General features: G+C 61.3%; 41 protein-coding genes and 2 tRNA genes. 23 read left to right on the top strand and 20 right to left on the bottom strand.

The genetic code is table 11. The features are described 5' to 3' along the window. Positions 1-129: 129 nt before the first annotated feature. Both HW556_RS10340 and HW556_RS10335 read right to left on the bottom strand, forming a co-directional pair. Positions 130-675, bottom strand: a complete 546-nt coding sequence (locus HW556_RS10340) for a hypothetical protein (protein ID WP_176899943.1) — start codon at positions 673-675, stop codon at positions 130-132. A gap of 185 nt (positions 676-860) precedes the next feature. Continuing rightward, on the bottom strand, positions 861-2,099 hold the full coding sequence (locus HW556_RS10335; protein ID WP_176899942.1) for an ABC transporter permease: 1,239 nt from the start codon (positions 2,097-2,099) through the stop codon (positions 861-863). Positions 2,100-2,338: 239 nt separating this feature from the next. On the opposite strand from HW556_RS10335, the gene HW556_RS10330 reads away from it, so the two are divergent. Next, a complete protein-coding gene (locus tag HW556_RS10330) occupies positions 2,339-3,616 on the top strand; it encodes an asparagine synthetase B (protein ID WP_176899941.1) in 1,278 nt (425 codons plus the stop codon). 147 nt (positions 3,617-3,763) lie between these two features. Here the strand turns inward: HW556_RS10330 and HW556_RS10325 are convergent, their stop codons facing one another. The 4 genes from HW556_RS10325 to lpxK form a co-directional block, all read right to left on the bottom strand. Then, entirely contained in the window at positions 3,764-4,231 is a 468-nt protein-coding gene (locus tag HW556_RS10325) for a hypothetical protein (protein ID WP_176899940.1), read from the bottom strand. A gap of 178 nt (positions 4,232-4,409) precedes the next feature. Continuing rightward, positions 4,410-5,006: a tRNA-(ms[2]io[6]A)-hydroxylase gene (gene miaE / locus HW556_RS10320; RefSeq protein WP_176899939.1), complete on the bottom strand. Its 597-nt coding sequence runs from the start codon at positions 5,004-5,006 to the stop codon at positions 4,410-4,412. Between the two features lie 56 nt (positions 5,007-5,062). Continuing rightward, on the bottom strand, positions 5,063-7,057 hold the full coding sequence (locus tag HW556_RS10315; protein ID WP_176899938.1) for a putative porin: 1,995 nt from the start codon (positions 7,055-7,057) through the stop codon (positions 5,063-5,065). Beyond that, positions 7,050-8,126, bottom strand: a complete 1,077-nt coding sequence (gene lpxK, locus HW556_RS10310) for a tetraacyldisaccharide 4'-kinase (RefSeq protein WP_218136903.1) — start codon at positions 8,124-8,126, stop codon at positions 7,050-7,052. Before lpxK ends, HW556_RS10315 begins: the two co-directional genes overlap by 8 nt. 207 nt (positions 8,127-8,333) lie before the next feature. Here lpxK and HW556_RS10305 point away from each other — a divergent pair, with 207 nt between their 5' ends. From HW556_RS10305 to groL, 14 genes are all read left to right on the top strand, one after another. Next, positions 8,334-9,014, top strand: coding sequence for a uracil-DNA glycosylase family protein (locus HW556_RS10305; RefSeq protein ID WP_176899937.1), 681 nt, complete (start codon positions 8,334-8,336; stop codon positions 9,012-9,014). Between the two features lie 112 nt (positions 9,015-9,126). After that, positions 9,127-10,227 carry a Nif3-like dinuclear metal center hexameric protein gene (locus tag HW556_RS10300; RefSeq protein WP_246289604.1) on the top strand — a complete coding sequence of 367 codons (1,101 nt, stop codon included), beginning with the start codon at positions 9,127-9,129 and terminating at the stop codon, positions 10,225-10,227. After that, the gene (locus tag HW556_RS10295) at positions 10,217-10,969 is read left to right on the top strand and encodes a zinc ribbon domain-containing protein (RefSeq protein WP_176899936.1); all 753 of its coding nucleotides are present in this window, start codon (positions 10,217-10,219) and stop codon (positions 10,967-10,969) included. The genes HW556_RS10300 and HW556_RS10295 overlap by 11 nt, the downstream gene beginning before the upstream one ends. A 179-nt stretch (positions 10,970-11,148) precedes the next feature. Continuing rightward, positions 11,149-12,534: a tetratricopeptide repeat protein gene (locus tag HW556_RS10290; protein WP_176899935.1), complete on the top strand. Its 1,386-nt coding sequence runs from the start codon at positions 11,149-11,151 to the stop codon at positions 12,532-12,534. 129 nt (positions 12,535-12,663) lie between these two features. Then, entirely contained in the window at positions 12,664-13,941 is a 1,278-nt protein-coding gene (gene pabB / locus HW556_RS10285) for an aminodeoxychorismate synthase component I (protein ID WP_176899934.1), read from the top strand. A 244-nt stretch (positions 13,942-14,185) separates the two neighbouring features. Beyond that, positions 14,186-15,649: a tRNA (N6-isopentenyl adenosine(37)-C2)-methylthiotransferase MiaB gene (gene miaB / locus HW556_RS10280; RefSeq protein WP_176899946.1), complete on the top strand. Its 1,464-nt coding sequence runs from the start codon at positions 14,186-14,188 to the stop codon at positions 15,647-15,649. A gap of 24 nt (positions 15,650-15,673) precedes the next feature. After that, positions 15,674-16,009 carry a hypothetical protein gene (locus HW556_RS10275; RefSeq protein WP_176899933.1) on the top strand — a complete coding sequence of 112 codons (336 nt, stop codon included), beginning with the start codon at positions 15,674-15,676 and terminating at the stop codon, positions 16,007-16,009. Between the two features lie 57 nt (positions 16,010-16,066). Beyond that, complete coding sequence (locus HW556_RS10270; RefSeq protein WP_176899932.1) at positions 16,067-17,392, top strand: sigma-54 interaction domain-containing protein; 1,326 nt, start codon at positions 16,067-16,069, stop codon at positions 17,390-17,392. Next, positions 17,373-17,981 (top strand): LptE family protein, encoded by a 609-nt coding sequence (locus tag HW556_RS10265; protein ID WP_246289603.1) that lies wholly within the window; start codon positions 17,373-17,375, stop codon positions 17,979-17,981. The genes HW556_RS10270 and HW556_RS10265 overlap by 20 nt, the downstream gene beginning before the upstream one ends. Positions 17,982-18,128: 147 nt before the next feature. Beyond that, positions 18,129-19,598 carry a hypothetical protein gene (locus HW556_RS10260; RefSeq protein ID WP_176899931.1) on the top strand — a complete coding sequence of 490 codons (1,470 nt, stop codon included), beginning with the start codon at positions 18,129-18,131 and terminating at the stop codon, positions 19,596-19,598. Further along, entirely contained in the window at positions 19,599-19,961 is a 363-nt protein-coding gene (gene secG / locus HW556_RS10255) for a preprotein translocase subunit SecG (protein WP_176899930.1), read from the top strand. A gap of 58 nt (positions 19,962-20,019) precedes the next feature. Further along, on the top strand, positions 20,020-20,250 hold the full coding sequence (locus HW556_RS10250) for a hypothetical protein (RefSeq protein WP_176899929.1): 231 nt from the start codon (positions 20,020-20,022) through the stop codon (positions 20,248-20,250). A gap of 60 nt (positions 20,251-20,310) precedes the next feature. Then, entirely contained in the window at positions 20,311-20,601 is a 291-nt protein-coding gene (groES, locus tag HW556_RS10245) for a co-chaperone GroES (RefSeq protein WP_092737305.1), read from the top strand. Positions 20,602-20,653: 52 nt separating this feature from the next. Then, the gene (gene groL / locus HW556_RS10240; protein ID WP_176899928.1) at positions 20,654-22,294 is read left to right on the top strand and encodes a chaperonin GroEL; all 1,641 of its coding nucleotides are present in this window, start codon (positions 20,654-20,656) and stop codon (positions 22,292-22,294) included. Positions 22,295-22,416: 122 nt separating this feature from the next. On the opposite strand, the gene HW556_RS10235 is transcribed toward groL, so the two are convergent. Continuing rightward, on the bottom strand, positions 22,417-22,662 hold the full coding sequence (locus HW556_RS10235; protein ID WP_176899927.1) for a hypothetical protein: 246 nt from the start codon (positions 22,660-22,662) through the stop codon (positions 22,417-22,419). 193 nt (positions 22,663-22,855) lie between these two features. Beyond that, positions 22,856-24,478, bottom strand: coding sequence for a peptide MFS transporter (locus tag HW556_RS10230; protein WP_176899926.1), 1,623 nt, complete (start codon positions 24,476-24,478; stop codon positions 22,856-22,858). 254 nt (positions 24,479-24,732) lie between these two features. On the opposite strand from HW556_RS10230, the gene pckA reads away from it, so the two are divergent. Then, entirely contained in the window at positions 24,733-26,349 is a 1,617-nt protein-coding gene (pckA, locus tag HW556_RS10225) for a phosphoenolpyruvate carboxykinase (ATP) (protein WP_176899925.1), read from the top strand. Positions 26,350-26,502: 153 nt separating this feature from the next. Next, on the top strand, positions 26,503-27,288 hold the full coding sequence (locus HW556_RS10220; protein ID WP_176899924.1) for a S1/P1 nuclease: 786 nt from the start codon (positions 26,503-26,505) through the stop codon (positions 27,286-27,288). A 127-nt stretch (positions 27,289-27,415) separates the two neighbouring features. Here the strand turns inward: HW556_RS10220 and HW556_RS10215 are convergent, their stop codons facing one another. Beyond that, positions 27,416-28,693, bottom strand: coding sequence for an SDR family oxidoreductase (locus HW556_RS10215; protein WP_176899923.1), 1,278 nt, complete (start codon positions 28,691-28,693; stop codon positions 27,416-27,418). Between the two features lie 145 nt (positions 28,694-28,838). Between HW556_RS10215 and HW556_RS10210 the strand changes: the two genes are divergently transcribed. Then, complete coding sequence (locus tag HW556_RS10210; protein ID WP_176899922.1) at positions 28,839-29,558, top strand: 16S rRNA (uracil(1498)-N(3))-methyltransferase; 720 nt, start codon at positions 28,839-28,841, stop codon at positions 29,556-29,558. Here HW556_RS10210 and HW556_RS10205 read toward each other — a convergent pair. The 3 genes from HW556_RS10205 to HW556_RS10195 form a co-directional block, all read right to left on the bottom strand. After that, positions 29,544-29,999 carry a hypothetical protein gene (locus tag HW556_RS10205; protein WP_176899921.1) on the bottom strand — a complete coding sequence of 152 codons (456 nt, stop codon included), beginning with the start codon at positions 29,997-29,999 and terminating at the stop codon, positions 29,544-29,546. The two genes, HW556_RS10210 and HW556_RS10205, sit on opposite strands and share 15 nt — an antisense overlap. Positions 30,000-30,026: 27 nt before the next feature. After that, entirely contained in the window at positions 30,027-31,442 is a 1,416-nt protein-coding gene (locus tag HW556_RS10200; RefSeq protein WP_176899920.1) for an RtcB family protein, read from the bottom strand. A gap of 69 nt (positions 31,443-31,511) precedes the next feature. Continuing rightward, on the bottom strand, positions 31,512-32,204 hold the full coding sequence (locus HW556_RS10195) for a hypothetical protein (protein ID WP_176899919.1): 693 nt from the start codon (positions 32,202-32,204) through the stop codon (positions 31,512-31,514). Between the two features lie 112 nt (positions 32,205-32,316). Between HW556_RS10195 and HW556_RS10190 the strand changes: the two genes are divergently transcribed. Beyond that, entirely contained in the window at positions 32,317-32,988 is a 672-nt protein-coding gene (locus HW556_RS10190; RefSeq protein ID WP_218136902.1) for a DUF4159 domain-containing protein, read from the top strand. A gap of 92 nt (positions 32,989-33,080) precedes the next feature. On the opposite strand, the gene HW556_RS10185 is transcribed toward HW556_RS10190, so the two are convergent. The 5 genes from HW556_RS10185 to HW556_RS10165 all read right to left on the bottom strand — a co-directional run bounded on the left by HW556_RS10185 (position 33,081) and on the right by HW556_RS10165 (position 37,206). Then, the gene (locus tag HW556_RS10185; protein WP_176899918.1) at positions 33,081-33,680 is read right to left on the bottom strand and encodes a hypothetical protein; all 600 of its coding nucleotides are present in this window, start codon (positions 33,678-33,680) and stop codon (positions 33,081-33,083) included. Positions 33,681-33,751: 71 nt separating this feature from the next. Further along, complete coding sequence (locus HW556_RS10180) at positions 33,752-34,321, bottom strand: 1-acyl-sn-glycerol-3-phosphate acyltransferase (protein WP_176899917.1); 570 nt, start codon at positions 34,319-34,321, stop codon at positions 33,752-33,754. Between the two features lie 122 nt (positions 34,322-34,443). Then, a complete protein-coding gene (locus HW556_RS10175) occupies positions 34,444-35,244 on the bottom strand; it encodes a patatin-like phospholipase family protein (protein ID WP_176899916.1) in 801 nt (266 codons plus the stop codon). A 36-nt stretch (positions 35,245-35,280) separates the two neighbouring features. Continuing rightward, positions 35,281-36,129, bottom strand: a complete 849-nt coding sequence (locus HW556_RS10170) for an MBL fold metallo-hydrolase (protein WP_176899915.1) — start codon at positions 36,127-36,129, stop codon at positions 35,281-35,283. Positions 36,130-36,252: 123 nt separating this feature from the next. Beyond that, the gene (locus HW556_RS10165; protein ID WP_176899914.1) at positions 36,253-37,206 is read right to left on the bottom strand and encodes an acetyl-CoA carboxylase carboxyltransferase subunit alpha; all 954 of its coding nucleotides are present in this window, start codon (positions 37,204-37,206) and stop codon (positions 36,253-36,255) included. Positions 37,207-37,453: 247 nt separating this feature from the next. Here HW556_RS10165 and HW556_RS10160 point away from each other — a divergent pair. Together HW556_RS10160 and HW556_RS10155 are read left to right on the top strand one after the other, a co-directional pair. Next, positions 37,454-37,527, top strand: a tRNA-Asp gene (locus HW556_RS10160). A gap of 348 nt (positions 37,528-37,875) precedes the next feature. Further along, positions 37,876-37,949, top strand: a tRNA-Asp gene (locus HW556_RS10155). A 40-nt stretch (positions 37,950-37,989) separates the two neighbouring features. On the opposite strand, the gene HW556_RS10150 is transcribed toward HW556_RS10155, so the two are convergent. Both HW556_RS10150 and HW556_RS10145 read right to left on the bottom strand, forming a co-directional pair. Beyond that, positions 37,990-38,820, bottom strand: a complete 831-nt coding sequence (locus HW556_RS10150; RefSeq protein WP_176899913.1) for an ADP-ribosylglycohydrolase family protein — start codon at positions 38,818-38,820, stop codon at positions 37,990-37,992. A 253-nt stretch (positions 38,821-39,073) separates the two neighbouring features. Further along, entirely contained in the window at positions 39,074-45,208 is a 6,135-nt protein-coding gene (locus tag HW556_RS10145; RefSeq protein WP_176899912.1) for a carboxypeptidase-like regulatory domain-containing protein, read from the bottom strand. 360 nt (positions 45,209-45,568) lie between these two features. On the opposite strand from HW556_RS10145, the gene HW556_RS10140 reads away from it, so the two are divergent. Together HW556_RS10140 and HW556_RS10135 are read left to right on the top strand one after the other, a co-directional pair. Further along, complete coding sequence (locus HW556_RS10140) at positions 45,569-45,853, top strand: hypothetical protein (RefSeq protein WP_176899911.1); 285 nt, start codon at positions 45,569-45,571, stop codon at positions 45,851-45,853. Positions 45,854-46,124: 271 nt separating this feature from the next. Continuing rightward, positions 46,125-47,186 carry a S41 family peptidase gene (locus tag HW556_RS10135; protein WP_176899910.1) on the top strand — a complete coding sequence of 354 codons (1,062 nt, stop codon included), beginning with the start codon at positions 46,125-46,127 and terminating at the stop codon, positions 47,184-47,186. Positions 47,187-47,245: 59 nt separating this feature from the next. On the opposite strand, the gene HW556_RS10130 is transcribed toward HW556_RS10135, so the two are convergent. Beyond that, the gene (locus tag HW556_RS10130; RefSeq protein ID WP_176899909.1) at positions 47,246-48,535 is read right to left on the bottom strand and encodes an OmpA family protein; all 1,290 of its coding nucleotides are present in this window, start codon (positions 48,533-48,535) and stop codon (positions 47,246-47,248) included. Between the last annotated feature and the right edge of the window lie 180 nt (positions 48,536-48,715).

The raw sequence follows: 48,715 nt of genomic DNA, 5'->3' as shown, positions 1-48,715 counted from the left end.
CCACCCGGGCGGAGAAGGGGGCTGGGGGGCGCTTTTCTTCGTCACTAGTGGCCGTGGGACGGGGGGGGGGGGGCACACCCGCCGCCCCTACGTCGTTCGCAACAGCCCACTCCATAAAGTGGGTTTCTACTACGCCAACTGCCGCTGCATCAGGTCCATCATCTGCTGCATCATGCGCTGCTGGTCCTGCAGGTGTTGGTTGCGCATTTCGGCCATGGCCAGTTGGTGAGCCATTTGCTGGGTGTACAGGGCCGTTTGCCAGCTGGTATCGGGTGCGGCCGGGGCCACGGGGGCCGGTGCGGGTTGAGGCGCGGCAACAGGAGGCGCCGGCGCCTCAACGGGAGCGGGTGCAACCGGGGCGGGGGCAGCTACCGGCGCCACCAGAGGCGCTGCTTCTGCTGGCGCGGTGGCTGGAGTAGCAGGAGGAGCGGTAACTGGCTCCGGGCGCGGCACGGGGGCTACACTTCCCTGGGGCACTGGGTCAGAAGATACGGCCTCAACTTCAGCAGTGGCAGCCTCAGTTTCGTTGGTCAGCATCGGCTCGCGACCTTCAAGCAGCCAGTCTTTCGACACATTTGGGTACACTTCAAACACCTTGCATAACAGATCGAAACCGGGCTTGTTACGCTCGTCCACCAAGTGCTGAATGACGGTGGCCGTCTTCTCCAACGACATGGCAAACGCATTTTTCGATAAACCCAAATGATTTATCAATTGAGTAAACCGTTGTCCGACCGTTGTTTGGGTTGCCATGCTTAAGTGCGCTTTTTGAATACAGCGGCAATATACTACCAAATGAATAAACCGGCTGCTTTCCGAAGAAAATAGCCGGCTCACACTTATTTGATAATACCTCGCTCCTACTCGAAGCGCAGACTTTCTATGGGGTCGAGGGCGGCGGCTTTGCTGGCCGGGTAGTAACCCGAGGCCAGGCCCACCGTTACGCAGATGGCTAGGCCCACGCTCATCCAGAGCCAGGGAATGATGAAGCCCCCGCTGCCCACCAGCAGCGCCACGGCATTGCCGATGCCCACTCCCAGCAGGATGCCCAGCGAACCACCCAGCACGCAAATCACAATGGCCTCAATGAGGAATTGCTGCCGGATAAGCAGGGCCGTGGCCCCCATGGCCTTGCGCACCCCGATTTCGCGGGTACGCTCGGTTACCGACACCATCATAATATTCATCAGGGCGATGCTGGCCCCGAGCAGCGTGATGAAACCCACCAGGAAGCCACCGATGCGCAGGTTGCCCGACAGCGCGTCGAGCTTGCCAGCCAATGAGTCGGAGCGCTCCACCTCGAAGCTGTCGGGCTGGCCCAGTTCGTCGCGGCGCACGGCGCGCATGATGCCGGTGGCCTCGCCCGTTAAGTAGTTGAGCTGGCTGGCGTCGGTGGTGGCCGTTTTCACGTCGTAGGTGAGGGCGCGCTGGCGGGGCAGCTGGTTGCCCGTTTCCAGCGGGACGAGCATAAGCCGGTCGGCGCCGCCGCCGCCCATGCTGCTGCCGCTTTTTTCCAGTTCGCCCACCACCTGAAACCGCCGGCCCAACATGTACACATACTGGTTGACGGGACTTTGGCCAGGAAATAGCTTGTCCTTAACTTCGGAGCCCACAATTACCACATTGGAGCCGTTGTCGAGCTCGGTGGGCGAAAAGCCGCGGCCAGCCTTCAGACCGTAGCTCTGAATGAGCAGGTAGTTTTCGTCGCCGGCCACTACCTGCATGTTGGGGTTGGTTTTCTCGCCGTTGGCCTTCACCTCGGTAGCCCCGGCCACGAAGGCCGAAATGCCCACCTTGGCCTCGTCGCCGAGCTGCTCCTTGTACTGACGGGCCTGCAGGTAGTCGATGGCCGGGTACGTTTTGGCCTGCACCCCGCCCCGGCGGCCCCGGTTGCTGTAGCCTTTCGCCTTGATTTCGAACGAGTTGGCCCCCAGGCTGGCAAAAGTCGAGTTCAGCGAAGCCTTAATGGCATCGATGGCCGTGAGGATGCCCACCAGCGACATAATACCGATGCTCACGATAAGCGCCGTGAGAATGGTGCGCAGCAGGTTGCTGCCAATGGAACGAAACGCCTCTTTGATGTTTTCCAGCAAATGCATAGATACAGCTGTTAGCCTTTAGCTATTGGCTGTTAGCTTTTCTGCATAACAGCGTTTCGCCCGCGGCGCGGTGATTGGTTGGTTGCCTGAAAGGGTTGCCGGAGTTCTGAAACCTGTGTTTCTTCAGCCGCCACCCACGCGGAGCGGCCCCGGGCCGCCTGTGCAAGGTAGCGCGTTTGGCCCGTAACTCCGCCCCGATTTGCTACCTTTCGACTGGCCGCGTTTTTAGTCCTTTCTCTATGAAAAATCTTCGTTTGCTGAGTTTGCTGCTCGTACTGGCTGCCGGACTGCTGGGCCCGCTGGCGGCGCGGGCCAACCATATCCTCATCCCGATGGACAAAAGCCAGAAGGAACACCTGAAGGCCTATGGCGCAGCTTACTGGCTGCTGGGCAAGCAGGTAGAGGTAGACTGGCTGCTGAATTACCGCGGTGGGGCCTTCGCCTTTGATGTGGTGCCGGGGGCCGAAAACGAATTGGCTGTGCGGGGCGTGAGCTACCAGGTGATTTCGGAGGCCCAGTATACCAGCATCCTCTCCGAAATAGCCGACCCCAACGCCAACATGGACCTGATGAAGCTGGAGAAGGTGCCCAAGATTGCGGTGTACACGCCCAAAGGCAAGATGCCCTGGGACGACGCCGTAACGATGGTACTCACCTACGCCGAAATCCCCTTCACCCCCATCTACGACGACGAAGTGCTGCGCGGCGACTTACCTAAATACGACTGGCTGCACCTGCACCACGAGGATTTTACGGGCCAGTACGGCAAGTTTTACGCCTCGTACCGCAGCCGGCCCTGGTACCAGCAGCAGCAGCGCGACGCCGAAGCGGCGGCCAAACGCAACGGCTTCGCCAAAGTGAGCCAGATGAAAGGGGCCGTGACCGTCAAGATGCAGGAGTTTATTGCCGGCGGGGGCTTTATGTTCGCCATGTGCTCGGCCACCGACTCGTATGATATTGCCCTGGCCGGCCTCGGTCTGGATATGGTGGAGAGTATGTACGACGGCGACCCGGCCGACCGGCAGGCCCAGAGCAAGCTCAACTTCAACCGCACGCTGGCCTTCCAGAACTTCCAGCTGCGCCCCAACCCCTTCGAGTACGAATACTCCAACATCGACATGGACCCGCGCGAGCGAGGCGTGTACGAAGACAACGACTATTTCCAGCTGTTCAATTTCTCAGCCAAATACGATCCGGTGCCCACCATGCTCAGCCAGAACCATGAGCGTACCATCAAGGGCTTTATGGGCCAGACGACGGCCTTCCGCAAAAGCCTGGTGAAGCCCGATGTGGTGGTGATGGGCGAGAACAAGGCGTCGGGCGAGGTGCGCTACATGCACGGCACGCTGGGCAAAGGCACCTGGACTTTCTATGGCGGCCACGACCCCGAAGACTATCAGCACTTGGTAGAGGAAGAGCCCACCGACCTCAGCCTGCATCCCAACTCGCCCGGTTACCGCCTCATTCTCAACAACATCCTGTTTCCAGCTGCTAAAAAGAAGAAGCAGAAGACCTGATACTCACCAGTGAGAGGTGAGAAACGATACAGGAATACCCGGATAATGCAAAGGGGCACGGACTTCAGTCCGTGCCCCTTTGCATTATCCGGGTGCTGAAACCTTAACGAGGCGCTGTTTCCCCGGAATCAGGGAGCAACGGCCTGCTTACTTCTCCAGCCGCATAAACTGCTGCACGAGGGCGGGCAGGTCAGCGGTTTTTTCGGGGTCGAGGGGCAGTGTAAGGTCGATCAGTACGGGCTGGCCTTTGGCTATGCCGAACACGATGTACTGGTAAGCCATACCGCCTGTTTCGGTGGCGTACGCCAGGCGCGTGCCCTGGGCCGGCGGGCCGTCGAGCAGCGTGCAGGTGAAAGGGGTTACCTCCACATTTTTCTGCTTTTTCTTCGCCACCCGCACATGCTCGGGCGGGTAAGTACGCATCTCTCTGTAATCGAGGTACACCCACGCCAGTTGGTAGGCCGGGCCGGTTACTTCAGAGCTTGAAACTGCCGTATAGCCATTTTCCAGGGGCAGGTTGACGCCGCAGAAGTTAAGCTGAGAGCCGGCAGCAGCTTGTGCCCGGCCGGTGAAGGGTAACGCTAGTAGCAACGCAAAGAATAGCAGATTCTTCATAAGAAATTGGGCAGAGCAGCAAACTAGCTAAATGGTTGGGGCCTAAGCTACGAAGACCCTAAACAGAAGGCAAGTTTTTTAATCCAACCGTATTTTTGGCTAGGATAATCTATGATCAGCTGCTGGTTGTCAGTGGCAGCCAGCAGCTGACATTAACGACTAACAACCCGCAAACAACTCAATGCATCCGGTCGTCGCGGACGGGCAGGCTGGTAACAATGTCGCCTTCGATACGAAGCAGTTCCTGGAAGCGCACGTCCACCTCCTGCGGATCGGCGTATTCCTTGGCCAGCTCCACGTAGCTCACAAAGTGGCCGGCTTCGGAGGCCATCAGCTCGTAGTAGAACTGGCTCAGGCCGGGGTCGGGAATGTGTTTCCAGAGCAGTTTGAACCGCTCGCAGCTGCGGGCCTCAATGAGCGCACTCACCAGCAACTGGTCCATGAGCTGCCGCTCGCGGGGGCCACCCTTGCGCACGTGGGCCAATAGCGCCACCACGTACTCATCGCGGCGCGGGCGGCCCAGCGCGAAGCCGCGCTGGCGCAGCTCCTGCATCACGCGGCCAAAGTGCTCCCACTCCTCGGCTACCAGCGCCGTGAGTTCCTCTACCAGCCGGGTTTTCTCGGGGTATTTGAGGATGAGCGAAATGCCGGTGCTGGCCGCCTTCTGCTCGCAGTACGCGTGGTCGACCAGAATATCTTCGAGGTTTTTGCTGGCAATGTCCACCCACCGCGGGTCGGTGTTGAGCTTGAGCTTGAGGATGGTTTTCTCTTTCATAGGTGCTGGTGGGACGAAGGGGAGCCTTAGTCAGGATAACAAGGCTTTGTTCAGCCCTAATTGAAGAACTGCCAGCGCAGGCCAAACTGGAGGCGGCGGGGCAAGGCGGCGTAGTAGGGCGCCGTGAAGTAGCCGTTTTGGGGCAGAAACTGATTAATGTAGGCCATTTTCAGGAACACGCCCACCGTTTTGATGTCGGCACTCAGGAACACGTCGGCCACCGGCACGCTGCGGATGGTGAAATGGTCCTGCACGAAGAACTGCTGGGTGCTGGGGCTGTAGTCGTAGGCCTTCCAGCGCGACTGATAGTAGCTCTGCACGCCCACCTGCCCGAACAATGCTTTTTTGAACAGGTAGCCCTGGTAGTACACCCGCGCCTCCCCCACCACGGCCGGAATTCGCAACGCCGGATTGTCGGAACCGGCACCAAGTGTAAGAGTCGCCTGCGTTTCAAAAAACAAGTGACCCACACTACCCCGATAGTGCCCCATCAGGCTAGTGAGCTGAAAGTTGCCCGCATCACCGCTGGCCTGCCGGGGGCCATCCATGTGTATCTGGTCCGTCTCGGAAATCGGGTCGACGGAGTAGTAGATGTAGTTGCTGACATTGGCCAGCGTGCCCACGGCTTCCACGAAATGCCGGCCCAGCTGCCGGGCAGCGCGCACCCGCAGCTGCTGCACCTGCACGTTTTCAAAGTCGGTATCCCAGGCAAAGTGGTTGCCCGAAAACTGCTGCTCCGTGAGCGTGGGGGCGACGCTGGTCAGCAATACCTCGCCGCTCAAAAAGCCCAGTCGGGCCCGACCGCTAAGCCAATATTCAGTCTGCGTTGCGTCTTTCAGATCTGGCTTCACCTCGCCGGCCGTTTCGATGGCGAACTGCCGATACTGGAACGCCGCCATGCCGCCCGCAAACAGCTGGCTGGGGCCTTCCACCGTCGGCAGCGCTTCCCGCACCACCGGCGGTGCCTCGTAGGCCGAGCGCGTTTCGAGCGAATACGTACGGTAGCGGCCGTATAGTCGGTAGTTTACCAGCTGGCTCTGCCCCATCACGCCTACCGTATTTTCGAACTGCCGAAACTCGGCCCGGTCGTCGGTGGCGGCCGAGCTCAGCCGGTTTATTGGGTAGAACGGGTTGCGCACGCCGCCGGGTGCCGGCTGTTCGTCGGTGTATCGAGTAAGCTGCCGGCTGAAGTTGAAGAGGTGATACGCCGTGAGGCCCCGGCCCAGCAGCTGATAGCTGTGCAGCAGCCGCACCCGGTCGCGGGAGTCGCGGTTTTTGGCATTGGTCAGATTCACTACCTCCCGCTGGTAATCAAACAGCAGGCGCAGGTCAGTCCGGCCATCTTCAAGCGTATCGTTGGCTAGTGGTTGGATGCCGCCCTGCTCCGCCACCTCGTGCCGGGCCGTGGCGAAGTGGCCCATGGCCTGGTAGCGGTTGTTAAGCGACTGATAGCGGGCAAAAAACACGAAATTGTTATGCTCGACCTGGCCGGTTTTGGTGTTGCTGACGGCAATGGCCTTGTTGGCTCCAAACCGCTCGTAGTTGAAGCCCGCATTAAAGCGCTTCTTGAGGCTGCGGGCGTAGCCCAGCTCGAATACCTGCTCGTAGGGGTTGCCCTGGAAAAAGCGAAAAAACGTGTAGGGCGACTTCGTATCGTAGTAGTTCACGTCTTCGGGGCCGCGGGCGTACTGGTCGAACACGGTGCGGCCCAGGCGGGCGCCCAGCTGGCGGTTGGCCTCCCAGAGCAGCGGCCGCGAAGCCGAACCAAAGAGGCCCAGCGTCTGCTGAAACGTGGTGTCGTGGGTCCAGTAGCGCTGCTGGGGCAGGCGCGTAAGCGTCGAGTCGATCATGCGGCCCACGGTGTCGGCCCGCAGCAGGTCGCGCTCTTTCAATATAAAGGTGGTGCGCGCCCCGTAGTTGTTGCGGGTCGAGTCGTCGAGGATCTGGGCGTGGCCAGCCCAGGGGAGCAACAGGCCCAGCCCCAGCAGGCCGGCCAGCAGCAGCAGGCGCAGCGAGGAGGTACGGAAGAAGAGCAACGGGAAATCAGCCAACGGCGGGAAGCGGAAAGTACGGGGCGAGCAGGGCGACCAGCCGGGCCTCCCCATCGGCCAGGAACCGGACGGTAATCGGAATGTAAAATACGGGCAAATCGGCCACACTTGCCGCCAGCGCGGACTCCTGCAGGCGGGCCGCATCCTTCTGGGTTGTCAGAACGCACTGGCCGAGCTGGCATTGCGCAGCCAGAGTCGCAATTTCGGCGGGTGTGAAATCATGGTGGTCGGCGAAGCGGGCGTGATGGGCTACACGGTAGCCCGCCGCCGCCAGGTGCGTCAGCAGCGGGCCGGGCTGGGCAATGCCGGTCAGCAGCAGCACCTCACTCCCACTTGCCGGCCCACTTACCCGCCCGGCCGCCGTACCCGGCACGGGCATCGGCGGACCATAATCGTAGGCTGAAAACAGTACCGGCACCTCGGGCCGGGCGTAGCGGCGCACCTGCGCGGTAATGGCGGCGCGGGCCGCCACACTCAGGTCGGGGGCGCATTTGGTGATGATAACGGCATCGGCGCGGGCGGCCCCGGCCCGGCTCTCTCGCAGGCGGCCGGCCGGCAGCACTTGGTCGGCATAAAACGGCCGCTGCTGCTCAGTGAGCAGGATGTTCAATGCCGGCCGCACCCGGCGGTGCTGGTAGGCGTCATCGAGCACCACGGCCGTAACGGCAGGCACTTCGGACAGCAGCTGCCGGATGCCGGCCACCCGGTCTTCGCTCACCGCCACCGGCACGGCCTCGCCAAACTGTCCGAACTGCTGCCATGGCTCATCGCCCACCGTAGCGGCCGAATCGGCGGCCGTGGCGAGCCGGTAGCCGCGGGTGCGGCGGCCGTAGCCGCGGCTGAGCAGGGCGGGGTGCTGGCCGCGGGCTTGCAGCCAGGCCACCAGCCAGGCCACGTGGGGCGTTTTGCCGGTGCCGCCCACCCGCAGATTGCCCACGCTCAGCACCGGCACCTCATCAAAGGCCGTGCTCTCCTTCCAGCCCCGGTCGTAGAGCCAGTTGCGCGCTGCCAGCACGGCCGCGTAGAGCCAGCTAAACGGGAGCAGCAGGATGGTCGGGAAGGAAGTCAAAAAGAAGAAGTAGAAGCCGGCGCGGAGAGGCAGCCCCGGACGATGCAATGGATGCAACAAGGACTCCGGCCGCCGCAAAAGTAGCGGGTTGGGGCGGGTTGCAGCAGTTTTATATAAGAAACCCACCTTTGCTTGGCCGGGGCCGTAGTTCTATTGCTGACATTACTACGCGCCCTCCCCCACCGTACCAGCCCCCAGCCCGCCCCGATGCCCTTTGCCGACCGCCTGCTCCAGTCCCTCACCGATTTCCCACTGCCTCCGCCCCTGCCCGATGGCGTAACGGCGTACAGCCCCTACCAGGAGCCGGAGCCGCGGGCGCTGTTCACTGAGTTTGCCCGCCGCTATTATACCGGCGACCAGCCTAGGGTGGCGGTGCTGGGCATCAACCCCGGCCGGCTGGGCAACGGCCGCAGCGGCGTGGCCTTCACCGACGGGCCAGCCCTCACGGCCTGGGGAATAGCGCACACGCTGCCGATGCGCCGCGAGCCTTCGAGCGAGTTTATGCAGGCCGTAGTAGAGGCCTGGGGCGGTCCGGAACCGTTCTACCGGCAGTTCTACGTCGGCTCGCTGTACCCGCTGGTGCTGCTGCGCGACGGCCGCAACTACAATTTCTACGACGCACCGGCCCTCACCGCCGCCCTCTGGCCCGACATCCAGACAAATCTGCGGCAGCTGGTAGCGGAAGTAGGCGTGGCCCGGCCGACAGCTGTGTGCCTGGGCCGGCGTAACGCGAAGTTCTTCCACCGTCTCAACGATGAGTTGGGCCTATTTGAGCAGATCTACGTCCTCGACCACCCGCGCTACCTCATGCAGTACCAGCGCCGCCACCTGCCCGAAAACGTGGCCCGCTACGTGGAAGTCCTCTCTCAAGCCGCCGGACTGATGTAGAGACGCAATATCTTGCGCCTTGTCGTTGCTGACATTGACCGTTTTTATATCACCGTTCAACGACGAGACGCAAGGTATTGCATCTCTATATCGCTCTATTTAACTCACAATAATGCCTCAACTTTTCGACCTTATGCGCGTGCTGGAAGCCGCTGCCCCGCTGGCTTACCAGGAAAGCTACGACAACGCCGGCCTACAGTGCGGCGACCCGCAGCTGGAAGTGCGGGGCGTGCTTATCGCACTCGACTGCACCCCGGCCGTGGTGGATGAAGCCGTTCGGCGCGGCTGCAACGTGGTGGTGGCCCACCATCCGCTCATCTTCAAGCCCCTTAAGCGCCTGACCGGGGCCAACGAGGTAGAGCAGACACTGCTTAAAGCAATAAAGAATGATGTGGCGCTGTACGCTGCCCACACCAACCTCGACAACGTGGCTCACGGCGTCAACCGCAAACTGGCCGATAAGCTGGGGCTGGAAAACGGCCGTATTCTCGACACCAAGCCGGGCCTGCTGGCTAAGCTGATAACCTACGTGCCAGCCACGCACACCGCGGCGGTGCTGGCGGCACTTTATGCGGCTGGCGCGGGCCAGGTGGGGCAGTATTCTGAGTGTAGCTTCCGCTCCGAAGGCACCGGCACGTTCACGCCGGGGGCCGGCACCAGCCCGTTCCAGGGCACGCCCGGCCAGCCCGAAACCACCCGCGAGGACCGCGTGGAAGTGCTATTGCCACTGCACCTGCAACGGTCGGCATTGGCCGCGCTGCGGGCCGCTCACCCGTATGAAGAAGTGGCCTACGAAATCATCAAGCTAGAAAACAGCCATCAGGAGGTGGGCTCCGGCTTTGTAGGCGAGCTACCCGAGGCGCTGAGCCCTGCCGAGTTTCGGCAGCGGCTGCGCACGGCGCTGGGCGTGCCGGTGGTGAAGTACACCGACTTCGAGCGGCCTATTAAAAAGGTGGCCCTGTGTGGCGGCGCAGGCTCCTTCCTCATCGGTAATGCCCGCGCCGCCGGGGCCGACGCCTACGTGACCGGCGACCTGAAATACCACGAGTATTTCGGGGCTGAAGGGCAGTTGATGCTCTGTGATGTGGGCCACTTCGAGAGCGAGCAGTTTACGGGCGAAATATTCCAGGATTTGCTTGCTGCCAACTTTGGAAGTAATTTTGCGGTCTTAATTGCCCAGACCCTAACCAACCCCGTCCGATATGATTTCTAACCCAGCCGCCGCGGAAGTTACCGTTGCCAGCAAACTGGAAGCCCTGTTGCACCTGCAGCAAATTGACTCGCAACTGGACGAAATTCGGCGCGTACGCGGCGACTTGCCCGAGGAAGTACAGGACTTGGAGGACGAAATTGCCGGCTACGAAGTGCGCGTTGGCAAGTTCGATGAAGAAATTTCGGGCCTCAACGACCAGATCAAGCAGCGCAAGCAGGCCGCTAAGGATGCCGACGGCCTGATCAAGCGTTACGAGGAGCAGCAGCAGAACGTGCGCAACAACCGCGAGTATGAGGCGGTAGCCAAGGAAATCGAACTCCAGAAGCTGGAAATCCAGATTGCGGAGAAGAAGACCAAGGAAGCGCAGTACCAAATTGAGCAGAAGAACAACGACATCAGCGGCACCAAGCAGCGCCTGATTGAGCGCAAGAAGGACCTCGACAACAAGAAGAGCGAGCTGGAAACCATCGTGGGCGAGAGTGAGGCCGACGAGAAGAAGCTCATGGACCAGCGCAACAAAGCCCTAAAGCCCATCGAGGACCGCCTGCTGACCGCCTACACCCGCATCCGCGGCAATGTGCGCAACGGTTTGGCCGTGGTAGAGGTGAAGCGCGACGCCTGCGGCGGCTGCTTCAACACGGTTCCCCCGCAACGCCAGGCCGACATCATCTCGCACAAGAAAATCATCGTGTGCGAGCACTGCGGCCGAATTTTCGCCGACGTGGAGGCCCGGGGCGAGTAATCAGCTTATGCTTTGATTTTGAAGAACGGCCTCTTTCCGGGGCCGTTCTTTTTTGTTCTATGCAATTTTCCACAGAGGTACGCCAAGGTTTTCGCAGAGGTGCGCTGAGAGCGTGCTGGCTGGTAGCACTCTGCGCAGCGAGCCTTTGCGAAACCCTCTGCGCGCCGCTGCGGGAATCCATGTCGGAACTCACTGAGCGCCAAACCCGCGCCTACGCCGAGGTACTGAATATGCGCCCGGCGGCTGCCCGCGTCCTGCTGGGTGCCGGAACCGACGCCGGCACGCTGTTGGTGCAAGACTGCCTGAGTATCACCGAACTGCTCGTCAGCCAGGACGCCACCCGTTTCGAAAGTACCGTTGAGGCCCAAGACCAGCGGCTGGCCGCGCTTGAAAACCAGACCGGCCCACTGGCTGAGTACGCGGCGGCCGAAATCCGGCTGCACCAGGCTACCGCGCAGGTCGTTTTCGGGCAGGAGGTGCGCGGGGCCTGGAGCCTGCGCCAGAGCTACGGGGCCATGCAGCGCGTGACGGAACGCTACCCCAATTACCTGCCGGCCCGCAAAACGCTCGGCATGCTGCAGTTTTTCATTGGCTCGCTGCCCGAGGGCTACCGCTGGTTTCTGCGGCTGCTGGGTTTGCCGGGCTCGGTAAATGCGGGCCTGGTTAACCTGCGCCGGGCCGCCAGTCAGCCCAACGATTTCCAGCTTGAAGCCCACCTGGTACTGGCGCTGCTCGAAGAAACCTACTACAAGAAACCCGCCGCCGCTCTGGCGCTGGTGGAGCGCCTGCGCCGCGAGCAGCCCGAAAACCAGCTGCTGGCGTTTCTGCTCATCAGCCAGCTGAAAAAGCAGCACCGCACCGATGAGGCCCTGGCCGCCTACCGCGCCCGCCCCACCGGCCCGGCCTACCTACCGCTACCCTACCTGCACCACCTGGCCGCCGACCTACTGCTCTACCAGGGCCAATACCCGGCCTCGCGCCGCGCCAACGAGCTGTTTCTGCAGCAGTACCGGGGCCGACATTACCTGAAGGACGCCTACTTCAAGCTGTATCTGGCCTGCTGGCTGGGGGGCGATGCGCCGGCCGCCGGCCGTTACCGCGCCCGCATCGGCCCCGCGGGCCGCACGGTGCTGGAGGAGGACAACTACGCCCAGCGCTTTTTCGACGACCCGCAGCCGCTCGATTCCACGCTCACCCGCGCCCGTTTGCAGATTGACGGCGGCTACTACCGCCCCGCCCTAGCCACGCTGGCCACGTTCCGAGCCAGCAACGCTACGCCCCTGCGCAACCAGCTGGAGTACCTTTACCGCCGCGCCCGGGCCCTGCACCTGCTCGGCCAACCCGATTCGGCCCGAGCACTTTACGCCCAAACCATTGCCCGCGCCGGCCTCGCACCCTACTACTACGCGCCTCAATCGGCCCTGCAGCTGGGTTACCTTTATCAACTGGAAGGCCAGAAGAGCACAGCCAAAGCTTACTTCCAGAAGGCCCTGAACTATCCCAAGCACGAGTACAAGAACAGCACCGACACCAAAGCCAAACTGGCGCTTCAGGAGTTGAAATGAGGAGGCAGAACGTCATTCAGAGCGCCGCGAAGAATCTCGCGGGCTGATGTTGTTAAAGTTGCTCACCATTTCACGCGGAATTCTTCGCTGCGCTCTGAATGACGCTCTTGTATATTGACCGAATCAAACGTGCTCACCATCCCCCTCGTCCAACTGCCGCCCGATTTCCGCGCCCGCGCCCTGCGCTGGGCGGCCGGCTTTACGCATTGTGTCTACTACGAGCCCAACGACTTGGCGTATCCAGGCGGGCCGTTCCGGCGGCTATTGGCCGTGGCCGAGGCTGCGCCCAACGCCCCGCGCAGTCTGGATGAACTGGGGACTTGGCTTGCGGCCGGGGATAGTGTGGCGGCTCCGGCCTGCGGTTTCATCAGCTATGAAGTAAAGGATGAGCTGGAAGACCTCAGCAGCGCCAACCACAGCAATCTGGCATGGCCAAACCTGCACTTCTTCCGGCCCCGCATCTGGCTGATTTGGGAAACGGAAGCGCTACATATTCACGGCGACACAGCGGGCGTGCTGGCGGCCATTGCGGCCACTCCCCTACCCGTAATGCCGCCCCCGGCCGTGGCGTTCATTACGCCCCGGATGCCGAAAGCCGACTACCTGCGGGCCGTGGAAGCGGTGCGCGAGGATATTCTCAATGGCGAGGTGTATGAAATGAACCTGTGCCAGGAGTTCTGTGCCGACGACGTGCAGCTGGACCCGGTGGATTTATTCGAGCGCCTCAACGCGGCCTCGCCGGCCCCGTTTGCGGGCTTTATGCGCCACGAAAGCCACTACCTGCTCTGCGCCTCGCCCGAACGGTTTGTTCGCCGCACCGGCCCCGAGCTGCTTTCCCAGCCCATCAAGGGTACTATAGCCCGTGGCACCACACCCGCTGCCGACGCGCAGCAGCGCCAGACTCTGCTGCACGATGAAAAGGAGCGCGCCGAGAACCTGATGATTGTGGATTTGGTGCGCAACGATTTGGCCCGGGTGGCCCAGACCGGCACCGTGCAGGTACCCGAACTATTCGGCCTGTATCCGTTCCGCCACGTCTGGCAGATGATTTCCAGCGTAACCGCCCGGCTCCGGCCCAACCTGGGCGTGGTAGATGTACTGCGGGCCACCTTCCCGATGGGCTCGATGACCGGGGCCCCAAAAATTCGGGCCATGCAGCTCATCGAGCACTACGAGCGCAGCCGCCGCGGCCTCTACAGCGGCTCGCTGGGCCTCATCTGGCCCAACGGCGACTTCGATTTCAACGTCGTCATCCGCAGCCTGCAGTACCGCACCGACACTGGTTACATTAGCTTCCAGGTGGGCTCGGCCATCACCTACGACTCGGTGCCCGAGCGCGAGTACGCCGAGTGCCTGCTCAAAGCCCGCGCTATGCTGGAGGTGCTGGGCGCGGTGGTGGGTAAGTAACCGGAAAAAGTAAACGTCATGCTGAGCGCTGGCAGAGTCGAATCATCTCTACCACTTCGTTGCAACCCAACGACAGGATTACTACGGCAGTAGAGATGCTTCGGCTGCGCTCAGCATGACGTTCCATTTTCCTCAGCAACTCGCGCACCATCTCTCTGCCATTCTGTCATTTTTTCAGCCTAAAACCGCTACCTTTGCCGTTCTCTGAACTGTGAAGCTGCTGCCGCTAACCGGCATTTTTCTGATGGCCCAACCCCTGATTACCCTCGATTTCCTCGACGCTCCTACCCTGCCTGCGCCTAGCGTAGATGCCGTTACGCACGCCGACACCCCTTCGGGCGAGGTGCGCGTGAACCCGGCCACCCGCACCGGCCGCTCGCGCAAGCTCTACCTGGAAAGCTACGGCTGCCAGATGAACTTCTCCGACTCCGAAATTGTGTCGAGCATCCTCTTCGATGAGGGCTTCGATACTACCGATTCGCTCGAACTGGCCGACCTGGTGCTGCTCAACACCTGCTCCATCCGCGAGAAGGCCGAGCAGACTGTGCGCATGCGCCTCTCGCAAATCAACAGCTACAAAAAGCGCCGGCCCGGCATGCTGGTGGGCGTACTCGGCTGCATGGCCGAGCGCCTGAAAAGCAAGTTTCTAGAGGAGGAAAAGCTCGTGGACCTCGTGGTGGGCCCCGACGCCTACCGCGACCTACCCCAGCTTATTGCCCAGGTTGACGGCGGCCAGAAAGCCGTGAACGTGCTACTGAGCCGCGAGGAAACCTACGCCGACATCACGCCGGTACGCCTCAACTCCAACGGTATCACGGCCTTTATCAGCATCATGCGCGGCTGCGACAATATGTGCTCCTTCTGCGTAGTGCCCTTCACTCGGGGCCGCGAACGGAGCCGCGACGCCCACAGCATCGTGCGCGAGGCGCAGGATTTGGTAGCGGCCGGCTACAAGGAAGTAACGCTGCTGGGTCAGAACGTGGACTCCTATAAGTGGGCTTCCGAGGATGGCACCGAGCACGTCAACTTTGCCCAGCTGCTGGAGCAGGTGGCGCTCATCAGCCCCGAGCTGCGGGTACGCTTCTCCACCTCCCACCCCAAAGACATTACCGATAAGGTGCTGCACACCATGGCGCGGCACGAGAACATTTGTAAATACATCCATTTGCCGGCCCAGAGCGGCAACTCGCGGGTGCTGGCCCTGATGAATCGAACCTACGACCGGCCCTGGTACGAGGAGCGCGTGCAGGCCATCCGCCGCATTCTGGGCGACGACTGCGCTATTTCTACCGACATGATTTCGGGTTTCTGCTCCGAAACCGAGGAAGAGCACCAAGACACGCTCAGTCTGATGGCGCAGGTGCGCTACGACATGGCTTTCATGTTCTTCTACTCGGAGCGCCCCGGCACGCTGGCTGCCCGCAAGCTCGAAGATGACGTGCCGCTGGAGGTGAAAAAGCGTCGCCTGGCCGAAGTAATTGCCCAGCAGAAAGACCATAGCCGCGAGCGAAACGCCCGCGCCGTGGGCCATATCCACCGCGTACTGGCTGAGAACTTCTCCAAGCGTAGTGACGAGCACCTGAGCGGCCGCAACAGCCAGAACCAGATGATCATCTTCCCCAAGAAACACTACAAGAAGGGTGATTACGTTGACGTGCTGGTGCATGAGTCGACGACAAATACGCTGCTGGGCGAGGCAGTTGGGTAGTTACTCCTATCTGAGGTAGTACGCATGCCATTATTTGCCCGATCTATGAAGCGGCATCCACCTTATCAATCTCTGTTTATAGATGAAGATCTACGTGTGACCTTCAATAGACTTCAGTCATTTTTGGGCATCGTGTTCGACCAAGAAGAAATTGAACAGGTATTTTTTGATGCTGAGCACGACCAGATTTCTTTTAAATACTATACTTTCTATACAGCCGATAGTGTCTTCTTCCCTGAATGGGAAGTAACGGGTGCAGTTAGTGAATATGAGCCAGAAACCCTATTTCTACAGAGCTCTGGCGGATTTGGCGAACGAAAGCGCTTCGAGCAATTTTTCTCTGACCGTACGAATACCTGATTATTTATCAAATAAACTATCCTAGCCTTTCGTCTTTCCTACGAATCCCCGCCAACCTTGACACCTTCTGAAATACAATCTATAAAGCAGCGTTTCGGCATCATCGGCAACGCGCCTTCGCTCAACTACGCCATTCAGGTGGCGGCGCAGGTGGCCCCTACCGATATGACGGTGCTGATAACGGGCGAGAGTGGCTCCGGTAAGGAGTCGTTTTCCAAGATTATCCACGCGCTTTCGCCCCGCAAGCACGGGCAGTTCATCGCCATCAACTGCGGTGCCATTCCCGAGGGCACTATTGATTCGGAGCTGTTCGGCCACGAGAAGGGCTCGTTTACCGGCGCGCAGGAGGCCCGCAAGGGCTACTTCGAGGTGACTAACGGCGGCACCATCTTCCTCGACGAGATTGGCGAGATGCCGCTCGGCACCCAGGCCCGGCTGCTGCGGGTGCTCGAAAACGGCGAGTTTATTCGCGTGGGCTCCAGCAAGGTGCAGAAGACCGATGTGCGCGTGGTGGCCGCTACCAACGTGAATCTGCTCGACGCCGTGCGCGAGGGCCGCTTCCGCGAAGACCTGTATTACCGCCTCAATACGGTGCCGATTACAGTTCCACCATTACGTGACCGGGGGGATGATATCTACTTACTGTTTAGAAAGTTCGCCACCGATTTTTCTGACCGTTACCGGGTTAAGCCCATCAGCCTGACGCCCGAGGCGGTGCAGGATTTGCAGCGGTTCCGGTTCCCGGGCAACATTCGCCAGCTTAAGAACGTGGCCGAGCAGATGTCGGTGCTGGAGACCGACCGGGAGGTAGATGCCCGCCGCCTGCGCCAGTACCTGCCCGCCGACCAGAGCAGCCGCTTGCCCATGCTGGTGCACGCTGCCGGCACCGGCGCCACTGATGGGGCCGGCAACAGCTATTCGGAGCGCGACCTGCTCTACAAGGTCCTCTTCGATATGCGCCGCGACATGACCGACCTTAAAAAGCTGGTGCTGGAGCTGGCCACCGGCCAGCGCCCCCACGAAACCCAGGAGTTGCTACGCCAGAACAGCCACCTGTTCAATAGCACGGCCGTAACGCCCTACGAAGGGCCTGGCAGTCGGCACCAGCGGCCCGAGGGCGGTAGCAACGAATACATCATCAGTTCGCGCGAACTGAGCGACGACAATGACGCTGATTACGGCGAGGAGGAAGTGCAGCGGGTGGAGGATATTCCGCATGAAACGGAGGAGGAAACCTTGAGCCTTGAGGCCAAGGAGAAGGAAATGATTATCAAAGCCCTCAAAAAGCACCACAACAAGCGCAAATACGCCGCCCACGACCTGGGGATTTCCGAGCGCACCCTCTACCGCAAACTCAAGCAGTATGATCTGGAACAAGCATAATTACACGGTGCAAGCCACAAGCTACAAGCTGCAAATCAGCAAGGCACTGACGATTCTGCCCCGGCCTTGGTGGCGGCTTATTACTTGCAGCTTGTGGCTTGTGGCTTGCAGCTGCCTTACCAGCTGCGGCGTGTACTCGTTTAGTGGAACCAACATCGACCCGACAATCAAAACGATTTCCATTGCTACGTTTGCCAACAACGCCAGCAATGGCCCCTCATTTTTGTCGCAGCAGTTCACGGAGAATTTCAAGGACTACTTTCAGCGTAACACCAGCCTGAAACTTGTGCCCCGCGACGGCGACCTGCAGTTTGAGGGTCAGATACTTGCCTACGACTTTGCGCCGGCCGCCATTCAGCAGGCCAACGGCATCGACCAAGCAGGCGCCAACCAGCTCACCATTCAGGTGCGGGTGAAATTCACCAATACCAAAGACCCCAAACAGGATTTCGAGGAGACGCTGCAAACAACCCGCTCCTTCCCCGCTACCCGCGACATTGCCAGCGTCAACAGCGACCAGACGGCGCTCAACGAGCTATTTCGCAACCTTATCAGCGACGCGTTCAATAAGTCGGTGGCCAACTGGTAATTGTGGGCAGGCTGCGTTTTAGTGCCCGAATTGCCGTATTCTTGTAGCCCGCTTGCCCGGCCGCTGCCGGGTGTCACCACTGCTTTTTTTTCCTGCCCGCAGCCTGCCACAGGCCATTAGCCGGCTGCCTCTTCTACGCTATTTCGCATGACCCGCGCGTCGCTCTTACGCATTCTGGACCACGTAAACGGTATTTCCGACGATGAAATCCGGGAACTGGAGCAGTTAGCCGCGGCCTTTCCGTACTGCCAGACGGCCCATGTGCTGCTGGCCAAAACGGCCCACGACCGCGGCAGTATGCTGGCTGGCCAACGACTGCGCCGCGCCGCTACTTACGCCGCCGACCGCGAGCTGCTACGCCAGTTACTGGAACGCCCCGCCCCGGCGGCGCTTCCAATGAACGCGCAGATTGCCAGCACGCCCCAGGCATACGCAGTAGCTGCCGCCAAAGTAGCGCCGGCTGCGCCAGTGGCCTTGGTTACGCAGGGTGCCTCTGAGCCCATCCCAGCTCCCGAAACCGATTTATTCGCGGTAGACGTCATCCCGGCACCTACCCCGGCTGAAGAAGCGGTGGTGGCCGACAGACCGACCGGCCACGACCTACTTGCGCCCGCTGAGGTGGCGGCCAACACACAGGATACCACGGCAGCAGCTATAGCGGCAACTGCCGATGAGCCACCGACCGCGCACGAAATGGCCGCCGAACCAGCTGCTGCCGCGCTTGGCACCCCTTCTGAAGCCGAGCTAACCGAGTTGCCAGAGGCGGAAACGCCGGTTGATGAGGTACAACCAGCTTCGGATGAAGAGCCGGCTCACCCCCAAGAGGCGCTAATAACGTCCTCCGAAGCAACCGAAACCAACGACAACACACCTGCCAGCGCCCAAGCGACAGAGGTAGCTGCTGTTGCCGAAGAAGCCATTGCGCCGACTGCTGCGCACGCTGCCGAACCAGCCGATGAGTTGCTTCCGGCCGTTGCGCTGCCTATTCGGCCGCCGAGCGACACAGGTATTTCGCGCTTTGAGTTTGGCTTGGGTGCGGCTCGTTTGCCCGAGCCCACGAGCTACCGGCTGCCGGGCATTGATAACGACGACGAGGAATTTGCGGCGAAAGACGACGAGTTGCCCACTACCCGCTCTGCCACCCCGCCCCGCATTACCGCTCCCTTCCGGGCCGACGCCGAGCTAGGCTATGCGTTGGGTGGCGGCAGCCGCCTGGGCTACGATTTGCAGAACCGTACATCTGATGGCTTCACGCTCGATTTGCCCCTGGAAGCCTTTTTTGAGCCCGATGCCCTGCTACTGGCCCACGCCCGCGCCCACCAGCCGGTCGCCAAAACGTCCTCGCTCGACCTGATCAACCGCTTCCTCAAGGCCCAGCCCCGCATCAAAGCAGGCACAGCCGGGCTGCCCCTGCCCACTACCGAACAGACTGATTTGTCGGTACGTAGCAGTGTGCCGGCACCAGCGCTGGCATCCGAAAGTCTGGCCAAAATCATGGTCCGGCAGGGTAAGACTGCCAAGGCCATTGAAATTTATGAGCACCTAATGGCAAAGCAGCCCGGAAAAATGGCGTACTTTGCCGAGCAAATCCAACAACTGCAACAACCCCCGGAGTAAATGTACTACGCCATTATTGCCCTGATTCTCGTCATTTGCGTGCTGCTGTCCTTGGTAGTACTGGCCCAGAACCCCAAAGGCGGCGGCCTGTCCAGCCAGTTCGGCGCGGGCGGCGGCGCTGCCCAGATGATGGGCGTGAAGCGTACCGGCGACCTGCTCGAAAAGCTTACCTGGGGTTTCGCCATCGGCCTGATGGTGCTCAGCCTGGGTTCCTACGTCGTCGCTGGTCATGCTCCGTCGGGTCCCGTACGCAGCATCAACCAGCAGCGCGCCCTCGAAACCCGCATACCAGCTACCTCAGCCCCGGTAGCACCCGGCGCCCCGGCTCCGGCTGCCCCTGTAGCTCCGGTTCCAGCCAACTAGCACCAGCCCGTTTTCGGCTTGACAGCCGGTGGTTTCCTACGGGGAACTACCGGCTTTTTTGCGTTTATCCAGTTATTTTGAATCACTGAAACGGTGGACTGGACTGCTGTTCGTGGGCCTGTTCACCAGCGGCCGTACTGTCGGGCTACACACCTCACTCTATGCCACAGCCACACCAATCCAAGGCATTTCCTGCCACGGCTGGCAGGCTCACAACGCAAAACTGACCGAAAACGGTACCGAATCGTTCATTCTGTCAGGTTTGCGCGGGCTGGCACAGATGATGTAACACGGCTGTGACACCCTGGTAATTCCAGATTCTTTCAACTTTTCAACCAAAACGTACACTATGTCGCTTAGCATCAAACCGCTGGCTGACCGCGTTATCATCGCGCCGGCCGCCGCCGAAGAAAAAACCAAATCGGGCATCATCATTCCCGACACAGCCAAGGAAAAGCCCCAGCGGGGCGAAGTAGTGGCCGTGGGTGAGGGCAAAGTGGCCGACAACGGCACTACCATCAAGCCTCAGGTAAAAACCGGCGACCAGGTGCTCTACGGCAAGTACGCCGGCACCGAAATTACCGTTGATGGGCAGGACCTGCTCATCATGAAGGAGTCGGACATTTTCGCCGTACTCTAGGCCGAACGCCGGTTTTTCTCTTTCTGAATACTGTTAATTCTCTAGAAATAAGATGGCTAAGAACATCCAATTTGATACCGAAGGCCGCGACAAACTGAAGCGCGGCGTAGATAAACTGGCAAATGCTGTGAAGGTAACCTTGGGCCCGAAAGGCCGCAACGTGGTTATCGACAAGAAATTTGGTGCCCCGACCATCACCAAGGACGGTGTAACCGTGGCCAAGGAGATTGAGTTGAGCGACCCCGTGGAGAACATGGGCGCGCAGCTGGTGAAGGAAGTAGCCAGCAAAACGGCTGACCAGGCCGGCGACGGCACCACGACCGCTACCGTACTGGCCCAGGCCATCTACGCGGCTGGCTCGAAGAACGTAGCCGCCGGTGCTAACCCAATGGACCTGAAGCGCGGCATCGACAAGGCAGTGAAAGCCGTAGTCGATAACCTGAAGCAGCAGTCGAAGAAGATTGAGAACTCGTCGGAAATTGCCCAGGTAGGCGCTATTTCGGCCAACAACGACATGGAAATCGGCCAGATGATTGCCGATGCCATGGACAAAGTTGGTAAGGAAGGCGTGATTACCGTGGAAGAAGCGCGTGGCACCGAAACCGAAGTAAAAACGGTGGAAGGCATGCAGTTCGACCGCGGCTACCTCTCCCCTTACTTCGTGACCAACCCGGAGAAGATGGAGGCCGAGTTCGAGAATCCTTACGTACTCATCTACGACAAGAAGGTGAGCACCATGAAGGAGCTGCTGCCCGTGCTCGAGCAGGTAGTACAGACCGGCAAAGCCCTGGTAATCATCTCCGAAGATGTTGACGGCGAGGCCCTGGCCACGCTGGTAGTAAACAAGCTGCGCGGCTCGCTGAAAATTGCGGCCGTAAAGGCTCCCGGCTTCGGCGACCGTCGCAAGGCGATGCTCGAAGACATTGCCGTACTGACCGGCGGTACCGTTATTTCGGAAGAGCGCGGCTACAAGCTCGACGCTGCTACCCTGGAATACTTGGGCCAGGCCGAGAAAATCATCATCGACAAAGACAACACCACGATTGTCAATGGAAAGGGTGAGAAGGAAACCATCACGGCCCGTATCAACGAGATTAAGGCGCAGATTGGCACCACGACTTCGGATTACGACAAGGAGAAGCTCCAGGAGCGCCTCGCCAAGCTCTCGGGCGGCGTAGCTATCCTCTACATCGGTGCTTCTACGGAAGTAGAAATGAAGGAGAAGAAAGACCGCGTAGACGATGCTTTGCACGCCACCCGCGCCGCCGTTGAGGAAGGCGTGGTACCCGGCGGTGGTGTCGCCCTGGTGCGCGCCCTCGATTCGCTCGATGCCGTTGATACCCTCAACAGCGACGAGCGTACTGGTGTGAACATCATCCGCACTGCCTTGGAGGCTCCCCTCCGGACCATCGTAGCCAACGCCGGTGGCGAAGGTTCGGTAGTGGTGCAGAAGGTGCGCGAAGGCAAAGGCGACTACGGTTACAACGCCCGCGAAGACAAGTACGAGAACCTGATGTCAGCCGGTATTCTGGACCCGACCAAGGTAACGCGCCTGGCCCTGGAGAATGCTGCTTCGATTGCCGGCCTGCTCCTGACCACTGAGTGCGTGATTTCGGACGAGCCTGAGGCTGACAAGGACGCCGGCCACGGTGGCGGCGGTGCCGGCATGGGCGGCATGGGCGGCATGATGTAAATCACTGTTGTTGCAGATGGTGCAGATGTCGCAGATGCAGGCGTCAGCATAATCTGAAGAGTATGTAAAAAGCCCCGCTGGATTTTGGTCCGGCGGGGCTTTTTTGCGAGCTGTGTGGCGCACTATTTTCGGCGAACGAGCTGCCGGCGTAAACCGATGAGTACCAGCAGCAGGGCAGCCATAGCCACGGCGAAGTACTTTGAATGCTGGTACTCGTCGCACAGGTTGCGGCCCGAGATGACCGAAATGCAGGGGTCATTCAGGAGTTCGTATTTAAGGCTCACCTGGGTGTTGATAGCACCGAACGCTGTGACCAATAAGGCCAGACCTACCAACCCCACCATCCACGCGTATCCCCGATCTGACATGCCGATTTTGAATGATAAGTGAGCAAGTCTATACGCCGGAGTACGCCGATAGACAACCCCAAGGCTAGTTTTTCGGCGCAGGATACTCAAGATAAAACAAAGCCCCGCCGGACCGAAATCCAGCGGGGCTTTTTGTGTCGCAGAGCGACACGATTACATCTGCGCTATCAGCGCCATCTGCAACAGTGGTGATTTAGCGAGCAACTACTGGCTCGGCCATCATCTGGGTGAGCTTGCGGTAGATGACGAACAGCACCAGCGAGGCGGCGGCCGAGAGGGCCACGAAAATCATAAAGAACTCGTAAAGGCCCGTGATTTCGAAGCCCACGAAGAATGGGGCGGGCTTGCCGGGCTCGGGGTACAGGGCGCTCAAGACACCGGCGAACTTATTGCCGGCGGCCGTGGCCAAGAACCACACGGCCATCAGCAACGAGGCGAAGCGTAGCGGGGCCAGCTTGTTTACCAGCGCCAGACCGATTGGCGACAGGCACAGCTCGCCGAAGGTGTGCATCAGGTACATGGTAATCAGCCAGAACATGCTCACTTTAGTGCTGGCATCTACGCCCTTCACGCCGAAAGCAATGATGAGGTAGCCGATGGCTAGGAACATAAGGCCGATGGACATTTTCAGCGGCGACGACGGCTCGATACCGCGCTTGCCCATGAACGTCCAGATTACGGCAAACACTGGGGCGAACAGAATGATGAACAGCGCATTAGCCGACTGGAAGTACGAGGCTGGTACGGTGTAGGAACCCAGCTGACGGTCGGTTTGCTCGTTGGCGAAGAACGTGAGCGAAGCGCCGGCCTGCTCGAAAGCACCCCAGAAGAAAATCACGAAGAAGCTCAGAATCAGAATCACGTAGATTTTCTGCCGCTCGCGGGTTGTGATGGAGGCATCGGCCAGTACGGCGACGGGCGTTACAATCATGGCCGCGAATACGAAGGCACCAACCCAGTCGTAGTTCATGAGCCAAGCAATGGCCCCATATACTATCACGAACAGACCAATGAGCATGGGCAGCTTGCTGGCGAAGCTCTTGGCGGCGGGCTGGTCGATGGTTTCGGCGCGCACCGGGGCATCGGTGCCCACGGGCACTACCGGCGAGTGGGCTACGGTTTGCTCGGGCTTGGCGCCCAGCGCCGTGCCCTCAGCCGTTACGATATACTTGTTTTTGAACAGCTCAAAGGTGAGCGAGCCAATCAGCATACCGATACCGGCGGCCAGGAAGCCCCACTTAAAGTCTTCGGGGTTACCCGTATCGCCCAGCGTACCACACACCAGAGGCGAGAAAAACGCGCCCAGGTTGATACCCATGTAGAAGATGGTGTAGGCGGTATCAATGCGGTTGTCGCCGGCCGGGTAGAGCGAGCCCACCATCGAGGAGATGTTGGGCTTGAAGAAACCGTTGCCGAAAATCAGCAGGCCCAAACCCAGCATAAACAGCAGCAGCTGCGTTTGGGGCGCCGTTGCCTGCCCGGCCGTGTACAGGGAGGCCGAGAAAAACAGGGCAAACTGGCCGATGGCCATCATCAGGCCGCCCACCAGAATGGAGCGGCGGTTGCCCCAGTAGCGGTCGGCTACGTAGCCGCCCAGCAGCGGCGTGAGGTACACAAGGCTGGTATAGTTGCCGTAAATGAGCGAGGAGTACTCCTTATCGAATACCAGCGCCTGCGTCATATATAATATGAGCAGCGCCCGCATGCCGTAGTAGCTGAACCGCTCCCACATTTCGGTGGCGAAGAGGACATACAGCCCTTTGGGGTGCGACGACGAAGTTGATGCGGGCTGCTGGGCAGCGGAGGGTGATTGCATGAAGAGTAAGTAAAGAGGGGAAAGAGAGACAAGCCCGGCTGCAACCGGAATAGGGTTGGTAAAACTACAAAAGTTTCCTAAACCGCCCCAAACCCACTCAAACAGCCCCCCGGGGCAAGGCCGGAGCATACGATTTTACGGCGAAATTTCGCTATCATTTTGGCTTTTCCCGGATTTTCGCCAGCTTTTTCGCTACTTTTGCCCCTGTATTCCCACTGATTTTCCACCCAACCCCCATCCGTTTTCGGCCCCTTATGCTAGATTCTGCCGCCAACGCCCGCCTCGCCCCCCTGGGTATTTCCACCGCTGCCCAGGTACACCTCAACCTCTCGCCCGCCGCCCTCGTCGAAGAAGCGCTGCGCCGCAACGAAGGCACGCTCACCGATAACGGGGCCCTGATGGCCGACACCGGCGCCTTTACCGGCCGCTCGCCCAAAGACCGTTTCGTGGTGAAGGACGCCAACACCGCCGACAGCGTGTGGTGGGGCGACATCAACATCCCCTTCGAGGCCGACAAGTTCGACCAGCTGCACCAGAAAATGGTGAAGTACTTGGAAGACAAGGAGATTTACGTGCGCGACGCCTACGCTGGCGCCAACCCCGACTACGAGCTGAAGCTGCGCGTAGTGAACGAGCTGGCCTGGCATAACCTGTTCTGCTACAACATGTTCCTGCGCCCTACCGAGGGTGCCGACACCAGCTGGACGCCCGATTTCAGCATCATCTGCGCCCCCGGCTTCGAGGCCGATCCGGCCGTGGATGGTACCCGCCAGAAGAACTTCGCCATCCTCAACTTCACCAAGAAGATGATTCTGATTGGCGGCACGGGCTATGCCGGTGAGATGAAGAAGGGCATTTTCGGTGTGCTCAACTACCTGCTCCCCCACCAGCACAACACGCTCAGCATGCACTGCTCGGCCAACGTGGGCGCCGACGGCGACACGGCCGTTTTCTTCGGCCTTTCGGGCACGGGCAAAACCACCCTTTCGGCCGACCCCAACCGTGGCCTCATCGGCGACGACGAGCACGGCTGGACGCCTGACAAGGGCATCTTCAACTTCGAAGGTGGCTGCTACGCTAAGGTTATCGACCTGAGCCAGGAGAAGGAACCCCAGATTTGGGACGCCATCCGGTTCGGTTCCATCGTGGAGAACACACGCTTTGTTGAGGGTACCCACACCGTGGACTACGCCAACAAGAGCGTAACCGAAAACACGCGCACGGCCTACCCTATCCACTACATCGACAACGCCATCGAGCCTTCGGTGGCCGACGCGCCCAAGAACATCTTCTTCCTGACGGCCGACGCCTTCGGGGTGCTGCCCCCCATCAGCAAGCTCGACAAGAGCCACGCCATGTACCACTTCATGTCGGGTTACACCGCCAAGGTGGCCGGCACCGAGATGGGCATCACCGAGCCCCAGACGACGTTCTCGGCCTGCTTCGGCGCCGTGTTCCTGCCCCTGCACCCCACCAAGTACGCCGAGATGCTGGGCCAGAAAATGGACGAAAACCCCGACGTGAACGTGTGGCTCATCAACACGGGCTGGACCGGCGGTTCGTACGGTACGGGCTCGCGCATGAAGCTCTCCTACACCCGGGCCATGATTACGGCCGCCCTCAACGGCGAGCTGACCGACGTGGAATTCACCAAGCATCCCATTTTCGGGGTGGAGGTACCCGTATCGGTGCCCGGCGTGCCAACCGAAATTCTGGAACCGCGCAACACCTGGAGCAACAAAGAGGAGTACGACAAAACGGCCTCATCGCTGGCCGAGAAGTTTGTAACGAACTTCGGCAAGTACGCCGACTACGCCAACGAAGAGATTCTGGCCGGCGCCCCTAAAGCTCAGGTAGCGGCCGGCGCGTAGGCGTTAGCACTTCCTATTTAAAACTACCCCGCTGGCCCTGTGTCGGCGGGGTAGTTTTTTGCGGTTGAAAGGTTTTTCGACCTGCCGGGTGCTTAGCTGCGTTTACTTGCGCTACTTTTGCGTCCTTGTTTGACACTTTACTGCCGCTTACCCATGCGTAAACTTCTGCTTCCGCTGTTGCTGTTGCTTCTCTCGCCGCTACGCCTGTGGGCCTGGGGCGCCGACGGCCACCGGGCCATTGCCCTGATTGCCGAACACCACCTTTCGCGTAGTGCCCGCCAGCAGGTGCAGCAGCTGTTAGGCACCGAGAACATGGCGTTGGTCAGTACCTGGCCCGACGAAATCCGCTATTACCCCGAGGGCAAGGAAACCGGCCCCTGGCACTACGTCAACTCGCCCTCGGGCCTCGACCATGCCCAGTACCTGACGGAACTGCGCACCAACGTTGGCCCCAACGCCTACACCGCCCTGCAAACCCAGATGGCCATTGTGGCCGACAAAAGCAAGACCATGGCCCAGCGCCGCGACGCGCTCAAATACGTCATCCACATTGTGGGCGACATCCATCAGCCCCTGCACACGGGCCACGCCGAAGACAAGGGCGGCAACGACATCAAGCTCAAGTTCCGCGGACGCGACACCAACCTGCACAGCCTCTGGGATTCGGGTTTGCTCGACTACCAGGGCCTAACCTACACCGAGATGGCCCAGCAGTACAACCGCGACATAAGCCGCTCTGCCGTGCGCCGCATGCAGGCCACCGAGCCCGCCGAGTGGCTCTGGGAGTCGTACCAGGCCTCCAGTTTACTTTACCCCCTCACTCCCGACGGCACCGAGGTGAAGTATGATTACTACCCCGCCCACAGCGTGCTCATGCGCCAGCGCATCCAGGAAGCCGGCGTCCGCCTGGCTGGCATGCTGAACAACATGTTAGGGTAAAAACCAGCAATCGGCGCACTTACTGTGGTGCGTATTTGGTGTTGAAACCTGGCCTTTATGGCAAAAGGAAGAGGCCCCATCCGGTAGCTACCGGATGGGGCCTCTTCTTGGTTGAAGCAGCGAAGCGTTAGCTCTTACTGCCCGGCTGCTTGCCCGAATTCGCCTTGTCGGCTCCGGGGCCACGAACGTCGTCGGGGGTGGCTTTGGCCGAGCCGGCGCGCGGGGCGCGGCCGTCGCCGTTGGCACCTTTGCCGGTGTCCTGCACGTTGTCGGCCCCTGCTACGGTAGCTACCGTGGTTGAGCTCTGACCGGTGGCTGCTTTGGGGCTTTTGCTTTGGTCGGCAGGTTGGTCAGCGGCTTTTTTATGGCCTTTGTCCGAGCCATTGCCCTTCCCGCCATCCTTGCTGAACGCACTCACGATGGCAGCCACGGCCAGACCGGTACCGGCCACAATGGCGGCCGTAGCGGCGGGGTTCAGCTTGGCCTTGGTATAGGTGCTGATTTCGCGGGTGCGGCCGGGATAGTTGCCGCGCTCCTGCAGCTGGCCCGCACCCTCGTACAGACCGCTGGGGCGGTTGCGGTGGTCGGCTTCATCGGATTTGGTCATGGGCGCAAAGGCTTCTTCCATGAACTTGTCGAGCAATGCCGGGGTCCATTGCTCCATGCCCTTAAACAACTTGCCAGCGCCGCCTACCAGAACATTGCGCTGGGGCGAAGTGGCCGAACTGAGAATGGCGTCGGCTACCGTTTCGGGGGCGTAGGCGGGCGGGGCGTGCTGAGGCACCTTGTCCATGTAGTTCTTGGCATTCAGCGGGTAAGGCGTGTCGATGGCGGCCGGCTGAATCAGGGTAACCGAAATCGGGGCGTCCTCCATTTCCAGCTCGGTACGCAGGCCGTCGGTAAAGCCCTTCACGGCGTGCTTGCTGGCGCTGTACATGGTTTGCAGAATGGCCGTGACGTCGGACAGCACGCTGCCCACGTTGATGATGGCGCCGCCACGGTGGCGCAGGTGCTCGGTGGCTTCGAGCGAGCCGTACACGAGGCCCCAGAAGTTGGTTTCGAACAGCTGGCGCATATCGTCGATAGACTCGTTAACGACCTTGCCATAGATTGACACGCCGGCGTTGTTCACCCAGGTATCAAAGGAGCCAAATTTCTGCTTGGCCTCGCGGGCAATGCGCTTCACGTCAGCCTGCTTGCTCACGTCAGCCACCACGTAAATGGCCTCGCAGCCCTGGTTGTTGAGTTCCTGAGTGAGTTGGCGTAACGCCTGCTCGCTGCGGGCAGCCAGCACCAGTTTAGCACCGGCTTTAGCCGCTTGCCGGGCCGTTACAAGGCCGATGCCCGACGAAGCGCCGGTGATGACAATAGTCTGGTCGGAAAGTTTTTTGAGCTTAGTTTTCATCTGAGTAGGGTATTGGTAGAGCGCGATAAGTCGCAGGATGGATACAACTGGCTTACGCGAAAAACCCGCAGGCTGTTATGCTGGCCCCGCCGCCGGGCCGACTAAAACCCGCCCAAACCGCCGGCTTCTCACTTACCTTTGCGCCATGCCCCACACCTTTTTCGCTCCCGACCTGACTGCCGATATGACCGGCTACACGCTGCCCGAAGATGAAAGCAAGCATGCCGTGCGGGTACTGCGCCTGAGCATTGGCGCGCCCGTGGTGCTGGTAAACGGCCGGGGCGATGTGTTCGAGGCCGCAGTGAACGATGCTAACCCCAAGCGCTGCACCCTGCGCATCAGTGCCCACGCTCGCTTTGCCCCCCGCTCCGCCCCCGTTCACCTAGCCGTAGCGCCCACCAAAAACCTCGACCGCATGGAGTGGCTGGTCGAGAAAGCCACCGAAATCGGGGTCGACACCATTACGTTCCTGCGCTGTGCCCGCTCGGAGCGACGCGAGCTGAAGCTGGAGCGTCTGGAGAAAATTGCCATCAGCGCCCTCAAGCAGTCGGGCCAGGCGTGGCTGCCGCACCTCACGGAGCTGACGAACCTAGCTGACTTCCTGCCCACCGTCGAGCCAACTACCACCTTCATTGCCCACCTCGAAGATGGCGAGCGGACGCCGCTGAGCCGCGTGGCCGCCGCCCCGGCCGGCTGTACCATCCTCATCGGCCCCGAGGGCGACTTCACGCCCGACGAAATTGCGGCTGCCTTCGCCCACGGCATCCGGCCCGTTACGCTGGGCAGCTCCCGCCTGCGCACCGAAACGGCCGCCCTAGCTGCCGTGCACACCGTGCACGTGGTACGGGAACTATCTAGCCTCTAATCTTTTATATTTCCATTCTTTCGCTAGAGCAGTCAGCTTTTTCAGTTTTGCTGAATCAAAAATTGACCAATTTTCATCACTATCAGGAGGAGTGAAGCTTCTCAAGGCGCGATAAAACGGCAATACTATTGATTCAACACTACCTGTCAGACGAATTATTTCGGTATGCCCGGCCGCGTAACCCTGTTGCTCAGTTATATAGAGAGCAACCAACTCGTTATCAAAAGCAAAACGAAAGTGGTACCAAACTGGCTCTAAATGCCAGCTTGTTTGCGCCCCTATTCCCTGAAAAGCTAGAATCAGCGCACTACATAGCTCCTCTAATGAATTGACTGGTACATCTGACGCTTCAAATTGCAATCTAAAATCATCAGCCTGCAGCCTAACAGGTAGGCAGCCATGCTCTGGCACACCGAAACGAATGGTCAGTTTACTGGGCATCTGCATAGCTGAAATATCTGATGCCCCCTATTCCGCCAGCGCCGAGTCGTCGGCCTGAGCGTTGGCGGCGGCTTTGGCCAGCTTCTTTTTGCGCCAGGGGGCGTCCTGCTCCCAGTCGCCGGCCATAACGCAGCCGTAGGGCCGGATTTCGTCCACGATGGTCGCCAGGTCGAAGTCCACGATTTGCTGCTGCACCTGCTCGGCGTTTTTGTAGGCGCTGGGCAGCTCCGAAATATCAATCTGGTTGAAGTAGAAGCGGGCGTCGATGCCCTGGGTTTCTTCGGCGAAGATTTCCTCCTTGGTCTGACCGAGCTTGCTGCGCTTATGGCTGGTGCGGCTCAGGTTGCGGCCGGCGCCGTGGGGCGCAAAGCCCAGGTTGGTTTCGGTGGTAGAACCCGCCACAATGAGGATGGGCTGAGCCATGTTGAGCGGAATAATGCGCGGCCCGGTGATGTCGGGCATGAACTTGGGGTCCATGGGGGTGGCGCCCTTGGCGTGGTAGTACAGGTCGCCGTCGCGAAACACGAAGTTGTGCTCGTTCCAGTACTGTTGCTGTACGGTAGCCCCCAGCTGTTCCACCACGGCCTCGTGCAGGCACAGGTGGTTTTGCTTGGTCCAATTACGGATGGTTTGCAGCGCTGCCCAGTACCGCTGCCCCTCCTCCGACTCAGCGGGAATCCAGGCATTGTTGGGGTCGGTTTCGGGCGAAATGGCCTTACGGAAGTTTTCGGCCACCTTCATGCCCTGCTTATACAGCAGTGCCCCCGGCCCCCGCGAGCCGTGATGTGTGACGAGCATGGTGTCGCCAGTGTTGCGCGACACGCCCACGTACAGGAAGTGGTTGCCGTCGCCCTGGGTGCCCAGATGCTCGCGGGCCATACTCAGGCTACGCCGGGAGTTCAGATACGGGTTGTCGCGGAACTCAACTTCGATGTCGGCGGGCAGCGCGAACTGCTGACCTTCGGGCCGGCCGCCGGGCCCGAAATGGGTGAGTTGCTGAGCTATGTCCAGTACCTGTTTGGGATCAGACTTGCCCAGGTTGGTCAGCATTACCGAGCAGCAGATATCGGCGCTATGCATGCCGGGATGAATGGCGTTGCGGGCCACCACAATACCCCCGACGGGAATAGTACCCAGCGGGCCGGCTGGGCACGCATCGGGCATAATGGCGCCTGACACCACTGTGGGCGTGCGCATCAGCCGCTGCATTGACTGCCGTACGTAGTCGATGTTGTCCTGCTCAATAGGCGTATCGGCGCTGATATTCTCGTGAAACGGCACGGCCTGCGCCAGTAGCGGGATGGTCGGGGCGGGCTTCTTCGTATTGAGGTAGGCCTCCAACGACTCCCCTTCCAGGCCCTGAGCGTTGATATGCTCCAGCGCATCTTTAAACCACTTGCCGGGTTGTAGCCCTTTATCTATTAAATCTTGACCTGTTATCATCGTTGGTGGCTATATAGATTGATGCAGCAAGAAAAGGAATAGTTGGCAGGACCTCCGCACTATCTTTCTTCACGCTGCCGCTTCAGCTCCAATCTTTCCAGTCATAAGCTGCCACAACACCGCCACGTGGGCCAGTAGCACGGCCGGCACCACGAAGGCGGGTAGCCACACGTACGGAAAGTGTTGCAGGGCCACGTTGGGCTGCTCGAACGAGAATTGCTGGAACGGCCCCGGCGCCGACAGCAGCCCCAGCCGCACGATATTGCCCAATAAAACCAGCCCCAACACGTTCCAAACTACTAGCCCGACCCGCCCCAACCACCGCCGGCGAAACGCCAGGTAGTAAACCAGCGGAGCCGTGAGGCCCATCAGAATATCCCAGTTACGGCCCTCAAAAGTCATGAGTCGGGGCACGGCCTGATACTGGTAAAGCCCCCACAACACCAGCTCCACGGGTATTCGCACCGCGTGCAACAGCGTCAGCCTATCGGGGCGCAAGGCATCGAGGAAGCGGCGGCCCCGGGCCGTGGCCAGCACCACCACAAGCGCCAGTAGCGGCGGGCCCACCACCAGCGCGAACCGGGGCGGCAGTGTGTTGGTGACGGTATAGAAGCCGACCCAAGCCTGCACTGCCTGATTCATCAGCCAAAGTCCCGCGCCCAACAGCAGCGCTGGCCGGTACCGGGGGGCTGCCCACAGCAGCAGCGCCAACGTCAAGGCAGTAGTCAGAATAAAGGCTAGGGCGATAGGAACCGGGGGCATGGTGAGGAATAAGCGGTGAAGCGCGGGCGGTGCTTACCTTGCGAGGCAAGCCGAACTTTCCCGGTCGGCCCGCAATTATAGGCAAGTCCCGCCAGCATCTGCTCCTACTATAATGTCCAAATACTTCTTTGTTTCTCTGCTCCTGCTCTTCTCGCTGACGGCCGCCGCGCCGATGGCTCCGGCCCCCAGCTTCCGCATCGCCAAGCTGCACTACGGCGGCGGCGGCGACTGGTACGCCAACAAAACGAGCCTGCCCAACCTCATCCGCTTCTGCAACCAGACGCTGAACACCAACATTGCGCCCGCCGAGGCTACCGTGGAGCTTGATTCGCCCGAGCTGCTCACCTACCCCTTCGTGCACCTCACGGGCCACGGCAACGTCACGTTCTCCGACCTCGACGCCCGCAACCTGCGCCGTTACCTAATTGGGGGCGGTTTCCTGCACATCGACGACAACTACGGCCTCGACAAGTTCATCCGGCCCGAGATGAAGAAGGTGTTTCCCGACCTCGAATTCGTAGAGCTGCCCTTCACCCACCCCATCTACCACCAGAAATTCCAGTTCCCGCGGGGCCTGCCCAAAATCCATGAGCACGATGGCAAGCGCCCCCAGGGCTTCGGGCTGCTGTATAAGGGCCGGCTGGTGTGCTTCTACAGCTACGAGTGCGACCTGGGCAACGGCTGGGAGGATATGGGCACCTACCCCGAAGACACCCCCGCCACCCACGAAGCCGCGCTCAAAATGGGCGCCAACCTGGTTGCCTATGCCCTGACGCAGGACTAAAAGCGGAAGCAAAAGAGGGAGAGTAAAAGCCGAAGCCCGTCCAGTATGCTGGGCGGGCTTCGATTTTTACTCTCCCTCTTTTAGTCCTAAGGCTAATACCGCCGCTGGAAAATTTCGCTGAGCACGAAGGCGGCGCGGATGTCAGCAGGGTTTTTCAGCAGCTCATTAACGGTGCGGCCAGTTGGTTTGGGCACCACTTGCTTCTGGCTCCAGAAATCATCCTTACCGTGTTCGGTGCTGGTACGGGGCAAGGAGGAGCCAAGCCGCACGGCCCGCCTGGGCGCTTCGAGCGAGCGGGCTTCGCGGGCAGGTAGCTCCTGAGAATACTGCTCGACTTCAGTCTTTTCGAGGCCGCGTCCGAAGCGCGGGACCGGCGTAGGCCGGGCTGGCTTAGCTTGCGGCTCCGGCATTCGCTGCTCCTGCTCCCACTCCTGGGCCGAGTCGCGCTCTTCCAGCCGGCCGGGTTCGGGCGGGGCGGGTTGCTGGTTCTGGCGCTGCATCTGAGCCAGCAGTTCCTCAAACGATACGGCCGGCGCCGATGGGGCTGGCCGACGCACCGGCGCGCCACCGGGCTGTTGGGCCGGCTGCCGGTCTTGGGCCTCTTTGGCTTTTTCGGCAGCCTTCTGTACCATTCGCCAGATAAAGAAGACGATGGCCCCAATTACCCAGACAAAACCTTTGATATCTTCCATACGAGCGAATGAATGACGGCCGGTACCTGCCGGCCGGGCGTTGCTGCCGACGGATTAAGCCGCCGGATATTCTAACGTACGCCTTTTTCGGGGAAGCGGCCCGGTTTGGTGCGATAGAAGGCCTTGATTTCCTCCAGGTCCTTTTCGTAGTCGCCGGTGGGCCAGAAGGCCGGTCCTACGCCGGCTTCCTTCTTTTCATAATCGAGGTAGCCGAGCAGAATGGGCACGCCGGCGGCCATGGCCGTGTGGTAGAAACCCTTGCGCCATTTGGGCTGGTAGGCGCGGGTGCCTTCGGGCGTAACCATAATCACCAGCTCATCATGCTTCTTAAACAGCCCGACCATGGCTTCGACGAGGCTGTTGTTGCGGCTGCGATCGACGCCCAGCCCGCCCAGGCTACGCACCAGCGCCCCGAGCACCGGAATACTAATCCACTCCTTTTTGATGGTTACTTTCAGGTCCACATCCATCAGAAAAAAGGCCGCCCGGGCGTGCATAAAGTCCCAGTTGCTGGTGTGCGGGGCCGCAATCATCACGCTCTTCTTGATATCGGGCGGCACCACCGGCCCTAACTTCCAGCCCACCAGCCAGAACCAGAACTTTGAAAACAGATACCAGAAGGTAGAAGTACGACGCGCCATGAGCGGAGAACGGATAGTAAAAGAGGGCTGGCCACCCGAATCGGGGCTAACGGGCCTTAAAGCTATATAATTTGCCGCCGCCACCGCTGCGTCGGGGCCTGCTGGCCGCAACAGTTCTGCTTTCAGGCCGGCGCGGGCCACTCGTTTTCGAGCAGTGCCGCTAGCTGCGGTGCCAGCGCCAGCGTGTAGCGGTAGCCGATATCGAATATTTCGGTGGCCTGCCCAAAGCTCATCGTGCGATACGGGCGCAATTCAGGCGGCTCTAGCAGCAGGTGACACAGCCGCTTACTGAGCACCGTGTTGCCGGCAATGGCCAGGTTAAGCGTGCGCTCGACCAGCCCGCGCATATTGCTGACCTGCGCGGCCGGGTTGGGCGGATTGCAGTGCACGCCCACCACCCGCAGGCCCGGGTGTTCGGCTTCCAGCAGCGCCTCCACGGGCAGGTTATTCAGCAGGCCGCCATCTACCAGCTGCCGGCCCTGGTACACCACCGGCCGGTACAGAATGGGCACGGCCGACGAGGCCAGCAGCGGCGGCACCAGCGGTCCGGTCGAAAACCGCACCGACTCACCCGCCTCAATATCGGTAGCTACCAGCGTAACGGGCAGCCGCAGCTGCTCGAACGTGGCCCCCACCCCTAGGTGCTGCTCGAACAGCCGCCCCACCGCGTCCATGTGCAGCAGGCCGTACCGGCTGAGCGCCACCCGCGTCAGGCGCGGAATACTGACGCCCTGCAGCAGCCGCATAATCTCGCGCGGCGGCACCCCGGCGGCATAAAACGTAGCCGCAATGGCCCCCGACGAAACGCCCGCGAGCCGCCCTACCGGCAGCGCCAACTCATCGAGCGCCGCCAGCACGCCCAGATGCGCAATACCCCGCGCCCCGCCCCCAGAAAGTGCCAGCCCTAACGTTTTTTCAGCCATAGGATTGAAGGAAGTGAGATTCTCACCGCCTCTATTTTACAGCTCCGCCAGCTTAAACTTCTCGGCCACTTTGATGCCGCGCTCAGTTTGCTCGACCGTGATACATTCAGTCTGGTGGTCGTGCTCCAGCACCAATACCCAGTTTTCTGCGGCGGCTTGTTGCAGGAAGCGGGCTTTTTCGTCCATCGTTACCAGCGGGCGCACGTCGTAGCTCATCACGTAGGGCAGACCCACGTGATGGGCGCTCGGCAACAGGTCGGCGGCAAAAACCAGCGTGCGGTCTTTATACGACAGCTTGGGGAGCATCATTTTCTCGGTGTGGCCGTCCACGTAAATCAGGTCGGCTAGGCTGCCCAACTCGGCCGGTACGCCGGTTTTGGGGTCGAGGAAGCGTAGCTGGCCGCTTTCCTGAATGGGCAAGATGTTCTCCTTCAGAAAGCTGGCCTTTTCGCGCGGATTGGGGGCGGTAGCCCAGTTCCAGTGGGCCTCGTTACTCCAGTAGGTTGCGTTGGGAAAGGCCAGTTGCAGCGCATCCTCGGCGGTGCGCACTACGCCCCCGCCGCAGTGGTCGAAATGCAGGTGAGTCAGCAGCACGTCGGTAATATCGGCGGCCGTATAGCCCAGCCGGCGCAGCGACTTTTCCAGCGTATCGTCGCCGTGCAGGTAGAAATGGCCGCGGAACTTCTCGTCCTGCTTTTCGCCGATGCCGGTGTCCACGAGCAGCAGCCGGCCCGCATCCTCTACCAGCAGGCAGCGCAGGGACCAGGTACACATGTTGTTATCATCGGCCGGGTTGAGCTTCTGCCACATGCTCTTGGGCACAACGCCAAACATGGCCCCGCCATCCAATTTAAACAAGCCGGTATCGAGGGTATGAACGGTCATATTTTAAGCTGTTAACCTGTAGCTGATAGCAGTTAGCTTTTTTCGTCTGATATATAGCTGACAGCACTTCCGATTGGCAGTAGCTCCCAGCTAACAGCGCTAAGCTAATAGCTTGATAAATACCTATTCCAGCACCACACCCATATCCGAGAACTTGTCGATGCGCTGGCTGATGCGGTCCTCGGGCGAGAGGGCATCGAGTTCGGCCAGGGTGCTCAGGATGGTTTCTCTCAGGGTCTGAATCATGGTGGGCGCGTCGGTGTGGGCACCACCCAGCGGCTCGCTCACGATGCCATCGACCAGCTTGTTGCCCAGCATGTCGTTGGCCGTGAGCTTGAGCGCCTCGGCCGCCTGCTCCTTGTAATCCCAGGAGCGCCACAGAATGCTGCTGCACGATTCGGGCGAAATAACCGAGTACCAAGTGTTTTCCAGCATCAGCACCCGGTCGCCGATGGCAACGCCCAGGGCGCCGCCCGAAGCCCCCTCACCGATAATGATGCAGATAACGGGCACCTTGAGCAGGAACATTTCTTTGAGGTTGCGGGCAATGGCCTCGCCCTGCCCCCGCTCCTCGGCCTCCAGGCCCGGAAACGCACCGGGCGTGTCGATGAGCGTTACGACCGGCACATTAAACTTTTCGGCCAGCTTCATCAGGCGCAGGGCTTTGCGGTAGCCCTCGGGGTTGGGCATACCGAAGTTGCGAAACTGCCGTTGCTTGGTATTGCGACCCTTCTGCTGGCCAATCAGCATCACCGTGCGGCCATCAATTTCGGCGAAACCGCCCACCATGGCCTTATCGTCGCCTACCGTCCGGTCGCCGTGCAGCTCCACAAACTTCTGGCTCATCCCCAGAATGTAGTCGAAGGTGTAGGGGCGGTCGGGGTGGCGCGAGAGCTGCACGCGCTGCCAGCGGGTTAGGTTCTGGTAGGTTTCCTTTTTAAGGGCGTTGATTTTGGCTTCGAGGGCCGTTACCGCGGCCGATACATCTACCTGACTGTCGAGGGCCAGTTGCTGCATTTCGCGGAGCTTGCCTTCGAGGGCGGCAATGGGTTGTTCAAAATCGAGGAGCTGGGCCACGGCAAAGGCGGGTTTTGGAGGTGCGAGGGGGAAACGAGAAGATAGCAAAGGTAAGCGAAGGGGCCGATTCCGGCCACTCCTGCTTCAATCCGACCACGCGAAAAATCTTTCTACCTGACTAGCAGCCTGCCACGCCAGCCGGTGCAAGTTTTTTCCGCTTTTTTCGCGCCGGCTCTTGCGCACCTGCTGCCGGCCAACTACTTTTGCACCACTTCAACGCTTTCTGAGCCGCGAAATAGAACAACCTGGTTCGGTAGTTCAGTTGGTTAGAATGCCGCCCTGTCACGGCGGAGGTCGCGGGTTCGAGTCCCGTCCGGACCGCAAAGGCCCTTCAGCATCCGCTGAAGGGCCTTTTGCTTTTTCCGGCATTTCGTATTTCCCTCCGTCATTTCAACGCTGGGTCTCACAGTAGCTGGCGCAGTGGTTCGCAACGAACGTCCGCCCCCGAGCCCCTGCGTGAACTACTGCTGACGTTCGTTTCCTTTAGAACTAGCAAGTTTTTTTCAACGGCTATCCTATTTACTGACAGAACTATATCTTCTTGTAAATGCCCTCCACAGCCTAATAAGGCAGTTTTATATTGCCACTAGCTTGGTGAAGTCGAATCCACTCTGCTATATTTGCATCATCAAAAGGGAAGGGCACATGGCCCACCCCGAATTGATAGCCGGTTCGGTAGTTCAGTTGGTTAGAATGCCGCCCTGTCACGGCGGAGGTCGCGGGTTCGAGTCCCGTCCGGACCGCAAAGGCCCTTCAGCATCCGCTGGAGGGCCTTTTGCTTTTTCAACCTATGCCCGTGCCCAGCGCCGCGGCAACCGCCAGCGCCTCAATATTGGCGCGGCGGGCCAGCACGGCCAGCCATTCGGGCGGAATGGCGGCTTCGCCGTAATAAAGTCCAGCTAGGCCGCCGGTTACGGCGCCGGTAGTATCCGTATCGTCGCCGAGGTTAACGGCAGCCAGCACAGCTTCAGCGTAGGTTTCGTGGCGCAACAGGCACCTAAGACTGGCCTCCAACGTGTGCATAACGTAGCCGCCGCTGTTGATGGTAGCAACCGGTAAGTCGGCTAACCGGCCGCTGAGCAAAACTTCAAAATGGGCCAGTTCACGGGCTGGAATATCGAGCTCCGCGAGTTGAGCTGGAGCCTGCCGACACATTTCGGGATAGGCGGCGGCCGGCGACTTGCCAGCGCGTAGGTGGCGGGCTACTTCCAGGTACAGAAAGCACGCCACCGCCGAGCGAATATGACCGTGCGTGATGGCCGACACGTCGTGGATGAGCTGAAACCGCTCGGCCAGGGAGGCGTCGGTTTGGTAAAAGGCCAGCGGCAGAATCCGCATCAGCGCACCGTTGCCGTTGCTGTACTCATCGGTACCACCGGCTGGAATCAGGTCCTCGTCGGCTTGCAGGCGACTCAGTGCCTCGCGGGTGGTGACGCCAATATCGAACACGGTGCCGTGGGGCGTCCAGAGCTGCTCGTAGTACCAGCGGCGGCTGTAATCGGCCGTTTTGGCTAGCGTGAAGCCGTCGGCCAGCGCCTGGGCCAGGCAGAACGTGAGCGAGGCATCATCGGACCAGGTGCCGGCGGGCTGCTTATGGGTGCCGTATGCGCGCATATGCACCACGGGGTCGAGGCGGCCCTGCTGGGGCTCTGGAACTCGACGGGCACACCCAGCGCGTCGAGTTCCAGAGCCCCAGCAGGGCCGCGCGGAGTTGGGGTTCGGGAGTGTTAGGAGGCATAGAGGAATTAAGGTTAAGCGGTAGATTAGGTGCTAGAACGCAAGAACAAGTGTGCTGCCACCACAAAAAGGTCGTGGCAGCATGAGCGCTCAGGCAGGACCATTGCACGTCAAACTCACTACCTCATCGCTACTCCACTCCTACCTGGCGGCTGGCGGCGCGACCGAAGCGGGTGGGAAAGTACATCAGCTCGGCCCGGGCGGGGTTGAGCGTGTAGCTACCCCGGTAGCGGGGCTGCAGGGCCACCCGGAACACGTGCCGGCCGGCCGGCAGCACATCCACGAAAATGCCTACCTGGTGGCGTAGGTATTCGCGGTGAACCTCAACGGCGTTGCCGCGCGCTTTTTCGGCAGCATAGGAGCAGCCGGCCGGGATGGGTACTTCGAGCAGCATGTAGCGGGCTTCGGCGGGCACATCCACGGTTACTTCCAACTCGGTGGGCTGGCCGGCTCGCAGCATTATGCGGCTGCCCTCCTGCCCGGCCAGCCGCGTGCGCACCCCGAAAGGTTTAGCCACGGCCGTTGGGGCGGGGTTCCAGCGGGTCTGGTAGGCGGTGGCGTACACGGGCAGCCCGCCCTGCTTGCGCAGCACCAGCGGCCCCGCTCCGGCCGGCAGCGTTACTTCAAACGGAAACTGATTCACCTGCTGATTATAGCCGCCGCTGAGCTGAGCACTGGCGACAAGCCCGCCGCTGGCCGGCACCGTCAGGTCGGGGCCGATGGTGGCCAGAATCTGGCCGGCCTCGTAGGTGCTGGCCCAGTGACCACCGGGGCCGCGCTGCTGCAGCAGAAACGCCCGGATGCGCGCCAGCTCCCGCGCCGCATTGGGTCCGCCCTGGATCCGCAGCAGGCGATATGCCTGCAAGGTAGTGCCCAGGCGCTCAGGCAGCAGGTGGCGGTAGAAACTACCCGCCCGCAGCGTATCGGCATAAAACAGCCCGCCCAGGGCCGTGGCGTGGCGGTAGCGGCATAGCGAATCGAGTTGGTAGGGCAGCCCCAGCTGCTGGCGCAACTCCAGCAGGGCCAGCTGCTGGTCGAGGGCGCGGCGGCCGGGCTCCCGCTCTAGCCGGGCCAGCAGGGAGGCAAAATCGGGCGGCGACGGACCGCCGAGGCGGTGCAGCAGCTGGAGAAGCCGCAGCCGGTCGTCGGGGGTGCAGAAGGCCAAGTTGAATACCGGGGCTGCGGTACTTAGGGCGCGGCGGACGGCGGCATCGGCGAAGGCGTTATCCAGCTCGCGCAACAGGTGCTGACGCAGCGCATCCTTATCGAGGGCCACTTTGTGGCCCTGCTGCTCGGCATCGAGCAGCGCTTCGAGCACATGCAGCGAGGCCCAGGCACTGACCGGCGCGGTAGCCCAGGTGCCCCACAGCTGCTGCGCCGAGGGCCGGCCGCGCAACAACAGCCGGATCAGGCGGTTCACGTCGCGGGTGCCGGCAAAGGGCTGGCCGGGGCGCAGCACGGCCCGCAGGCGCTGTTCGAGCAGCAGGCCCCGCAGCTTGGAAGCCGCCTGCTCGTTGCAGAGATAGACGTAGCTCTGGAGGTGGCGGATTTCGTCGAGTATTACCGGCACCGGGTCGCTTTCCAGCCGTAGCGTAACTGGTCCCAACTCGGGGCGCACGGGCAGCGTGAGCGTGGTGTCGGCAGCCGTGAGAATGGCAAAAGTGCCCACCCGCTCGCGGGTGCCCACCGGCAGCACCGGCAGGTAGCGCAGCTCCCCGTCCTCGTACCCATCAGCCCGGAGCAGGCTGTAGCGCACGGCCACCGAATCGGCATTGCTGGGGGCCACGAAGCTGAGCGTGTCGAGCACGGCGGTGATAACGCGGTGGCGCAGGGTACGCGCGGGCCCCGCTCCTACCTGGAACGTGGTGCTCACCTGAGCCGTGTCGGGCAAGTAGTTGAGGGTTTTGCCGATGATCTGCGGCCGGTCGCCTTGGAGCAGGAAGCGCGGGGTGGTCAGGGTGGCCGCCAGGGCCTTGAACGAACGTAGCCGCTGCGTGAAGCTACCCATGCGAGCGTCGTCGTCGGAGGCCAGCACGAAGGTGTCCCAGCCGGTGAGGTCGTCGGGCACGATGACTTCGGTGCGGGCCTGGCCATTTTGGTCGGTTATGAGGGTGGGTCGCCACCAGCCTACGTCGGAGAAGCGACGGCGCAGCGCCAGCCGCGGGTCGCGGCCGGGAGCAGGCACTATATCATCGGTCGGCCCGCCATTGGCCGGTCCCGTCTTAGTCGTGATGATCAGCACGCCATTAGCGGAGCGCGAGCCGTACATGGCCGTGGCTGATTCGGCTTTTAGCGTCTCCACCGTCAGAATATCGTCCGGATTCAGGTCGGCCAGCGAACCCGTGTAGGGCAAGCCATCCACGATAATGAGGGCCTGTTTACCGGAGGTTATGCTTGAGTTTCCGCGCAACGTGACGCGGGATTTACCGCCGGGCTGGCCCGATACAGTACTTACCGAACCCGTCAGCTCCGACCGTCGGCGCTCTATTCCCAAACCAGTTACAACCACCTCGCTGAGCTGCTTGCTGTCCGTGCTCAGCTCCACCAGTACATCCGGGCCATTTGCCAGCCGCTCCATCGGCACGAAGCCAATCGAGGAGAACACCAGCACCCCGCCGGGCGGCACCGATAGCGCGTAGCTGCCATCGGCGTTGGTGCTCACGCCCACGCTGGTGCCTTTTACGAGCACCGTTACGCCGGGCAGGCCTTCGCCAGTGGCACGCTCGGTTACCTGGCCGCGCACCAGCCGCCAGCCGAAGGGGGTTGTCAGGGGCAGCACCACCGCAATTTCGCGGCGGGCGGCCACCGAATCGAGTAGCGCAGATGGGCCAGGGCGGTAGAGATGCGCGGCAATCTGCTGCCGGAAAAGCTGCCGCCACCGGCGGGCCGCGGTTTCGGCCAGGGGCTGCTGGTCGAGCGAATCGAGCTGCAGGTAGGTGGTGCCGCCCGCCCGCACTTGCACGGCGGCGCGCAGGGCCAGTACCGAGCTATCGGCCCGCAGCAGGGCCAGGCGGTACAGGCCGGGGGGCAGCGCGTGCAGGGTTGGAGGCAGAGAGCGAAGCAGCCGGTAAAACCTGGGCTGGTCGGGTCGGGTGAGCAGGGTGTAGCGCACCGAAGGCTCTGCAAGGCTACCGGAGCCGTTTACTGCACCATAATCATCGGCGGCTCCCCGCACTGCCAACCGGCCCTGGTTGACGGGCGTGGTGGTAGGCAAGTCCAGTACCGGCTCGGGCGTGGGCGGGCGGAAGTAGCCGGTGGCGGCACTCGGCCGCAGGTCGGCCTCAGTCAGGGCGAAATCAGCCAGCGGCAGACCGCCTGCGAACGTAACGGCCCGGCCCAGGTCGCCGTAATCGGCCGCCGAATTGCTCAGGCTGCGCATTTTCAGCAGGCCCTGGCCGAAGCTGTAGCGGTAGTCCGACTCGAACAAAAACCGCTGCCGTAAACCGTCGGAAGCACGGCGCAGCAGCACCGAGTCGGGCCGGAAGGGTCCGGCCAGGTAGGTAAGCTGGTCGCGGGCGTATTCGTACTGATAGTTTACGACAGCCCGGCCGATAAGCGCGGGGCGCCCCTCCCCCAACACCTGCAGGCGGTTGCCCTGGCGCAGGCGCAATTGGTCGCGCGGCGCGGCGCGGTCGATAACGGCTAAATACCGCTGCAGCTCGGCCCGCTCGGTGGCCGATACCGCTCCGCGCCGGACTACCGTGAGGTTGGGCTGCGCGTGGTGGGGGTCGATGCTGAGCGTGAGCTTGTGCAGGTGGCGCAGCGGCACGTTCCGCAGCGTTACGAGGCGGTCGGGCGTACGAATGGCTACCGTGTGGCGGCCGGTGTCGGCCACCAGCGCGAAGGGCTCGTCGGCATTTACCCGGCCCACGAATACCGGTATTCCATCTATATACGCCGCCACCGTGGGCTGCACTCGTCCCGAATCGACCACGAACGGGGACAACTGCGTGATACCACCGGGAGCCAACTGGTACTCGGCAAACGTGCCGGTAGCGGGATACAGGAACTGGTAGAAGCGTAGCGAGTCGAGGCCCAGGCGCTGCCGCCAGGCACCCCAGGCCAGGGGCTGGCGGACTGGCCGTTGCGACTCGTTGGCAAAACCCGCCGCCAGCCTAAAGCGCCGCCGCAACACCCGGCCGACCACGGCGGGCGTGAAATCGGGTAGGTTGGGGGCGGCGGGAGCCTCGAACTTGCTGGTGTGGGCGTAGGCCGTGAGGTCGGCGGCGGGCACGGGACGGCCGGTTTCGTCGCGCACGGTGTATGCCAACGTGATTTTCTGGCCCGGATACACTACCTCGGGCTGTTCGGCCTCGATGGTTAGCCGACGGCCGGGCGGGGCCACGTGGTATTCCGCCTTCTGCAGCTCACCACCCCAAAAATAATGCACCGAAATGTACCAGGTATCGGCCGCGGTGGCCGGCCAGCGGCGAGCCAGCGCGGGGCCGTAGCCACGCTCCACCAGCTGGTTGCCGCGGTACAGGTAGTACCAGAACTGCAGCCGGCGCGGATTCCTGACGCGGAGCACCAACGAATCGGCCGTCCGCTCCGAAGCCAGTAGCAGCCCGGCATTGCTCGGATCCAATGCCAGCGTAGCTTCCAGCCCAGCGCCCGACCGCAGGCCGTAGTTTCTGACGGTTGGGTCGAGGAGCCGGGCCAACGGCAGCGACACGGTTTCGGTAGTGGTAACTGATTTGCCATCGGGCCGGGAGCGGGTTGCTTCGAGCACCGCCGTGCGCGGCCGGATCTGCCCACTCACTTTATAATCGGCCCGCAACGAATCCTGCTGCAGGGTCAGGGTCAGCTGGCCGTTACGCCGCGCGTAGCGGACGGTGGCTTTTTCGAGGTGGCGCTCACGGTCGGCGTTGAGAAATTCGGCCTCCACCAAATACGTGAAGTCGGCGGCGGGCAGCACCGAATCGGGCAGGGCCACGCGGGTTTCGCCGGCCGCGTCGAGGGGCTGGGTGTGCGTCCAGAGCGTATCGGGCACAAACACTTGCCGCTTAGCCAGCCGGCCCACCAGCTGCGGCAGCACCCGCAGGCGCACCCGGGCATCGAGCAGGTTGAGTTCGTTGGCATCCTGCCCGCGCAAAAACAGGGCCTGGGGTGTGTCAGACTGCTGCTCGACCTGGGCCGGGCGCAACGTGTAGCGGGTATTGTTCAGCTCGTAATCTTCCAGCCGAAAGCTACCAGCAGCCAGTTCGGGCCCATTCGAGCCACTTTCCACGGGCCGCAAACTCAGGTACACGTACTGGTCGGAGCGCAGGTTGAGCGTGTCGGGCAGCGGCAGCGTGAACTCGTAGGAGCCGGGCCGCACCGGGGCCAGCAGGGCCAGGCGACGCGGCTGGCGGTCGGCGCTGAGCCATAGCTCCAGCGGACGGCGGTAGGGCTGGCCCCGGAGACTGAGCACCCGCGCCTTGAGGCGGAGCGTATCGGCGGCGGGGCGGTAGCGGGGCTTGCTGAGCACGAGGTAGGCGCGCCACTTTTCAGCCTGCTTACTGGCCCGCCGCTCTTGGCGCTGCTCCCGCACATCGGGGTTGAACACCGAGCGCAGCAGCCCTACCGGGCCGGTATCGATGTCAGAGGCATGATGTAGCTCCCTCACCAGTTGGCGCACCGGCCGGCCCAGGTAGCCCAGCGGGAAACCATAAAGCACCCGTTGATAGGCCCCGCGCCAGCTAAAGCCCCGCGAATAACGGGGCGGGCGGACATACGGAAACGTTTGCTCCAGGGGGTGGTAGGTGGTGCGCCCCCCGATTTCCACGGCCAGCAGCCCGGCCCGGCCAGCGCGGCCGGCCAGCCGGTAGGTTTGGGTGGCCGCATCAAGGGGCACCCGGCGGCCACCGCGAAGCGTAATCCGGGCATCGGGCAGCAGCTGGCCCAGCGAATCGCGCAGCAACAGGCTTAGGTCCTGCTGGTTGTCGAGCACCGTGAGCTGGCGGCCGGTGCGGCCGAACAGCCAGTACACCAGCTCCGGGCCTTCGGTATGCGCCACCAGGTAGTAGCCCGGCGGCCGGACCGCCAGCCGCTTGGGCCCTACGCTATCGGCCTGGCTCGTCGGAAACGAATCGACGGGCTGGGCAAAGAAATCAGTCCGGGCGGTTGCGAGACCCCGTTCGTAAAGGCGGCGGGCCTGCGCATCGGTAAGGCGGAAAACCTTGGTCAGGTAGCTCTGCTGGCGGGCTTGGGCCAGCGGCGGCTGGGCCCAGGTGGGGCCAACTGATAGTAGCAACAGCAACAACGGGAGGAGTAGGCGTAGCAGCATAGGCGGTAACGGAGCGGCAGATAAGGCTGGCCCCAGCCCTACTGATGCCCCGGCCCGGCACATTCCATAAGCTGGCTGGCAATTTTACTCTCGGAGTTGATTTTTCTAGCGGTACTCTCCCTGCTATACCTTTATGCCACCCGGACCCTGGATTCTGCTTTTACTCCGCCGGATGAACCAATTGGCCAACATCTGCCGTATCTGCTCTCACTGGCCGGAAGCTACCAAGCAACTCCTCCCTTTCTCCCACCGCCAAGGAACTAAAATCTTACTCTTTTGCCGCAGGAATTCATTTTTGGCTGAATACTTGCCAATGGCCTGCTTACCTTCGTGTGGCTTTTGCGGCTTTATCTTTTTGCTATGACCCGTTTTCTTCTCTTTTTCATGCTGCTGGTGATGGGCTTGGCCGACATCAGCCCCGCGCTTGCCGCACCTCCTGGCCCGGCCGCCCGCGCCAAAATGCGCGGCAAAGTTTACGTACACCGGCCTAATTACCGCACCTATAAAGGGGGAGGTCGCAAAGCCCGTAAGAAGCGTACCGTCCGCTACCGGCAGCGCTGGTTCCAGTTCTGGCGCAAGCGCAAGAAAACCGAGCAGCGCGCCCCGCGCCGTTCCCGTAACTCGACTATCGGCAACGGTCAATAGCCCCGGGCACCCGATTTTCGGCCCATAAAAAGTCAGCCTTTCCCGCATCAGCGTGGGAAAGGCTGACTTTTTATGGGCTGGCTTATGATTATCTATCTATATCAGAAGCGCTGGATGCGGTAGCTGGATGAGGGTAAAAAGGGCCTGGCCGATTGAACCCAGAACAGCGAGTGACCTTCATTCGCGCGCCTCTACCAGAAATTTGCAGAATATTATTGTGCCTGCTCTTTTAGCCAGCCAACCATTCACGGCAAACCAGCATCTTCGCGTCATGAAGAAACTGGGACTCCTCTTTTTGCTGGCCGGAGCGGGCGCGCCGGCCTACTGTCAGCCAGCTCCAACGGCCCTACCCGATTCGGTGGCCCTTTTTCTGGATAAGAGCCTCACGTTGCTACAGACCTATTCGCTGGAACGCAATACCGTGAACTGGCCTCAACTGCGCCAAACGGTGTATCAGCGGGCCCAGGGAGCTACTACCGTGCGCGAACTGCTACCCATCTACCCCTTCCTGTTCGAGCAATTGCAAGACGACCATGGCTGGCTTACCTACCAAGGAAAGACCTACAAATGGCGCAACCCTGCCCGGCCAGCTTATGCCAATGAGGTAGTGAAGGCTGCGCTGAAGAAAAAGCCTGGGGTGCTGGTGAAGATGCTGCCGGGCCGCGTGGGTTACATCCAGTTGCCGGGCATTAACGCCGGGGGCAGCCTGGAAGCTATGCGCGCGGCGGCCTTAGTGGTGCAGGATTCGCTCTGCCGTTTGCCCCCAGGCCGGGCCCGGGCCTGGATTCTCGACCTGCGCCTCAACGATGGCGGAGCCATGGCGCCCATGCTGGCCGGCATTGCCCCCCTGCTCGGCGACGGACACCTGGGTGGCTTTGTGGATATAAATGGTAAACCCGAACAGCAGTGGCATCTGCGCCAAGGCAACTTCTACGTCGACTCGATGCAGGTGACGACCCTGGAGAAGCGTTGCCCCGCCCGCCGGCCCGATTTACCCATTGCCGTGCTGCTGAGCGGGCGCACGGCCAGTTCCGGCGAAATCGTAGCCATCAGCCTTAAAGGCCGACCGGCCACCCGTTTTTTTGGCGAACCCACCTACGGGGCCACCACCGCCAACGAAAGCTACCCTATCAGTGGCGGGGCCTACCTCACCATTGCAGGCTCACTGGACGCTGACCGCACCGGCACGGCCTACAAGACCAGCCTCATCCCCGACGTACTCGTTTCAGGCGGCGACAACTTTACCGACCTGAGCCAGGATGCCAAAGTAGCGGCGGCGCTCAAGTGGCTGAAGAAGGCGCGGAAAGGCGGGCGGAAGCAGGGTATCCAGTAAAGTCAGCACTGGCCTGGCTCAAATGCCCAGCCAGTTCCTGAGCTGGGTGCCCCATTTCTCTACTGCAGTCCCGTTACCCGAAACTCGACGCGGCGGTTGAGGCGGCGGGTGTTTTCCTGGGCGTTGCTGGCCCGGGGCTCTCCCCCGCCCAGGCCCACGCCGCTGATGCGCCCGGGGGCCACGCCGCGCTTTACCAGGTAGGCCTTCACGGCGGCTACCCGGCGCTGGCTCAGCTCCACGTTCTTCTGCGGGTCGCCCACGTTATCGGTGTGGCCGCGTAGCTCGATGGTGAGGCCGGGTGAGGCCGTAAGCAATGTAGCCAGCGTATCGAGGGCCGGAAACGAAGTAGTAAGCAGCTCGCCCTGGCCGCGCGAAAACTGCACGTTCTCCAGCTCCAGCGTCGAGCCTACGCCGAGGGGGCGCAGCAGCACGTCCTGGGCATAAGGGCCAGCCGCGGCGGCAAAAGTGGTATCGAGCGGCACGTAGCCGGGCAGGCGCAACTGAGTGGCGTAAAGGCTGGCGGGCCGGGCCGGGAAGGTGAACGCGCCACCGGCCGTGAGGGCCAGGGCCGTATCGGCGCGGGACGACACTGTAACGGGGCGCAGGCGCAGGCCGACGCGGGGCAGCGGCTGCAGCGTTATGGCATCGAGCACCCGGCCCCGCCACGGTGCCCGCACAAGTGCGGGGGCCGGCGCCTCATCGGTGGTAGCCTTGCGAAACAGGTTGCACCCCGCCAGGTCGGTGTACACGCCCCGGCGAATCCGGGCCACCTCCTTGGTGTCCATATCAATCTGATAAATGGCCTTGGGCCCGGCCAGAAACAGCCGGCGGTTGCCGAATTCGTCGTTCTGCAGCAGAATGCCGCTGTAGCCGCCCCGCTCGGGCAGCCCGTCGAGGGGCAGGATATCGGGGGACGGCTGGCGGCTGTCTATGTTGACGCGCAGCAGCGAGCCGTCGGTGCTGTACACCTGGTAGAGCGTGCGGCGGGCGTCGAAGCAGAAGTTGGCGTGGGTACCGGCCCCCGCAAAGCCCAGGGCCGCGAAGTAGCGGGCCTTGCGTAGCGGGTCGGTGCTCCAGACGGTGCTGACTTTGCTGCTGGCCGGATTCACGCGCACCAGCAGGTTACCATCGGAGGTACTGAAGTACAGGTCGCCCCGGTCGTCGGTGCCGCCCGAAATCCAGACGCCGCCCGAGCCCTGGGCCGGCAGTTGCCAACTGGTGTACTCGCCCTGGCGGGTGGCGGGGTTGTAGCGGTACACGCGCTCGGGGGCGTTGGTGGGCGCTTTGGTTACGGTGTATAGGCAATTATCGAAGCCTTTGGCCAGGGCATACGACTGAAACGGCAGCACCCGCCGATGAATGACGGGCGGCTGGGCCGGGTCGAGGCTCGAAAACTCGTGAATCGTGCGGCAGTCGGCCTCCCAGGGGTCGTTGTTGATGCGGAGGGCCGGTATTCCATAGAACTTATCGTCGCAGCCCTGGGGGGGCGGCGCGGGGCGGGGCTGCTCCGCACGAAAACCGTGTCAAAA

Origin of the sequence: Hymenobacter terrestris (assembly GCF_013377905.1) — a bacterium.
Lineage (GTDB): Bacteria > Bacteroidota > Bacteroidia > Cytophagales > Hymenobacteraceae > Hymenobacter > Hymenobacter terrestris.
Note: the sequence above shows the minus strand (reverse complement) of the source record. Positions and strands in the feature narration are given on the sequence as shown.

What these genes read in the sequence shown, in the direction of transcription:
- HW556_RS10135 (WP_176899910.1), top strand. Translation starts at nt 46,125, where the DNA reads ATGAAGAAACTGGGACTCCTCTTTTTGCTGGCCGGAGCGGGCGCGCCG.
- groL (WP_176899928.1), top strand. Translation starts at nt 20,654, where the DNA reads ATGGCTAAGAACATCCAATTTGATACCGAAGGCCGCGACAAACTGAAG.
- HW556_RS10180 (WP_176899917.1), bottom strand. Translation starts at nt 34,321, where the DNA reads ATGGCGCGTCGTACTTCTACCTTCTGGTATCTGTTTTCAAAGTTCTGG.
- HW556_RS10290 (WP_176899935.1), top strand. Translation starts at nt 11,149, where the DNA reads ATGTCGGAACTCACTGAGCGCCAAACCCGCGCCTACGCCGAGGTACTG.
- HW556_RS10200 (WP_176899920.1), bottom strand. Translation starts at nt 31,442, where the DNA reads ATGATAACAGGTCAAGATTTAATAGATAAAGGGCTACAACCCGGCAAG.
- HW556_RS10205 (WP_176899921.1), bottom strand. Translation starts at nt 29,999, where the DNA reads ATGCCCAGTAAACTGACCATTCGTTTCGGTGTGCCAGAGCATGGCTGC.
- HW556_RS10140 (WP_176899911.1), top strand. Translation starts at nt 45,569, where the DNA reads ATGACCCGTTTTCTTCTCTTTTTCATGCTGCTGGTGATGGGCTTGGCC.
- HW556_RS10305 (WP_176899937.1), top strand. Translation starts at nt 8,334, where the DNA reads ATGCCCTTTGCCGACCGCCTGCTCCAGTCCCTCACCGATTTCCCACTG.
- HW556_RS10235 (WP_176899927.1), bottom strand. Translation starts at nt 22,662, where the DNA reads ATGTCAGATCGGGGATACGCGTGGATGGTGGGGTTGGTAGGTCTGGCC.
- HW556_RS10175 (WP_176899916.1), bottom strand. Translation starts at nt 35,244, where the DNA reads ATGGCTGAAAAAACGTTAGGGCTGGCACTTTCTGGGGGCGGGGCGCGG.
- miaE (WP_176899939.1), bottom strand. Translation starts at nt 5,006, where the DNA reads ATGAAAGAGAAAACCATCCTCAAGCTCAAGCTCAACACCGACCCGCGG.
- pckA (WP_176899925.1), top strand. Translation starts at nt 24,733, where the DNA reads ATGCTAGATTCTGCCGCCAACGCCCGCCTCGCCCCCCTGGGTATTTCC.
- HW556_RS10275 (WP_176899933.1), top strand. Translation starts at nt 15,674, where the DNA reads ATGCCATTATTTGCCCGATCTATGAAGCGGCATCCACCTTATCAATCT.
- HW556_RS10325 (WP_176899940.1), bottom strand. Translation starts at nt 4,231, where the DNA reads ATGAAGAATCTGCTATTCTTTGCGTTGCTACTAGCGTTACCCTTCACC.
- secG (WP_176899930.1), top strand. Translation starts at nt 19,599, where the DNA reads ATGTACTACGCCATTATTGCCCTGATTCTCGTCATTTGCGTGCTGCTG.
- HW556_RS10265 (WP_246289603.1), top strand. Translation starts at nt 17,373, where the DNA reads ATGATCTGGAACAAGCATAATTACACGGTGCAAGCCACAAGCTACAAG.
- HW556_RS10210 (WP_176899922.1), top strand. Translation starts at nt 28,839, where the DNA reads ATGCCCCACACCTTTTTCGCTCCCGACCTGACTGCCGATATGACCGGC.
- HW556_RS10195 (WP_176899919.1), bottom strand. Translation starts at nt 32,204, where the DNA reads ATGCCCCCGGTTCCTATCGCCCTAGCCTTTATTCTGACTACTGCCTTG.
- groES (WP_092737305.1), top strand. Translation starts at nt 20,311, where the DNA reads ATGTCGCTTAGCATCAAACCGCTGGCTGACCGCGTTATCATCGCGCCG.
- HW556_RS10145 (WP_176899912.1), bottom strand. Translation starts at nt 45,208, where the DNA reads ATGCTGCTACGCCTACTCCTCCCGTTGTTGCTGTTGCTACTATCAGTT.
- miaB (WP_176899946.1), top strand. Translation starts at nt 14,186, where the DNA reads ATGGCCCAACCCCTGATTACCCTCGATTTCCTCGACGCTCCTACCCTG.
- HW556_RS10260 (WP_176899931.1), top strand. Translation starts at nt 18,129, where the DNA reads ATGACCCGCGCGTCGCTCTTACGCATTCTGGACCACGTAAACGGTATT.
- HW556_RS10295 (WP_176899936.1), top strand. Translation starts at nt 10,217, where the DNA reads ATGATTTCTAACCCAGCCGCCGCGGAAGTTACCGTTGCCAGCAAACTG.
- HW556_RS10190 (WP_218136902.1), top strand. Translation starts at nt 32,317, where the DNA reads ATGTCCAAATACTTCTTTGTTTCTCTGCTCCTGCTCTTCTCGCTGACG.
- HW556_RS10335 (WP_176899942.1), bottom strand. Translation starts at nt 2,099, where the DNA reads ATGCATTTGCTGGAAAACATCAAAGAGGCGTTTCGTTCCATTGGCAGC.
- HW556_RS10330 (WP_176899941.1), top strand. Translation starts at nt 2,339, where the DNA reads ATGAAAAATCTTCGTTTGCTGAGTTTGCTGCTCGTACTGGCTGCCGGA.
- HW556_RS10300 (WP_246289604.1), top strand. Translation starts at nt 9,127, where the DNA reads ATGCCTCAACTTTTCGACCTTATGCGCGTGCTGGAAGCCGCTGCCCCG.
- HW556_RS10215 (WP_176899923.1), bottom strand. Translation starts at nt 28,693, where the DNA reads ATGAAAACTAAGCTCAAAAAACTTTCCGACCAGACTATTGTCATCACC.
- HW556_RS10230 (WP_176899926.1), bottom strand. Translation starts at nt 24,478, where the DNA reads ATGCAATCACCCTCCGCTGCCCAGCAGCCCGCATCAACTTCGTCGTCG.
- HW556_RS10170 (WP_176899915.1), bottom strand. Translation starts at nt 36,129, where the DNA reads ATGACCGTTCATACCCTCGATACCGGCTTGTTTAAATTGGATGGCGGG.
- HW556_RS10185 (WP_176899918.1), bottom strand. Translation starts at nt 33,680, where the DNA reads ATGGAAGATATCAAAGGTTTTGTCTGGGTAATTGGGGCCATCGTCTTC.
- HW556_RS10150 (WP_176899913.1), bottom strand. Translation starts at nt 38,820, where the DNA reads ATGCGCGCATACGGCACCCATAAGCAGCCCGCCGGCACCTGGTCCGAT.
- HW556_RS10340 (WP_176899943.1), bottom strand. Translation starts at nt 675, where the DNA reads ATGTCGTTGGAGAAGACGGCCACCGTCATTCAGCACTTGGTGGACGAG.
- HW556_RS10220 (WP_176899924.1), top strand. Translation starts at nt 26,503, where the DNA reads ATGCGTAAACTTCTGCTTCCGCTGTTGCTGTTGCTTCTCTCGCCGCTA.